Source organism: Streptomyces sp. CB02980, assembly GCF_014451325.2.
Taxonomy (GTDB): Bacteria; Actinomycetota; Actinomycetes; order Streptomycetales; family Streptomycetaceae; genus Streptomyces.
The window spans coordinates 113,810-160,161 of the sequence record NZ_JACSCH020000022.1; the positions used below are offsets into that span (position 1 = coordinate 113,810).

The window sequence follows — 46,352 nt, forward strand, 5'->3', positions numbered from 1 at the left end:
GTGAACTACGGGCAGGGCATCCACGACCGCAAGGGCCTGCTCGGGAAGGTCCTCCTGGACGGCGTCGAGCTCGCCGGCTGGACCAACCGCCCCCTCCCCCTGGCCGACCCGGCCGGCATCCCCTTCGCACCCACCACGGCGACGCCCGTCGGGCCGGCCTTCCACCGGGCCCTCTTCGACGTGGACGAGACCGCCGACACCTTCCTCCACCTGGACGGCTGGACCAAGGGCAACGCCTGGATCAACGGCTTCCCACTGGGCCGCTACTGGTCCCGGGGGCCACAGCGTTCCCTGTACGTCCCCGCTCCGGTGCTGCGCGCCGGCACGAACGAGCTCGTCGTCCTCGAACTCCACGCCGGCCACCGGGAGCGTACGGTCACGTTCCGCGCGATGCCGGACCTCGGCCCGACGGAGGAGTAGGGCTCCACTCAGGCAGCGCCGTCCGGGGGCGTCGCCGTCCCGGGCGTCGCCGTCGAGGGCTTCGCGGAGAGGATCCCGCGGGCCTGCTCCGCGGCCCGGGCGGTGCTCTCGGAGACGAACTCGAGGAAGCGGGCGATGCCCTCCAGGCGGGCACCGGCCGGCGTACTGGAACCGAGGACGCCCACGCCCTGACGCGCGGTCTCGACGATCTGGAGGGCGGCGCGGGCGCTGGCCATCATCGACTGGTACCAGATGTCGTCGTCGACGACATAGCGCTCACGACGGCGCTCGTCGCGCTCACGACGGACGAGCCCCTGGCTGTCGAGGAACGCGATCGCCTTGGAGATGGACGCCGGGCTGACCTGGAGGTGCTGGACGAGCTCGGACGCGGTGAGGCTGCCCGAGTCGGTGAGGCAGAGACAGGCCATCACCCGGGCCATCATCTTGGGCGTCCCCGACTGTATGAGGACGGTCGTGAAGACCTCCTCGAACTCCCGCACCGCTTCGGCGTCGCGCCCGTCGGCCCGCACGGGCGCCTTCGCGTCCCGGGACGTGGCCTGCTTGCGGCGGGCCCGGTGCTCGGTGGCCCGGTGGGCGAGGTCGGAACGGTAGCCGGTGGGGCCGCCGTTCCGCATGACCTCGCGCGTGACCGTCGAGGTGGGACGGTCGAGCCGCCTGGCGATCTCGGCGTAGGCGAGGCCGTCCGCCAGTCCCAGCGCGATCTGCTGACGTTCCTGCTGGGTGAGCCTGCCTCCCGGCATCGGGTCTCCTTCGTGATCCTTGGGGACCCCACTATAGCGTTCACCGTCAATCCATTGCAACGAGCCGATGCAGGCGTGTTGCGTTAAGCGCAGACCCATTGCAATGAAATTGCGGCTTCTACCTGTAACAACGGGATTTCTACGCAACGACGTTGTTGCCAGACCCATGAACGCAACGTAGCTTTTCCCTCATCGGAAACAGCGGGCCGCCGCAAGGGCGGACCACCAGGATGAAGGAGCAGCACCATGCAGAAGTTCGCCACCACCGCCGCCATCGCCGCCGTCCTCGACATCCCCGCCGGCCGCATCCAGCTCATCGCCGCCGACCGCGCCGACGCCACCGTCGACATCCGCCCCGCGAACGCCGCCAAGGGCGCCGACGTGAAGGCGGCCGAGCAGGTCACGGTCGAGTTCACCGACGGCGTCCTGCGGGTCGCCGCCGCTCCCGCGAAGAACAAGATCCTCGGCGACCCCGGATCGGTCGAGGTGACCGTCCAGCTCCCGGCCGGCTCCCGCGTCGAGGCCAAGGCCGCCGCCGCCGAACTCCGCGGCGTCGGACGCCTCGGTGACGTCGTCCTCGAGGCCGCGCAGGGTCCGGTCAAGCTCGACGAGGCCGCGAGCGCCCACGTCACCCTGCTCGCCGGTGACATCACGGTCGGCCGTCTGGGCGGCTCCGCCGAGATCCGCACCCAGAAGGGCGACCTCCGCATCACCGAGGCCCTGGGCGGCACCGTCGTCCTGCGCACCGAGGCGGGCGACATCACGGTCGGCGCCGCCCGCGGCGTGTCCGCCACGCTCGACGCCGGCACCGGCTTCGGCCGCGTCCACAACGCCCTCGCCAACGCCGGCACCCCCGCCCTGACGCTCCACGCCACCACCTCCTACGGCGACATCACCGCCCGCAGCCTCTGATGCGGACCGCCCGAGGGCGGCGCCCTCCGACCGGATGTCGGAGGACGCCGCCCCGTCGGCGTTCGCGGCCGCGCCGCGTCCGTCAGCCGAACCGCAGCTGCTGGTTCGTGCCGCCGGTACAGGTGGACTGGCGCAGGGCCGCCCCGTCGACCTTCGAAGACCCCGCCACTTCCAGGCACTTGGCGCTGTGGCGCGCCACGAGCGTGACGTGGCCGGTGGCGGCCTGCCGTACCGCCCACTCCTGGTTCCGGCCGCCGTTGCAGGTGTACTGGAACGCCTGGGCGCCGTCGGCGGTCGAAGCGCCGCTGACGTCCAGGCACTTGCCGCTGTGCCGGGCGACGACGTTCACGTAGCCGGTCGCGGTGGGCCGGAGCGCCCACTGCTGGTTCGCTCCCCCGTTGCATCCGTACTGCACGACGGTCGTGCCGTCGGCCGTCGAAGCGCCCACCACGTCCAGGCACTTGGAGCTGTGCCGGAACACCGGCGTACGCCAGGTGTCGGACGCGGCCGGCCGGAAGCTCCAGGACTGGTTGGCCCCGGTCGTCGGCCGGTAGACGCCCGCCTCGGCCCCGTCGTTCGTCGCCGCCCCGAAGACGTCCAGGAGCAGGCCGGACGCGCTGTTGACGAGCGTGGCGTGGCCGTCGCCCGTGGTGGAACGCATCCACCGTTGTTCGGCGCCGGTTCCGGGGGCCGCGAAGCCGAGCGTCCCCGACGTCACCGCGAGCGCCTTGCCCGTCCTGGCGTTGGTCACGCGGTACGTGGCCGCGCTGCCCCAGTCGGTCGCCGAGAGCTTGGTGAAGGTCCACTGCTGTGCGGTGTCCGCCGGGTTCGGCGTGCGCTGCACCGGCAGGTCCCGCTCCGCGACGGTGGTGACGGCGAGCGCCATCCCGCTGTGGTCGTTGAGGATCTGCCGGGCCGTGCCGACGGGCGCGCTCGTGGCGGCGGTGTTCACTCCCGTGACGCCCGGGAGGACGAAGGTGGTGACGGATCCGGCGCCGACGGTGGCCTTCAGTGTCCTCCCCACCGTGGCGAGGTCCGTACCGCGCTGGACGTCCCGGGTCGCGTCGGTGGTGTATCGCTCGACGGTCCCGCCGACGGTCCCGAAACCATCGAGGTCGAGGGTGAGTTCACGGTCCGTCCCGCTGCGGTTGGTGTGGACGAGGACGAGCCCCTGTCCGCCGGGCCGTACCGCCGCGAGGGTGTCGGGGTCGTCGGTGGTGAGGACGCGGGCGCCGGGCCTGACGAACCGGCTGTACTGGGCCATCACCCCGTACTTCTTGTTCTTGCGGAGCGGTTCGGTGGCCGCGTCGGCGGGGGTGAAGTCGGTCTGGATGAGGCCCCAGTTGGAGTTCTCCCGGCCGGGCGTCATGTTCTCGTAGTCCTCGACGGCCTGCCACAACACCCAGGCGCGGGGCTCCAGTTCCCTGATGTCGTCGTTGATCCGGCGGGCCAGGTCGAGCCCCGGGCTCATGTCGGTGAAGCTCTGCGGCACGCTGCCGCCGAGGTCCACCTCCGACATCCACAGCGGGGTGGCCTCGCCCTTGGCGATGTCACGGACGCCGGTGCGCCCGCCCGTCCCGTACGTGTGGGTGTTGATCCGGCCCACGGAATCGCGGACGGCGGGTGCGTACTGCTCCCAGTTCGCGCGGGCCGTCGACGGGTTCGTCTCGTCCATGGCGGCGATCGGGGTGGCGTCGCCCCGGGCGTCGAGGGCGGCGCGCAGCGTGCTGATCATCCGGGCCTGCGAGGCGGGGTCCCAGTGGGAGCCCTCCTGGCGTCCGCCGGCCCGCCAGTAGTCGGTGTTCGGCTCGTTGACCGGGGAGATCGAGTCGAAGGTGACGCCTGAGCCCTGCTCGGCGCGCCGGAGGGAACCGGCGAGGTAGGCGGCGAACCGCTCGTACTGGTCGGTGCGGAGGTTGTCCTGCCGGGGGTCGGTCGCGCCGGAGACGAGACCGCTGCGGGTCATGAAGTACGGGGCGGAGTTGGAGAAGGCCTCGAAGGTGTCGGCGCCGCGGGCCTTGGCGGCGGAGAGCCACCAGCGCTGGTTGGCGTCGGCCGCGTCGTTCCAGTGGGCGGGGTCGTCCGGGTCCCACCAGTCGGGGGACTCGGCTCCCGGCCGGTTCCAGTAGCCGGGCACGGCGCCGCCGGCGCGCATGTAGGGGACGGTCTCGGGGCTGTCGCCGCCGCCGATGTTGTAGCGGGCGACGGTGAATCCGAGGCCGTCCGCGCCGTAGAGGGCGTCCGCGAGGGCGTTGCGTCGCTCGTCGGGCCAGCCGCCGGTGACGTTCGCGAACCAGGCGAGGGCGGTCCCCCACCCTTCGAAGGCGGGCTGCTGGTAGCTGGGGTCGGGCCGGACAGTCAGGGCGTCGGCCGCGGCGGCGACCGCCGTGGGTGCGGAGGCCGCCGGGGCGGCGGCGACGGTGGGCAGGGCGAGCGCGGCGGTGGCGGCGAGGGCGCCGAGCCGGGTGTTCCGGCGGCGCCCGCAGGCGCTTCGGACGGAGGGGGGCTGCACGTGTTCACTCCCTGAGGGGTGCGATGGCGTGGGTCGGACGGGCGGGGACGGGCGTGCTCGGACGGGCGGGAAGGGAGGGGCGGACTCGGACGTGTGGGAACGGAGGGACGGGATCAGACGGCCGGGGACGGGCAGTGCTCAGACGGGCGGGGACGGGCGGTGCTCAGACGGCCGGGGACGGGCAGTGCTCAGACCGCGGCGCTCAGACCCGGTGCTCAGACCGCCATGCTCGGACCGCCGTGCTCAGACCGCCGTGCGGCTCCACCGCTGGTTGGTGCCGCTGTTGCAGGTCCACTGGACGAGCGCGGTGCCGTCCGCCGTGGACGTGTTGGTGACGTCGAGGCACCTGCCGCTGTGGACGGCGACCAGCTGCACGCCCGTACCCGCGCCGGTCACGCTCCACCGCTGCCCGGCCCACCCGTCGCAGGTGTACTGCGCGACGGCGGCGCCGTCGGCGGTCGAACCGCCGTTCACGGTGAGGCACTTGCCGCTGTAGCGGGCGACGATCTGGACCTGGCCGCTGCCGACGCTCCGGAGCCAGAACTGCTGGTTGACGCTGTTGCCGCCGCAGCTCCACTGGATGACGGCGCCGCCGTCGGCGGTGGACCGGTCGGCGACGTCGGCGCACTTTCCGCTGTGCGCCGCCGTGAGGGTCTCCCAGCTGCCGAGGCCCTTCACCGTGCCGGCTGCCGTGTCCACGGTGATCTGCGGGAAGTAGTCCATGGTCATGGTCGTCTTCGTGGGGAAGCGGAGCGGCAGCCAGACGTACTGGGAGTCGTTGACGTTGCCGCCCATGGAGTTGCCCCAGCGGTCGCCGAGGTAGAGGTACGAGGTGCCGGCGGTGCCCTGGACGGGCAGGACGTACGCGGTCTGGGAGCCGTACGCGGTCCCGTCGCCGATGTCCTTCAGACCGCTCCAGGTTCCGGTGACGCTGCTCGCGGTGCCGTACTTCTGCTGGTTGGGGGACCAGCCGGTGGCACCGGAGGTGAGCAGGAAGTAGACGCCGTTGCGCTTGAAGAGGGCGGGGGCCTCGCGCCACTGTCCGGGCCAGAGCTTCTGGACCTGGGAGGCGATACCGGTGTAGTCGGCGGTCAGCCGGTAGACGTGGAGGTCGGCGTTCTCGTTGGCGGCGGAGATCATGTAGCCCGCGCCGTCGGTGTCGACGAAGGTCGTGATGTCACGGGACATGTGGCCGAGCGGGCGGAAGCTGCCGAGCCAGGTGTAGTCGCCGTCGACGGTCGAGGAGACGGCGACCGCGGCGCGCGCCTCGCCGTAGTCCGTGGCGTTCTCCTTGTGCATCCACATCACGAACTGCCCGGTGGCCGCGTTGTACATGACCTTGGGGCGCTCGATGTTGGCCGACTGCAGCTCCGGGTCGGTGCTCTGGGTGAGGACGTGGTTCCGGAACTCCCAGGTCCGCAGGTCGGTGGAGCGGTAGGCGGAGACGTACCGGAAGGTGTTGTCTGCGTTCCGGTTCTCGCCGAACCAGTAGTAGTACGAGCCGGCCTTGACGACTCCGCCGCCGTGGGCGTGCACGGGGTTGCCCGCCGGGTCGGTGAACCGAGTGGCGTTGGTGACGGTCGCCGTGGCGGCCTGGGCCGTACCGGCCGGGCCGAGGAGGGAGCCGAGAAGGGAGAAGAGGACGGCACAGAGCGCGGTGAGCACCGTGAACGTCCCCGAGGGAGTGCGTCGCATGATCGCGTACCTCGTGGCTGTGGGGAGGGGGAAGGGGGTGGCGATGCGGTACGGCCGGACGCACCGGGGGGTGCGGGGAGCCGGCCGGGGGCGGGAACGCACGCCGAGGCCTGGATGCCGCCGTGTTTCGCGGAGGTGTCGCCCCTTCGATGTTCGCGTAAACACGAGCGGTTCGGGGGAGAGTCTGGGAGGGGCGAATCGGACTGTCAAGGAATCGGACAACATCCACGGGGGTTTGACCGCCTCTGATGTTTGCGTCAACATGCACGCAGTACGGCAGTACGGTCGCCCGCGCGCGCGGGCGGCCTCCAGTTCCCTCCGGAAGGCCCCGCGCGTGGTGACGGACAGGAAAACGAAGTCCCCGCGGTCGCGGCCGGCCCGGCAGTGGCCCTCCATGGCGGACGTCGCCACGATGGCGGGCGTCTCCTCGCAGACGGTGTCGCGCGTGGCCAACAACCGCGAGAACGTCGACGCGAGCACCCGCGAGAAGGTGCTCTCCGCCATGCAGACGCTCGGCTACCGCCCCAACACCGCGGCCCGCGCCCTGGTCACGGGCAGGTTCGGCGCCCTGGGCGTGGTCAGCTTCGACGTCGGCGCGCACGGCAACGCCCGCACCCTGGCCGCGATCGCCGACGCCGCCCGCGAGGCCGACTTCTCCGTCAACTTCATGGGCATCAGGGCCCAGACGGAGGCCGCCGTCCGGCGCGCGTTCCAGCATCTGATGCTGCAGTCCGTCGACGGCATCGTGCTCGTCGAGTCCCAGATGCTCGACACCCCGTCCCTCCATCTCCCACCGTCGATGCCGGTGGTCGTCGCCGACGGCGACACCGGCCACCGGTATCCCAACGTCGACTTCGACCAGGCCCACGGCGCGCACAGCGTCGTGAGCCACCTCCTCGGCCTCGGGCACCGGACGGTCTGGCATCTGGCGGGCCCTCGCGACTCGTTCGCCGCGCGGCGGCGCTCCGAGTCCTGGGAGCGCACCCTGGCCGCCGCGGGCGCGCCCGTACCCCCGGTGCTGTACGGGGACTGGACGGCGGAGTCCGGCTACCGGGCCGGCCTCGGCATCGCACGCCGCCGGGAGGTGACCGCCGTCTTCGCCGCCAACGACCAGATGGCGCTCGGAATGCTGCGGGCCCTGCGCGAGTCGGGGCGCGACGTGCCCGGGGACATCAGCGTGGCCGGCTTCGACGACATCGCCGAGGCCGCGTATCTCCATCCGCCGCTGACGACGGTGCACCAGGACTTCGAGGTGGTCGGCCGGCACTGCGTCTCGCTGCTGCTCGACCAGATCGAGGGCCGCACGGACGGCCCCCGCCGCAGGGCGGTGGAACCGGTCCTGGTGGTCCGCTCGAGTACGGCCCCGCCACCGCCGGGGGCTTAGGGGGTGTCCTGTCGCTCAGGCCGGGCTCGCGACGCCTGGTGCCGCTCCCCCGAGCTCTTCGAGCAGGGGGCAGGAGGGGGCACCCCCAGCCGCGTTGTCGCCGGTCGGCATGGTCCCCCGTAGCCCTTCGGGCACGGGAGGTACCCGCACCGCCATGCCTCCCTGCTCCGCCTTGCGAGGCGGCCCCTCGGCCCTGCGGGCCTGGTGAGACCCACGCACCAGTCGCCGCTCCCTGATCCGGCCTGATCGACAAGACACCCCCGGGCCTGACGTCCCTCGCACCGCGCCACGACCGTGGACGGCATCCTGGCCTCCCTCGTACCCGCCACCACCGGGGGCTTCGGCGCGATCTTCCCCTTACCCGCCACCACCGGGGGCTTCGGCGCGACCTTCCCCTTACCCGCCACCACCGGGGGCTTCGACGCGACCTTCCCCTTACCCGCCACCACCGGGGGCTTCGACGCGACCTTCCCCTTACCCGCCACCACCGGGGGCTTCGACGCGACCTTCCCCTTACCCGCCACCACCGGGGGCTTCGACGCGACCTTCCCCTTACCCGCCACCACCGGGGGCTTCGGCGCGACCTTCCCCGTACCCGCCACCACCGGGGGCTTCGGCGCGACCTTCCCCTTACCCGCCACCACCGGGGGCTTCGGCGCGACCTTCCCCGTACCCGCCACCGCCGGGACCCCTCCCGCTTCCGCAAGGACCCCCGGCCCGGTCTCCCTCGTGTCCCGCCCCCGGCTCACCGCCTCGGCGCCCCCGTGCTCGCCCGCTCCGTCAGGGTCGTCGGGACGAGCCGTACCCCCGTGACCGTCTCGCCGCGCAGCTCCCGCAGCACCGCGTCCACGCACAACTCCCCCACCTGCGCGAAGTCCTGGTGCACGGTCGTCAGCGGCGGGATGAAGGAGGCCGCCTCCGCGATGTCGTCGAAGCCGACGACGCTCACGTCCTCGGGCACCCGTCTGCCCCGCTCGTGGAAGGCCCTGAGCACGCCGAGGGCCATCTGGTCGTTGGCCACGAACACCGCACCGCAGCCGGGCTCGTCGGCGAGCCGCAGCCCCGCCTCGTAGCCGGACTCGGGCGTCCAGTCCCCGCGCAGGACGGGCGGCACCTTCCGCCCCTCCTCGCGCAGGACCGCCTCCCAGGCCTCCGCCCGACGGCCGGCCGCGAAGGACTCCGCCGGGCCCGCGACGTGCCAGACCGTGGTGTGCCCGAGGTCGAGCAGATGCCGCACCGCCGAGCGGGCGCCCTGCCGCTGGTCCGTGTCCACGACGGGGAAGCGGCCGGTGGCGTCGGAGTCCACGACGACCACCTTGACGTGCGGGGGAAGGGTGAGCGACGCGGTGTCGAGGAGGTGGACCTCCATGATGAGCACGACGGCGTCGACGGCCAGTTCGTCGAGCCGGGTGAAGGCGCCCCTGACGTTGTCCTGGGTGGGCGCGTCGAGCGGGATGAGGGTGACCGCGTATCCCGCTCGGGAGGCCGATCCGGCGATGGCCTCCAGGGTGCGGACGTTGCCGGTGCTGGAGAGGCCCATGGTGATGACGCCGATGGCCCGGAACTCGCCGCGCTTGAGGGCGCGGGCCGCGCTGTTGGGCCGGTAGCCCAGCTCCTTCATGGCGTCGAGGACCTTCGCGCGGGTGCTCTCGACGACGGCCGCGTCACCGTTGGAGACGCGCGAGACCGTCTGCGAGGAGACCCCCGCGAGCTGGGCGACGTCCGCCATGGAGACCCGGCGCGGCCTGCCGCGCGCTCCTCGCGGGCCCTCGCCGCCGGCCGTCGCCGAGCCGCCTGCCGTGTTCTTCTCCGCCACCCGAATCCCTCTCATTCACCGCTGCTTCACGCTTGACGCCCCCCAGTGGGAGTGTCACCATCACGCTACCGATGATTACGTAAACATTTCTCGTCGGCCAGCCCACGCGGGGCCGATTCCCGGCCGCCAGGCCCTCTCGCCTCGCCCACGCCACCGCCCCGCTCCGCTCCCCGTCTCCGGACCCGCTCGGTCACCGACGCAAGGAACCCCGCCATGACGCTCCTGTCGACGCGCGCTACGGCAGCACCACCGCCCCGCCCACGAGCCCGCTTCCGTCTCCGTAAGGAGGCCCTCGTGGGCTGGGGATTCGCCGGCCCGTTCGTCGCGGTCTTCGGCCTCGTCTTCCTCGCGCCGATCGGATACGCGCTGTACCTGAGCCTCTTCCAGGACCGGCTCATCGGCGGCACCTCCTTCGTCGGCCTCGACAACTACGGCAAGGCGCTCACCGATCCCCGCTTCTGGGAGGGGCTGACCCGGGTCGGCCTCTTCCTCCTGGTCCAGGTGCCCGTCATGCTGGGCATCGCCCTGCTCGTCGCCCTCGCGATCGACAGCGGCCGGCTCTACGGCAGGACCTTCTTCCGCGTCTCGATCTTCCTCCCCTACGCCGTGCCCGCCGTCGTCGCCAGCCTCATCTGGGGCTTCATGTACGGCACGCGGTTCGGCCTCGTCGGAAACGTCAACGACGCGTTCGGGATCGCCCTGCCGGACCCGCTCTCCCCCTCCCTGGTCCTCGCCTCCATCGGCAACATCGTGACCTGGGAGTTCGTCGGCTACAACATGCTGATCTTCTACGCCGCACTCAAGGTCGTACCCCGCTCGCTCTACGAGGCCGCGGCGATCGACGGCGCCGGCGAGTGGCGGGTCGTCACCTCGATCAAGCTGCCCGCGATCCGCAGCGCCCTCGTCATCGCCACCATCTTCTCGATCATCGGCAGCTTCCAGCTCTTCAACGAGCCGAGCATCCTGCAGAAGCTCGCCCCCAACGCGATCACCAGCGACTTCACCCCCAACCTCTACACCTACTCGCTGTCCTTCTCGGGTCAGCAGCACAACTACGCGGCGACCGTGGCGATCGTGATGGGTGTCCTCACCGCGATCATCGCCTACGCGGTCCAGCTGCGCGGCATGCGGAAGGGCTGAGCCGATGACCACCTCCCTCACCAGCACGGCCTCCGGATCCGGTACGCCGACCGCCCCACGTACCCCCGGCGCCACCCCGGAAGCCCCCACCCGTGCGGACGCCCGTACTCGTACCGGCACCGGTACCCGTACCGCCAAGCGTCGGAAGCGCCCCCCGCACACCCCGCTCAACCCCCGCCCCAGCGTGCCGCTGACCCTCGTGACCGGCCTGGTCCTCGTCTACACCCTGCTGCCGCTCGCCTGGCTGGTCGTCAACGCCACCAAGGACCAGAACGGACTGCTCGACTCCTTCGGACTCTGGTTCGCCGACGACAGCCACTTCTGGGACAACATCGGCCGGACCCTCTCGTACGACGACGGCGTCTTCGTCCGCTGGCTGCTCAACACCCTGCTGTACGTCGTCGCCGGCGCGGGCGGCGCCACCGTCCTCGCCGTCCTCGGCGGGTACGCCCTCGCCACGTACGACTTCCCGGGCCGCCGGGCGGTGTTCGCGGTGGTCCTCGGGGCCGTGGCCGTACCCGGCACCGCCCTCGCCGTCCCCACCTTCCTGATGTTCAGCAACATGGGTCTCACGAACACCCCATGGGCCGTGATCATCCCGTCCCTGATCTCGCCCTTCGGCCTCTATCTCATGTGGGTCTTCGCCGCCGAGTCCGTCCCCACCGAACTCCTGGAGGCCGCGCGCATCGACGGCTCCGGCGAGCTGCGCACCTTCTTCACGATCGCGCTGCCGCTGCTGATGCCCGGGACCGTCACGGTGCTGCTGTTCTCGATGGTCGCGACCTGGAACAACTACTTCCTGCCCCTGATCATGATCAAGGACCCCGACTGGTACCCGCTGACCCTCGGCCTCAACGCCTGGAACGCCCAGGCCCAGACAGCGGGCGGCGAGGCCGTGTTCGACCTCATCATCACCGGCTCCCTGCTGACGATCGTGCCGATCGTGGCCGTCTTCCTGCTGCTCCAGCGGTACTGGCAGTCCGGCCTGGCCGCGGGCAGCGTCAAGGAATAGCGCCTCCGCACCCCCGTCTCGCCTCTCCCTCTCACCTCTCCCCCATCACCTCCTTCCTTCCCTCCTCTCCGCCGTACCCTCGACCAGGAGCACAGCCCATGAGAACGCACATCACCCGCCGACTCCTCGGCGCCCTCGCCGTCGTCTCCACGCTCGCGCTGACCACCACGGCCTGCGGCTCCGACGCCTCGGACGGCGGTGGCGACAGCGGACCGAAGGACGTCGCGGCCGCGCTCGCGAAGGGCGGCAAGGTGACCGTGTGGGCCTGGGAGCCCACGCTCAAGAAGGTGGCGGAGGACTTCGAGAAGAAGTACCCGAAGGTCGACATCGAGCTGGTCAACGCGGGCACCGGCGACAAGCAGTACACCGCGCTGCAGAACGCGATGGCGGCCGGCTCCGGCGCCCCCGACGTGGCACAGGTGGAGTACTACGCCCTCGGCCAGTTCGCCATAGGCAAGTCCGTCGAGGACCTCGCCTCCTACGGCGCCCAGAAGTACGGCACGACCTTCACCCCCGGCCCGTGGAACGCCGTCACCGAGGACAAGGCCATCTACGCCCTGCCCATGGACTCGGGCCCCATGGCGTTCTTCTACAACAAGAAGGTCTTCGACAAGCACGGCATCAAGGTGCCGACGACCTGGGACGCCTACGTGGAGGCCGCCCGCGCCCTCCACAAGGCCGACCCCAAGGTCTTCATCACCAACGACACCGGTGACGCCGGCGCCACCACCAGCCTCATCTGGCAGGCCGGCGGCCGCCCGTACCGGACCGACGGCACGGACGTCACGATCGACTTCGGCGACGAGGGCACCAAGAAGTACACCGCGACCTGGCAGAAGCTCCTCGACGAGAAGCTGGTCGCACCCATCAGCTCGTGGAGCGACGCCTGGTACAAGGGCCTGGCCGACGGATCCCTCGCCACCCTCTCCATCGGCGCCTGGATGCCGGCCAACCTGACGTCCGGGGTCGCCTCCGCCTCCGGCGACTGGCGGGTCGCGCCGCTGCCGCAGTGGACGAAGGGCGACAAGACGAGCGCGGAGAACGGCGGCAGCTCGCTCGCCGTGCCGAAGGCCGCCAAGAACAAGGAACTCGCCTACGCCTTCACGGAGTTCGCGACCACGGGCGACGGAGCCCGGGCCCGGGTCGCCGCGGGCGCCTTCCCGGCGACCCGCGCGGACCTGGAGTCGAAGGCGTTCCTCGACACCGCCTTCCCGTACTTCGGCGGCCAGCAGGCCAACCGGATCTTCGCCGAGTCCGCCCGTAACGTCGGCGAGGACTGGTCCTACCTGCCGTACCAGGTGTACGCGAACTCGATCTTCAACGACACCGTGGGCAAGGCGTACGTCTCCCCCACCACTCTCACCGACGGCCTGAAGCAGTGGCAGGAGGCCGGCGTGACGTACGGCAACGACCAGGGCTTCACGGTCAACAAGTAGCCGGCGGCGCGCAGCCGCGTTCCCCGGCCGCCGGGCGGGTCCCGGTCGACGAGACCGACGCACGCGCGCGTAGCGTGAGGTGTGTCGGCTCCCGTCGTCTCTCACCTGGAGATCCGCCTGTGTCCAGCGCCGCCCCGACCCGTACCGCCGTCGTCGAATCCCTCATGGACCGCTTCCCCGGAGTCCCTCCGGAGGCCGTGTTCAAGGAGGACCTGCTGCGCGGCGGGCTCGCCTTCGACCCGTCCGCGCTGAGCGGCAACGAGGGGGGCGAGGTGAAGCCGAAGTCGTACTTCATCTTCTCCTTCGACCACCGCACGCTGCCGGAGCTCGGGGAGGCGGCGCTGAACCGCCCGCCGGAGGAGATCGTGCTCACGGGCGGGCCGTACGGGCTCCGCCGCACGGTGGTGTCGGTACGGGTCAACCCGTCGTCCCCCTACCGGGTGGCGCCGGACGGCGACGGGGCGCTCGCGCTGTTCCTCGACGGCGTCAGGATCGCCGACGTGGGTCTGCCGCCGATGCCCGAGTACTACCGGCACCCGCTGGCGAACGGCAAGTCCGTGATGGAGGTCGCGCCGACCATCCAGTGGGGCTACCTGATCTATCTGACGGTCTTCCGGGTCTGCCAGTACTTCGGCGCCAAGGAGGAGTGCCAGTACTGCGACATCAACCACAACTGGCGCCAGCACAAGGCGGCGGGCCGCCCGTACACCGGGGTGAAGCCGGTCGACGAGGTCCTGGAGGCGCTGGAGATCATCGACCGCCACGACACGGCCCGCACCTCGACCGCGTACACGCTCACGGGCGGGGCGGTCACGTCCCAGGTCGGCGGGAAGGACGAGGCCGACTTCTACGGGCAGTACGCGCGCGCGATCGAGGAGCGGTTCCCCGGCCGCTGGATCGGCAAGGTCGTCGCGCAGGCGCTGCCGAAGGAGGATGTGCAGCGGTTCCACGACTACGGCATCCGGATCTACCACCCGAACTACGAGGTGTGGGACCGCCGGCTGTTCGAGCTGTACTGCCCCGGCAAGGAGCGCTACATCGGCCGGGACGAGTGGCACCGCCGGATCCTGGACTCCGCCGAGGTCTTCGGGCCGCGCAACGTCATCCCGAACTTCGTCGCGGGCGTCGAGATGGCCCGGCCGTCCGGCTTCCTGACGGTGGACGACGCGATCGCCTCCACCCGGGAGGGCCTGCGGTTCTTCATGTCGCGCGGGATCACGCCCCGGTTCACCACCTGGTGCCCGGAGCCGACGACCCCGCTGGGCCGGGAGAACCCGGACGGGGCACCGCTCGAATACCACCTGCGGCTGCTCGAGGCGTACACGGCGACGCTGGAGGAGTACGGCCTGACGGCGCCGCCCGGGTACGGGCCGGCCGGTCCGGGGCGCGCGGTGTTCTCGGTGAGCTCGTTCATGGACGCGCTGCCGCCGGCGCCGGGCGAGTAGCCGGGCGCGGAACGCGAAGGAGCCGGTGCCCCCTGGGGGTACCGGCTCCTTCGCGAAGGTGGGGTCGGGCTCGGCCGCGTCAGACGGCGACCTCCTCCTCCTTCTCGGCGGCGGTGTCGGTGGTGTCGGCGCCATCGGTGGCGTCGGTCGGCGCCGGCTTGCTGTCCCGCATCACCAGGGTGGCGAGGACGGCCGCCGCGAGGACGCCGATGGCGCTGATGGTGAAGGTGGTGGACATCGAGGAGGCGAAGGCCTCCTTGGCCGCGTCGACCAGACCGGCGTCGCCCTGGGCGGCGGCCAGTGCGCCACCGATCGACTGCTTGGCCTGCTCGGGGGCGTCGGCCGGCATCGCGGTGCGGAAGGTGCTGGTGAGGAGCGAGCCGAGGATGGCGATGCCGAGGGCCGTGCCGGCCTGCTGGATGGTGTCGTTGAGGGCGGAGCCGACGCCCGCCTTCTCCGCGGGGATGGTGCTCATCAGGGCGCCGACGGCGGCCGGCATCGCGAGGCCGGCACCCAGGCCCAGGAGGCCGAGGGCGACGGCCGGGACGGTGAAGCCGGACTGCGCGTCGACCGTGGTCAGCAGGGCGAAGGAGCCGGCCATGGTCAGCATGCCGGCCAGGATGAGGAGGCGGTTGCCGATCTTCGCGGCGAGGCCGGCGCCGGCGCCGTTGCCGATGAGGGCGGCGACGGCGAGCGGGACGAAGGCGAGACCCGCCTTGACCGGCGAGTAGCCGAGGACGAACTGCAGGTACTGGGTGAGGACCAGGAGCAGGCCGCCGTTGCCGATCTGCACGAGGGTCAGCGAGAGCGAACCGCCGCTGAAGTTGCGGTGCTTGAAGAGGACCAGCGGCACCATCGGCTCGGGGGTGACGTTCTCCCAGATCACGAACCCGGCGAGGGCGACGACCGCGACGGCCAGGGTGAGCAGGCCGCGGCCCTCGAAGGCGCCGTGCTGCGGGATCTCGATGATCCACCAGATCATCGCGGTCATGCCGACCACGGAGAGGATCGCGCCGAGCGGATCGGGCTTCTGCCACGGCCCCTTCGACTCGGGCATCAGGGTGAGGGCGGCGAGGACGGCGAGGACGACGACCGGGACGTTGATGAAGAAGATCGACTGCCAGGTGAAGTGGTCGATCAGGAAGCCGCCCAGGACCGGGCTGCCGACCAGACCGAGCATCGAGACCGAGCCCCAGGCGGCCATCGCCTTGGGCCGCTCGTCCTCGTCGAAGACGGTGATCAGGATGGAGAGCGTCGAGGGCATGATCAGCGCGCCTCCGATGCCCATGGCGACCCGGGCGGCGATGACCTCGCCGGGGGTGGTGCAGACCGTCGCGGCCAGCGAGGCCGCGCCGAAGAGCAGCAGGCCGATGATCATGACCTTCCGGCGGCCGAAGCGGTCACCGAGGCTTCCCGAGGTGAGCAGCAGTCCCGCGAAGACCAGGATGTAGGAGTCCAGGATCCACTGGATGTCCTGGGCGCTCGCCCCGATGTCCTCCGTCATGGACGGGACGGCGACGGTGAGCGCCATGCTGTCGACCACCAGGACCAGGGTGCTGAGGCACAGCACGACCAGGATCCACCAGCGGCGTGGGTTGCGGGTTCGGGTTTCCACGGGACTTCCCCCTCGGCTTCGGAAGCGCTCGGCTTCCGTCGGCGCTCGTCTTCCTTCGATGCGAACACTGTACGCAGCTGCGCACAGTGTTCGCAACCCCCGATCGCTGTACGCTGGATGCGAACGTTGTACGCAGGGTCGCGCCCCGGGCCACCCCGGGGCCGTACGCAGCAAAGGAGGACCATGGCCGCCAAGGCGAATCCCGTTCCGTCCGTGTGGGCACGACAGCAGGCCGCCCCCGATCAGCCCGCGCTCAGCCGGGCCTCGATCGTCCGCGAGGCGATCGTCATGCTCGACGCCGACGGCATCGAGGCGCTGAGCATGCGCAAGCTCGGCGCCCGCCTGAACGCGGGCGCGACCTCCCTCTACCGCCATGTCGCGACCAAGGACGAGCTGATGGAGCTCGCCGTGGACGAGGTCGCGGCCGAGTTCACCGTGCCGCCGCCGGGCGGCCCCTGGCGCGCCGCCGTCACCGAGGCGGCGGTCTCGTTCCGGGCCACGGCCCTGCGCCACCCGTGGCTGTCGTCCGTCCTCGGGCAGGCGGGCCTCGCCTATCTGGGCCCCAACCTGATGTCGTACTCGGAACGGCTCGCCGGTCTGTTCGCGGCCGCCCGCTTCCCGGAGCCGAGCCGGGCGATCGACACGGTCCTGTCGTATGTGATCGGCATGAGCACGACGGAGGCGGCCTGGCTCATCACGGTCGCGCGCTCCGGGCGGACGGAGGGGGACCTCATCGCCGGCCTGATGCCCGCCGCGCAGGAGGCGGCGGCCGGACACGACCATCTGACCGAGGCGTACGCGGACGCCGCGGTGCACGCGCCGATCGACCCGGTCGCGATCCGGGACGAGAAGTTCTTCTACGGGCTCGAGGTGGTCCTGGACGGCCTGGAGATGCGGCTGCCGCGCTGAGGGGAGGCGGGGGCTTTCGTGGCGGGGGCTTTCGTGGCAGGGGCTTTCGTGGCGGGGGCCTCGGCGGCAGCGCCGGGTGTCCGCCGGCCCGTGGTCGGGTCCGCGCGCGGCCACAGCCTCGCCGCGCCCGCGGCCCCCGCAAGCGCCACGGCGGTGAGTACGGCCGCCGAGACGGCCGGCCCGGTCGTCGCGGCCAGCGAGCCGGCGAGCGGGTAGGTGAGCAGCCAGCAGGCGTGCGAGAGGGAGAACCGGGCCGCGAAGGCGGCGGGCAGGTCGCCGCTCCGGACGGAGCCGCGCACCACCCGGCCGCCCGGGGTGAGCACGGCCGAGCCCGCGGCGCCCGTGACCAGCCAGACCGCGAGCAGGGCGGGCCAGGACCAGGCTCCGGGCGCGACCGCGAGGCCGAGGGCGAGCAGCCCCAGGGCGCCGGGCAGCACGAAGGCGGCCCGCACCATGACCGCGCGGTCGGTGCCCCGTTCCAGGACGCGCGGCAGCAGCAGGGCCACCGCCATCGAGCCCGCGCCGTACGCGCCGAGGGCGAGGGGTACGTCCCCGGCGGGGCGGTCGAGGGTGTCGCGGACGAGGATCACGGTGTCGACGAGGACGACGGCCCCGGCGGCCGCGACGGCCAGGTCGAGGGCGAGGAGGGCGCGCAGCCGCGGGGCGGCGAGAACGAGCCGGATCCCGGAGAGCGCCCTGGCGTACGCACGGGGGCAGGGGACCGCGCCACCGGCGGGCTTCGACTCCATGCCCGGCTCCATGCCCGGCTCCGGCTCGGAGTCCGGGTCGGGCTCGGAGTCCGGGTCGGGCAGGGCCGTCGTGCGGACCAGGAGGGCGGAGGCGACGAACCCCGCGGCGGTGCCGGCGAAGAGCCAGGTGTACGGGACGACCGTCAGCAGCGCGGCGGCGAGCACCGGGCTCGCCAGGCTCTCCAGGTCGTAGGCGAGCCGGGCCAGCGACAGGGCGCCGGTGTAGTCGCGTTCGTCGGGCAGCACCTGCGGGATCGTCGCCTGGAAGGCCGGCGTGAAGGCGGCCGAGGCGGCCTGGAGCAGCAGGATGAGGACGTACACCTGCCAGACGCGGGTGACGAACGGCAGGGCGAGCACGACCGCCGCGCGCGCCAGGTCCATGGAGACGAGCAGCGCCCGCCGGGGTACGCGGTCGGCGAGGGCGGCGACGAGCGGGGCGAGGACGACGTACGCGGCCATCTTGATCGCGAGGGCGGTGCCGAGGACGGCGGCGGCGTTCGCGCCCGCCAGGTCGTACGCGAGGAGGCTCAGGGCCACGGTCGCCAGGCCGGTGCCGGTGAGGGCGACGACCTGGGCGCCGAACAGACGGCGGTAGGTGGGGTTGCGCAGCACGGACAGCATGAGGACGCCCCCGGTCGGCCACGGCGGACTGCGGACGTCACCAACGTAGCGGACATGTGCACACTTGCGCACATGTTGATGTCAGGGGGCCCGGTGCGGCCCTCAGTCGTGCCAGGGCTCGCCGCTCACCTCGTGATCGGCGCGGCTGATCGCCTCGACCACGAGCCGCTTCAGATGCCCGTCCGGCATGGCGTACACGACCCGGCGTCCGTCCTTGCGGGACTGGACGAGCCCGGCGAGCCGCAGCTTGGCCAGGTGCTGGCTGACGGCGGGGCGCGCGGCACCGCAGGCCTCCGTCAGGGCGGTCACATCGGCCTCGCCGCGGGTGAGCAGCCAGACCAGGTGCAGCCGGGTGGGGTCGGAGAGCAGGCCGAACACCTCTGCCGCCGCCGAGAGTTCGAGCGCCCCCGGCGTCCGCTCGTGCGGCCGGGACGCGGCCGCGGCCGCGGGATCTACGCGCTCAGACATGGGCCCATCGTAGGCAGGCGGACCGGCGGCCCTCAGCCGCCCGCGCCCTGGACCGTACCCAGGAAGCGGATGTGGGGAGGCCCGTCCGGGTCGGGGCGGGTCACGGCGGCACGGACGCGGTAGACATCGGCGATCAGCTCCTCGGTGAGGACCTCGCCCGGTGTGCCGGAGGCGACCACGCGGCCGCGTGCGAGGACCACCAGCCGGTCGCAGTACATCGCCGCCAGGTTGAGGTCGTGCAGGGCGACGACGGCGGTGAGGCGCAGCTCGGCGACGAGGTCCAGGAGGTCCAGCTGGTGCTGGATGTCGAGGTGGTTGGTGGGTTCGTCGAGGAGCAGCTCGCGCGGCTCCTGGGCGAGGGCGCGGGCGATCTGGACGCGCTGGCGTTCACCGCCGGAGAGGGTGCGCCAGGGCTGCCGGGCCCGGTCGGTGAGCCCGGTGCGGGCGAGGGCGGAGCGGACGGCGGTCTCGTCGGCCGCCGAGGCGGGGGTCCAGGCGCGGCGGTGCGGGACGCGGCCGAGGCGTACGACCTCGGCGACGGTCAGATCGGTCTGGGTGTCGGCCTGTTGCTCGACGGTGGCGAGGCGCCGGGCCACGGCCCGGCGGCCGAGCGACCCGAGGGGATCGCCGTCGAGGGTGACGACCCCGGAGTCCGGGGCGAGGACGCCGGCGAGCAGCCTGAGCAGCGTCGACTTCCCCGAACCGTTGGGTCCGAGGAGCCCGGTGACGGTTCCGGGGGTGAGGGTGACGCCGACCCCGTCGAGGACGAGGACGCCACCGAGGCGACGGGAGACACGATCGGCCCGGAGCCCGGCGGTGGGCGGGTGGGGCGCCGGGGTGGTCACGGTGGCCTCGGCGGCTGCGCGGGAACCGGCCGCCGGCGGGTTCGTCGTCATCGCGCTCCACCCCTGGTGCGGTACAGGACGAGCACGAACGCCGGTACGCCGATCAGCGACGTCACCACACCCACCGGCACCTCCTGCGGGTCGAGGACCGTCCGGGCGAGCGTGTCGGCCCACACCAGGAACACCGCGCCCGTCACGGCCGTGACCGGCAGCAGCCTCGCGTGGCCCGGGCCCGCGAGCGCCCGCGCCGCGTGCGGCAGTACGAGGCCGACGAAGCCGATCGCTCCGGCGGCGGAGACCAGGGCCGCCGTCAGGAGGGCGGTGACGCACAGCAGGACGAGCCGGGTCCGGAGGACGGCGACGCCGAGCGCCGCCGCTGCCTCCTCGCCGAACGCGAACGCGTCCAGGGTCCTCGCGTGTCCGCCGCAGATCAGCAGCGCCACCGCGAGCACCGCGCCGCACACGCCCACATCGCCCCAGCCCGCCCCGCCGAGCGAGCCGAGCAGCCAGAACAGCACCCCGCGGGTGGTCTCGGCGTCCGCCGCCGTCATCACGACGAACGAGGTGAGGGCGGAGAAGAGCTGCATCGCGGCGACGCCCGAGAGGACCACGCGGTCCGTCGAGCCGCCGAGCGTGTGGCTCAGGAGCAGCACGAGGGCGAAGGAGCACACCGCCCCGAGGAACGCCCCTCCGGTGACGGAGACGACTCCCCCGCCGACCCCGAGGACGACGACGGCGACCGCTCCGGTCGAGGCGCCGGAGGAGACGCCGAGGACGAAGGGGTCGGCGAGCGGATTGCGCAGCAGCGACTGCATCACCGCCCCGCAGACCGCGAGTCCGGCGCCGCAGACCGCGGCGAGGAGGGTGCGGGGCAGCCGCAGGTCCCACACGATGCCGTCCCGGATCGGTGAGACGTCCGGGACTCCCCCGGCGAGATGGGCGGCGACCACGGACCACACGTCGCCGACGCCGATGTCCGCCGGACCGATGGTGATCGCCACGGCGACGGAGCCGGCCAGGACGGCGAGCCCCACCACCGTCCACAGCAGCGCCGCACCCCCTCCCCGTACGACCGCCGCCGACCGGGTGAGCGGTGTCGCGGTCACTTCGCGAGACCGTACGAGCGGAGCGCCGCCGCCACCTTCTCGACGGCGTCGACCGTGCGGACGGTCGGGTTCATCGCCTGGCCGCTGAGCAGCACGTACCGCTTCTTCCGTACCGCCGTCATGTTCCGGGTGACCGGGTCCGACTCCAGGAACTCGATCTTCTTGGCGGCGCTCTCGGCCGACTGCGAGCGCCTGGTCAGGTCGCCGATGACGAGGACGTCGGGGTCTCGGTCGACGACGGTCTCCCAGTTGATCTGGGGCCACTCGGCGCGCGTGTCGTCGAAGACGTTCTTCGCGCCGAGGGTCCGGGTGACGATCCCGGGGGCGCCGCAGCAGCCCGCCATGTAGGGCGCTTCCGCGTTGGCGAACCAGTAGAGGACCGTGACGTCCTCGAAGTCTCCGGCGGAAGCGGCCTTCTCCACCCGGGACTTGAGGGAGGCGACGAGCTTCTCGCCGCGCTCAGGCACCGCGAAGACCCGGGCCAGGTCACGGATCTCGCCGTACACCGTCTCCATGGTCAGCGGCCGGGTACGGACTCCGTCGCCGTCGCCGCTGTTGTCCTTGCCGACGCAGTCGGTGGGCGAGAGGTAGGTGGGGACGCCGAGCTTCTCGAAGCGCTCCCGGGGCGCCACTCCACCCTTGCCGAGGGTGTACGAGAAGGAGGCCGCCGCGAAGTCGGGTTCGGCGTCGAGGACCTTCTCGAAGGAGGGGTAGCGGTCGGCGAGGCGCGGTACCTTCGCGTTCTCCTTCTCCAGGCCCTTGAGCACCGGGTCCGTCCAGGTGGCGGTGCCGGCCATGCGGTCGGCGAGGCCGAGGGAGAGCATGATCTCCGCCGCGCCCTGGTCGAGGGCGACGGCCCGCCGCGGGGCCCGGTCGACCGTGACCCGCTGTCCGCAGTTGTCGTCGAGGGTCACGGGATACCCCGTCCCGGGAGCCCCGGCGCCCTTACCGGCGTCCTTCGAGGAGGGGGCGGCGGTCCCGCCCCCGCACCCGGTCGCGGCCAGAAGCAGGACACCGGCCGTCAGGAACAGCGCGGCGGAGCAGGCGGGGTGTGCGAGCGGCACGGGAACTTCCTCTGCGGCCACGGCTCATACGCGGAGCCTGTCGTACGGTGCTCCCCGTACGACAGCGTGCCGCCGGGGCCGCCAGCAGGTCTTCGGACTCGGGGTCAGCCGGACGGAGCGCCTTCCCGGGCCCGTCGTGCCGCCCAGTGGCCGATGCTCCGCCCGTCGCCCTCACCGCTGCGCGTCAGTTCCGGTCTCGCACCGGATTCCCTGACCCGTGCACGTACCCGTTCGGGTGCGTACATAGGTGCGACTGGCCTCGGCACAGTACCACCGGCGCACGCCCCCGCCCGGGGCCCGGCCCACCCGTCAGACGCGCAGTTCCTTCGCCTCGAACCGGCCGTCGCCGAGGACCAGGACGAAGGAGACCTGCTGCCCCTCGGAGAGCGTCCGGCCCTCGCCCTCGATGTCCTCGGCGCTGAAGTACACCTGCTCCTCGGAGCCCACGGGGACGACGAACCCGTACCCGCCGGCACGATTGAAGGACTGCACGAACCCTTTGCTTCTGCCTTCCACGGCGGCCTCCTCGTCGTCGTCACCGGGGGCGCGGCGGAGGGGCGAGAACCCCGGTCGACCGCATCCGCGCCTCAGGGGACTTGTACCCCGTACGGCCGCCCTTCGCCCGTCGGCGGGGCGCCCCCGAGCCCCCTGCGGCACCCTCCCACGGTCCTGATGGCGGGGTCGGGTCCGTACCCGTTCCCGGCGGCGGGGGGAAGCGGCGCGGGTGGTGCAGACCACTCCCCCGCATCTCGTAGAATATTCAACAGAGGCCCGGTGCCGGAGATCCCCCGTGTCCGGCACCGGGCCTCTTCCTACCGTCTCCCGTCAGGCCCTGCCGCCCGGGTACGCGATCCTCGCCGTGATCGCGGCGATGCGCCGTGCCGACTCCTCCGGGGACGCCACCGGCTGGACGATGTGGCCGACGGCGAGCCGCACGATCGTCTCGACCGCGAGTCCGCGGGACCCCTCGTCCACATCGGGCCAGACCTCGTCCACATCGGGCCAGGCCTCGACCGCGTACGCGTCGAGCATCGTCATGGCCGCACCGAAGACCGGTTCCGGGCCGCGAGTCGACCAATCAACCGCGACCTGATCGATATTCGATCATTCGACACTTTTCCATTGACTCGCTCATCGGCCACACCTAGCTTCTGGCGGCACCAGACCTCGAGAAAGGTGTCGCGTCATGACCATGGAGGCATTCCCGGGGCGGCGTGCGACGGTCGGTGGGCTCATCGCCGTCGCGCTCGCCCTCGCCGGCAGCGTCGCCCTTCCCACCGCGCCCGCCTCGGCCGCCGGGAGCACCACCTACGTGGACTGCTCGCGTCCGGCCGCCGGCGACGGCAGCCAGGCCTCGCCGTTGAACAGCATCGCCCAGGCCAACGGGAGGACGTACGCGGCCGGGGACACCCTCGCCTTCGCGTCCGGCACCACCTGCACCGGTTCCCTCGCCCCCAAGGGCAGCGGCACCGCCACCGCCCCCATCACGCTGACGGGTTACGGCACCGGCGCACTGCCCGTGATCGACGGCGGCGGCGCGCCGGACGTCGTCTCCCTGACCAATCAGGACCACTGGCGGATCAGCAAGCTGAAGCTGACCAACCCCGCCGCCTCCCTCGCCCGTCGTACCGGACTGCGGATCTCAGCGACCGACGGACAGGCACACCGCGGCTTCGACATCGGCGATCTGGTCGTCGACCGGGTCGCCGGCCAGACGAACAAGAACAGCCCGACCACCGAGGACTTCGTCCAGTCCGCCGGCATCGTCACGGGGGCGAGCGGCACCGGCTCGACCCTCCACGACGTCCACGTCCACCACAACCGGATCACCGACACCGGCGGGGGCGGCCTCAAGATCCGGGTCGGCGCCATGGCGGTCAAGGGCTCCGGGGTCCTGATCGAGCACAACGTCATCAAGGACGTCGGCGGCGACGGCATCATCGCGAGCTACGCCGACGCGCCCCTGATCCAGTACAACAACGCCTCCGGCGTCGGCAACGGCGTCTACCCCTTCTCCGGCGGCAACTTCGCCGGCATCTGGGTGCTCGGCGACCACAACCCGACCATCCAGAAGAACGCCGTGTACGGCATCACCAGGATGTCCGTGGCCGACAGCCAGGCCTTCGACTGCGACTGGGGCAACACCGGCACCTGTCTGATCCAGTACAACTTCAGCCGCGACAACATCGGCGGCTTCTTCCTCGACTGCGACGGGTGCGGCACCATCGGCGGCGCCCAGCAGGTCATCCGCTACAACATCTCCGAGAACGACTGCCGGATGAGCAGCGTCAGCGCGGGCCGGTCCGCGCTGCGCATGTACAACAACGTCCTCTACTGCACGGACAAGAAGTTCAGCATCACCCTCCCCGACGAGAGCGTCGTCGAGAACAACATCTGGGTGGGCACCACCGACTCCCGGCTGCCGACGGCCGCGGGGATCTCCTGGCTCTGGAACGTCTTCCAGGGCGTGCCGAGGCCGACCGCCAACGGCATCGTGGGCGACCCGCACTTCGTGAACCCGGGTACGGGCGGCGACTCGCTCGACTCCGCCGACGGGTACAAGCTCCGCGGCACGTCGCCTGCGCTGAACAACGGCTCCGTGATCAGCGGCAGCGGGGGCCGCGACTACTGGGGGAACCCGGTGTCCGCGACCACCAAGCCGCACCGCGGCGCCTACAACGGCCCCGGCCTGTAGCCCGCTCGCACCCCCGGCGATCGGTGTCAGGCGCCGGGGGTGCTCGTCCCCGTCAGCCACGGGGCGGCGGCCGCGAGCAGGGCGGTCACGCCGAGCGGGATCGTCGGCCCGGGCACGGGGGCGAAGTGCGGCGAGTGGTTGGCGGGGACGGTGTCGGGGAGGCCGTCCTCCAGGAGCGAGCCGGGGTCGATGCCCGCGTAGAGGGCGGGGTCGGCGCCGCCGAAGTGCCAGAAGACGGAGGGGACACCGAGAGCGGTCCCGAAGGTGCCGAAGTCCTCGCTGCCGGTGATGATCTGAGTGAGCGTGAAGACCCGTCCCACGCCCAGGACTTCGGCGAGGGAGTCCTGCACGACGGCGGTCGCCGCCGCGTCGTTGACGGTGACGGGGAAGGAGTTGAGCGGGCTGAACTCGGGCTCCTTGGGGGCGCCCGAGGCGACTGCCTCGGCCCGCACGATGCGCGTGACGGCGGCGAGGATCCGGTCCCGTACGGCCGGGGTCGTCGAGCGGACGTTGATCCACAGTTCGGCGGTGTCCGGGATGATGTTCTCCTTCGTCCCGGCGTGCAGCGAGCCGACGGTGACGACACCGGTCTGGGCGGGTCCGATCTCCCGGGAGACCACCGTCTGCAGCCGCATCACGACCGCCGCCGCGAGCACCACGGGGTCGACGGCCGTCTCCGGGGAGGAGCCGTGGCCGCCCCGGCCGAAGAGGGTCACCCGGAAGTTGTCGGAGGCCGCCATCACCGGTCCCGGCCGGGTCCCGACGAAGCCGACCGGGGCGGGAGCCACGTGCTGGCCGAGACAGACCTCGGCGCGCGGGAAGCGGTCGAGGAAGCCGTCCTCGATCATGGCGGGCGCGCCGCCGACCTCCTCGGCGGGCTGGAAGACGGCGACGACGGTGCCGTGCCAGGCCTCCCGCCGGGCGGCGAGCTGGGCGGTGGCGCCGAGCAGACAGGTGACGTGCATGTCGTGCCCGCAGGCGTGCATGACGGGCACCTCGTTGCCGTCGGGGTCGGTGCCGGTGGCGGTGGACGCGTACGGGAGTCCGGTCTCCTCCTTGACGGGGAGGGCGTCCATGTCGGCGCGGAGCAGGACGACGGGGCCGGGGCCGTTGGCGAGGACGCCGACGACTCCGGTGCCTCCGACGCCCTCGGTGACCTCCCAGCCCTGGGCCCGCAGCTGCCCGGCGACGACACCGGCGGTGCGGAACTCCTGGAACGAGAGCTCGGGGTGGGCGTGCAGGTCCTCGTAGAGGGCGAGCAGCGCGGGCAGCCGCGCGTCGAGCCCGGAGAGGAGCGGGGCGACGTGCGTGGCGGCGGTCTCGACGGTCATGCGGAGTCCTTTGCGGTGCGGAGGGTGGGGTACGACGGCGGTTCGTCGGCGGCGGCGCGGAAGGCGGCCGCGTCCTGGGGGGTGAGGCAGGCCATGACGGCGGCGATCAGCGCGCCGAGGACGAGGAAGCCGAAGGCGACCTGGAAGGAGAAGGCGTCGGCGAGGGCGCCCATGACGGGTGGGGCGATCATTCCGGCGATCTGACCGCCGAAGATGACGACGGCGCTGCCCACGCCCACGGACGCCGGGGAGAGACCGGCGAGAGGGACGGCGAAGATCGGCATGTACGCGAGGGAGGCGGCGAAGACGGCGACGGTGCCGAAGACGACGAAGCCGAGGACGGACGGCGCGTTCGCCATGAGGAGCAGGGCGACGGCCGCCACGGTCATACCGGGGACGATGATCCTGCGGTGGTGGCCGCCGAGCCGGTCGGCGAGCCGTCCGCCGAGGACGGTGGCGAGCGCGGCGCCGAGCGCGGGGACGGCGATGAGGGCTCCGGCGGAGGTGAGGGAGACGCCGTGTTCCTCGCTGAGATAGGATGGGACCCAGGTGTTGAGGCCCCAGACGATGGTGTTGTAGCCGAACATCATGAGGGCGAAGCGCCACAGGACGCCCTTGCGCAGGATCGCGCGGAGGGCGGGACGGGCGGTCTCTCCACCGGCATCTCCACCGGCGTCCTCGGCACTGTCCGTACGGGGCAGCGGGGCCGGGAGCCAGAGGCGCACGGCGACGAGGGCGAGAATGCCGAGGGCGGCGGTCGACCAGAAGGCCGAGCGCCAGCCGAAGACGGCGACGAGCGGGGCCACGGCCAGCGGGGTGATGACGGCGGCGAGGGCGTTGGAGCTCATGACCGTGCCGTTGGCGCTCATGCGTTCCTCGGGCCGGGTGCGCTCGACCAGGACCTTCATGGCGGCGGGCGGGAAGATCCCCTCGGCCGCGCCGAAGGCGAAGCGCAGGGCGAGCAGCACGGCGAAGGACCAGGCGAGGCCGGTGAGGGCGGTGAAGACCGACCAGGTGAGCAGTGCCCAGAGGGTCACCCGCCGGCCGCCGAACCGGTCGGCGAGCAGGCCGCCGGGGATCTGGCAGAGGGCGTAGGCGAGGAAGAAGGCGGAGACGACGAGGCCCTGCTGGGTGCGGTCGAGGTCGAACTCGGCTCCGAGGGAGGGCAGGACGAGGTTGATCACGAGCCGGTCGGCGTAGTCGACCAGCCATGCCGCGAAGAGCAGGACGACCGTGACGCGGACGGTTCTGCGGTGCGCGGACGGCGCCGCCGGGGACGCGGGAAGGGTCGGAGCAGGCACGGTACTCCTCTCGCCGGTGGCCGAATCTGGTGGTCGGCCGGAAGTGCCCCTACGATCCGGTCCGTGAGCGAGAGCCCTTTCGAATTGCCGGAAAGCATCACTGGATCCGCCTCCGGGCCGGATTCCGGCACGGAGGGTGCCGTCGCGGGCTTCTCCGAGCTGGATCTGGCGCTGATCGACGCGCTGCAGGCGGCCCCTCGGGCCCCGTGGACCCGGATCGGACAGGCGCTCGGCGTGAACGCGACGACGGCCGCCCGCCGCTTCGAACGCCTCCGTGCCGAAGGGCTCGCCTGGGTCACCGCGTACGACGCGGCGAAGACGGCCACGGTCGCCTATGTGGAGGTGCGGTGCCGGCCGCGCGCCTTCGACCGGGTGAGTGCGGCGGTGACGGCACTGCCCTGGGTGTTCAGCGTCGACGAGACGGCCGGGGACTTCGACCTGTTCCTCTCCGTCGCCGCCCCGGACCTGCCGTCGCTCGGGCGCGCGGTGCACCGGGGAATCGGCGGGCTGCGCGGGGTCCGCTCGACCCGGACCCGGCTGGGCATCACGCTGTACGGGGAGGGACGCGACTGGCGGATGCGGGCGATGAACCCCGCCGAGCGGGCCGGCCTGGGCGGGGCGGCGACCGCCCGGCCGCGCACCTACAGCACCCATCTCCACGAGCGGCCGTCGCCACAGGACCAGGCTCTGCTCACCGCACTCGGCGCCGACGGGCGGCTCGGGTACGGGGAGTTGGGGGCGCTCACGGGGATGAGTGAGCACACGGCGAGGCGCCGGCTCCAGCGGATGATCCGCGACGGGGACATCACCCTGCGCTGCGATCTGGCGCACCCGATGGCGGGGCTCTCCACGATGGTGGTCTACCGGACATCGGTACCGCACGCCCTCCTGGAGCAGACGGGAAACGCCCTCGCCCGGCTGGAGCAGGTGCGGATGTGCGTGTCGGTGAGCGGCCCGTACAACCTGCTCGTCCTGGTCTGGCTGCACGGTCTGGGTGCGGTGGACCCCTTCGAGGCGCTGCTCGCGGAGCGCTTTCCGGCCCTGGAGGTACGGGACCGGACGGTGGCCCTGCACTCCCCGAAGCGCATGAGCTGGCTCCTCGACGAGCACGGTCGGGCCACCGGCAGGGTCCCGCTGGGGCTGCCCGAGCACTGAGACGCCGGGGCGAGGGAGGTGCCACGGCGCGCCGTCGCTCCCGTTTGGACCCGGTCGGGGGTGGGGCCGGGGGGAGACGGCGGTGCGCCGTGGCACCGGTCTGGAGGGGGTGTTACGAGGCGATGCTCGGGTCCGGGTCGAGGGCGGGGGCCGCGTCGCCGAGCACGTCGACCGGGCTCGCGGGGCCGGGCTCGCCGGGGTGGACCGCGCAGGAGAGGGCGGTGGCCTGGCGGAGGGTCTCCGTCAGGTTCTGCCAGTCGAGGGCGGGCCGGGTGTCGGAGCGGCCGAGGACGAGGGAGGCGTTCCAGCGCATCCGGGGCACGCCGGGGAGCGGGCGCAGTCCCCCGGCCTCCTGGTGGGAGGCGGCGAGGGCCATGGGGAGCATGGCGCAGCCGAGGCCGGACTGGGTGGCGGCGCGGACGCCCGCCATGGAGCCGAGTTCGTGTATCTCGGGCGGGCTGTCGCAGCGCAGCCGGAGGAATTCGGGGAGCCAGCGCTGGGAGGGACAGTCGGGATCGGCGATGACGACCTGTCGGCCGAGGTTGCCGCGTCGGTGGCCGACGCTGGTGACGGGGATGAACTCGACTTCCTGGAGGCGCACTTCGGTCAGTTCGTCGGAGCGCTCGGTGTGCAGCTGGTCGGCGAACCGGACGGCCGGGTCCTCGGCGTCGACGACGGTGAGGACGAGGGCGCCGTCGATCGCGCCGGCCCGGAAGGCGTCGTGGACCTCGGCGGTTCCCATGACGCGCAGGGCGAGTTGGACGCCGGAGAGGAGCCGTCGCCCGATGTGGGTGACCCGGGCGAGCTGCTGTCCGTACGCGAGGGCGGGGACGATGCCCACGGTCAGCCGGGGCGGGTTGGCCGCGGGCCGGCGCAGGGCGGTCTCCATCTCACCGACGAGGGTGAGGATCTGGCGGGCGTAGTCGCACAGGACGGTGCCGGCGCGGGTGAGCCGGACGCCGTTGGGGAGCCGTTCGAAGACGGGCTCGCCGACCTGCCGCTCCAGGGCACGCATCTGTGCCGTGACGCTGGACTGCGAGTACCCGAGGCGTCGTGCCGCCTGGGTGAACGACCCGGTCAGGGTCACCTCACGGAAGGTCCGAAGGGTTCTTGCGTCGATGTCCACGTGAAATTCCCCCCTGCCGCGCAGGCGGCAGTTCCTCGCACCAGGTGGTTGGTCGTCCACCCGCTTCGATCGCCCCAGTCGGTTGTCACACAAGCCGCAGGGGTGCCGGACGCCCCTTCGCGCCCGGCACCCCTGCACGGCCGCGAAGACTCTACTCGGCGAGCTGGGCCGGGACCAACGGAAAGTCCAAGTCCGGCTGCGCTACGTGGTTGAAGAAGTTCGACAGCACGTTGAGCGCGACGTGGCCGACGATCTCGGCGATCTCGGCGTCGGTCACGCCGGCGGCGCGGGCGTCGACGAGGGCCGCGTCGGTGACGCGGCCGCCGGTGGCCATGACGGCGCCGGCGAAGCGGAGCACCTGGTCCATGTGCGGGTCGCCGGAGTCGGTGCCGTGGCGGGTGTCGAGCAGCTCCCGATCGCTCAGGCCGACCTTGCCGCCGCGCAGGGTGTGCGCGGAGACGCAGTACGTGCAGTCGTTGTGCTGGGCGATGAAGAGCGCGAGCTGCTCGCGCTGCCGGGCGCTGAAGCTGCCGCCGACGAGGGCCTCGCGCATGGCGAGGTATCCGCGGAGGGCGGCGGGGCCGTTGGCGAGGGCGGCGTACAGGTTGGGCAGTTTGCCGAGCTGCTTGAGGGTGCCTTCGAGCAGCTCGCGCTGCTCCTCGTTGGCGGTCTCTACGGTCAGTTGGGGCAGGCGGGGCATGGAGCTCTCCTTGAGCCGGACCAAGACGGAACTGATCGGTACCATCCAGACGGTACCGATCGGTTCCATCTGGCGCAACGGGAGGCAGCCACTCCCCTTTTGCTTGCAGGATCACCTATACGGCACCGAGTGGTACCGTCTGGTATGGCCACGAACGCGAAAGAACGGCTCCTCAGCGCGGCGGAGCGTCTGTTCTACGAAGAGGGGATCCGGGCCGTCGGCATCGAGCGGATCCTGTCCGAGTCCGGAGTGGGCCGCGCCTCCTTCTACCGCCACTTCCCCAGCAAGGACGATGTCGTCGTCGAGGTCCTGCGGCGCCGGGACGGCATGTGGCGCGCCTGGCTCGACGGCCGGATCGCGGTGAGCGAGCGCTCCCCCGAGGAGCTTCCGCTGGCGCTCTTCGACGGGCTCGCGGAACGCTTCGCCGCGGCCTCGTTCCGCGGCTGCGCCTTCATCAACACGATGGTCGAGACGGCCGATCCGGACAGCCCGGCCCACCATGTGGCGGCCGAGCACAAGGAGAAGGTCATCGCGGTCCTGGACCGCCTGCTCACCGAGGGCGGCTACCACGACCACGAGACCCTGGCCCGCCAGCTGGCCCTGCTCGGCGACGGAGCGATCGTGACGGCCCTCCGCGAGGGCACACCGGAGGCGGCGGTACGGGCCAGGGGCGTCGCGGAGATCCTGCTCCGGACGGCGGAGAGGGAGACGGCACGGGTGTAGGGGGCGGGCGAAGACACCCGGCCGGCCGCTCGGGCGGGTGTAGGGGGCGGGCGAAGACACCCGGCCGGCCGCTCGGGCGGGTGTCTTCGCCCGGACCAGGGCTCGGGGCCATCCGCCGTCAGCGTGTGGCGGACGCCCCCGGACGCAGTTCGTTCCGTCGCACCTTGCCCGAGCGGGTACGCGGGAGGTGGGCGACCACCTCGACCCCGCGCGGCACGAAGACCGGCGCGAGCCGCTCGGCGGCGAGCGCGAGCAGTTCCGCGCCGATGCGCCCGTGCGCATCGGTGACCGACTCCCGCCGCTGCGGGCGGAGTTCCACGACCGCGTACGGGGCAAGACCGCCCTCCGGGTCCTCGCACGGCACCACCGCCGCGTCGGCCACCTCCGGGTGGGTGCGGAGCACCGCCTCGATCTCCATCGGGGAGACCCGGTGGCCGTGGGACTTGAAGACCTCGTCCATCCGCCCCAGCAGCCGGATCGAGCCGTCCGCACACCGCTCGCCGCGGTCCCCCGTGCGGTACAGACCGTCGGCGAACGCCTCCGCCGTACGCTCGGGCAGCCCCGCGTACCCCCGCATCAGGCCGGGCGGACGCTCGGTCAGATCGACGCAGACCTCGCCCGATTCGCCCCGCTCCCCCGTCTCGGGGTCGCGCAGCACGATCCGGTAGCCGGGGAGCGGGTGCCCGAGCGGGGCAAGGGGTTCCGCGCCGCCGGGCGCGCGGCCGATGAGGGCGGTCGCCTCCGTCTGGCCGTAGCCGTCGCGGACCCGTACGCCCCAGGCCGCCTCGATCCGTCGCACCGTCTCGGCGGTCAGGGGTTCTCCGGCCGCCGTCGCCTCGCGCAGCCGGGGTGCCGCCGCGCCCCCGCTCACGTACGGGAGCAGCGACCGCCACGCGCTCGGCGGCGCGCAGAAGCTGGTGACGCGATGGGCGGCGAGGACGCCCGGCAGCACGGCCGGCGGGAGGCCGCCGTCCGGGGGTGCGAGCACGGTCGCCTCCGCCGCCCAGGGGACGAAGAAGCTCGACCACGAGTGCTTGGCCCAGCCGGGCGCGGAGAGGTTGAGGTGCCGGTCGCCGGGGCGCAGGCCGCTCCAGTACAGGCTGGAGAGGTGCCCGACGCCGTATCCCGCGTGGCTGTGTTCGACGAGTTTGGGCAGCGAGGTCGTCCCGGAGGTGAAGTAGCAGAAGGACGGGTCGGCGGCGCGGGTCGGCCCGTCCGGGACGAAGCGGGGCCGCCCGGGTCGACGGGTGTCGGGGTACGGGACCCAGCCGGTCCGGTCCGCGCCGCCGACGGCCATCCGGACACCCGGCACCGATCCCGACCCGGACCTCGTCCCCGACCCCGACCCCGACCCCGACCCGGGCAACCCGTCGAGCAGGGTGACGAGTTCGGGTGCGCACACCACGTGCCGGATGCCGCCCCGGTCGATCCGGTCGGCCGCCTCGGCTGCGGTCAGGTCCTGGTAGCCGGGGACGACGACCGCGCCGAGCTTGATGCAGCCGAGCAGGGTCTCCCACAGCTCGGCGCGGGTGCCGAGCAGGATCAGGACGCGGTCGCCCCGTACCACCCCGTGCTCGCGCAGCACCGTCGCCAACGCGTCGGAACGGGCGGAGAGTTCGGCGAACGACACCCGGTCGACGACGGGGACGCCGCCGCCCGGGCCCGGGGGGCCGAGGAGTTCGAGTGCCGGCCGGTCGTTGCCCTCGGCGATGACGTCGAACCAGTCGAGGGCCCAGTTGAAGCGCTCGGCGCGCGGCCACCGGAAGGCGGCACAGGCCGCCTCCCGGTCGCCGCGCAGCCGCAGCAGCAGATCCCGCGCGGCCCGGTACTCCTCGTGGGCGGGTGTTCCGGCGACGCCGTTCACCCCACACCCCCGAGCATCGCACGGCCGGTCGCCGGGCGGCCCGCCCGCCCGGCTCCCGCGTCCGCCGCACCCCCCACCAGCGCCTCCGCGATCGCGTCCGCGTCCCGCGTGAACGAGCCCCACAGGCCGGGCCGGCCGCTGCCCACCTGCGTGAACCAGCGGGTGAACTCGCTCGGGATGCCCAGCACATGGGTGCTGGTGTCCACCGAGCCGTCGGCCCGCACCGGGTGGAACGGGGAGTCGGTGCAGTCCAGGCCGCCGGTGGCGAACTCCCCGCCCCCGTCCACCGCGTTGGTGAAGGTACGGATCTCCCCGTCCACCATCAGACCCCGGATCAGCGGGTCCAGGTCGGCGGTCAGGTCGGTGCCCGGCACCCGGGCGTCCACGACCACGTCCAGCGGCACCCAGGAGTTCTCCACCTGCGCCGACTCCACCGCGAACCGTCCCTCACCGGGATCCGCTCCGAACCGGGCGCCGGGGCCCACCGGTTCGAGGACCCCGGCCGCGAGCAGCGCGAGGAACTGCTCCGAGCGCAGCTGCGGCGGTCCGGTCGAGACCATCGCCGCGACCGGGCCGAACTCGGCGAGGAACCAGCGGTGCGAGGCGGGGGTGAGTCCGCCGAAGTCGACGACGGTACGGATCGTCTGCCGGACGTCCCGCAGGACGTCGGCGGCCGCCTTCAGGGGCCCGTCGGCATTGCCCTGGCGCGCCTCGAAGAGGTCGGCGCGCAGCCACTCGGTGAGCACCTTGTGGTACTCGGCCGGGGAGCCGAAGCGCCGGCTGCCGAACGGCCGGGCGAGCGCGTCGAGTCCGGCGATCGGCCGGGCGTCGACGCGGTATCCGGCGGCGAGCCGTTCCAGGACTCTGAGATCGGGCCGGGGGTCGGGCCGGTCGGCGAGGGCCTGCGCACCGCGCTCGGTGAACTCGTCGGCGGCTTCGGGGCCGTGGACCTGGCGGATCCGGGTGGCGAGGAGGACGAGGTTGACCTCGGCGAGCAGCCACGGCAGGACCGACTCCTCGAAGTCGAGCGGCGCCTGCTCCGCCCGTAGCGCGAGCATCCGCTCGGCGGTGAACAGCCGTGCGCTGTACCGGTGTTCGGGCCACTTCTGGTTGGCGCCCCGGGTGAGCAGGGGCACTCCCCCGCGCGAGCCCGCGAGGATCCTGGGCTCCTTGCCGCTGGGCAGGTACAACAGGCCCTCGCAGCCCTCGGTGAAGGTGCCGCCGCGCCCCAGGGTGAGCTCGGTGAGGATGTCGTAGAAGGTGAGCCCCATGCCGAGGATGCCGACGCTCGCGCCCGCCGGGATCCCGGCGAGCGGCATCTCGCTCGCCGAGCCGCCCGCGATGTAGCGGACGGGGCGGGCGGGTGTGCTGTGTTCGCGGGCGAACCGGGTCCAGGCGCGCTGGTCCGCGTCGAGCTCGTTGACGGGATGGCCGGTGGCGAGGACCACCCGGTCGACGGTGAGGACGTCACCGCGGTCGAGTCTCAGCCGGTGGGCGGCTCCGTCCGCGCCGCCCTCCCCGCGGCCACGGTCCGCGCAGATCACCCGGGCGGGGACGCGGTGGACGGTGAGGGAGGGCGGCAGGGTCTCCTCGATCCGCCGCATGACATGGGTGAGGTACCGGCCGTAGACGGCGCGGGGTGCGTAGCCCTCGGGCTCGGCTCCCGCCGGGTCGTCCTCGGCCCACCACTCGCCGAGGGACGGTCCGGCGCCGGGCCGGTGCGGCCCGTCGTCGGCCGGCCCGGAGAACATGGTGACCTCCTGGGCCGGGGTGTTCATCAGGAACCACGGCGACTGGTCCGTCCGCCAGATCCGCCCGGCCCCCGCCTCGTACGGATCCACGGCGAAGACCTCGACCGGCCGGGCGGGCGGCGTCTCGGCGCAGCGGGCCGCGAGCCGCTCCAGTACGGAGAGGCCGCGCGGACCCATGCCGACGAACGCGATCCGCAGCGGCTCCGCGGACGGCGCCGGGGTGTCCCTCGGTACCGGCTCCGGCGGCGGGTTGGTCGCCGCGGCCTGGTCGTGCTCACGGGCGACCCGGCCGAGCATGCCGGAGAGCTGGCGTGAGGTCATCGGAATGGTCCTCCTGCTGGTGGTGAGCAGCGGCAGCGCGCCCAGATCCGTCCACTGCAGGCGCCCGTCCGGTGCGAGGGTGGACCGGACGGCGCCCCGGTTGTCGGGGTGCAGGCAGAACGGCACGTCGAGCAGGCCGCGGTCGAAGGCCTTGAGCAGGGCGACGCCGAGGTCATCGGAGAGCCCCAGGACGGCGGTGACCAGGGCGCGCGCCTCGACGAGCGTCTCCTCGGCATCGGCCTCGGCGGCTGACCTGGCGCCCTGGTGCGTGCCGCGCCGGGGCGCGGAGCGGGCGGCGTCGGCGGCGATCCGCAGGGCGGTCAGGTTCTCCTCGACGGTCGGGATGCGGTGCGCCTCGGTCTCGGTCTTCACGATCAGGCGCTGGGCCCCGCCCCGTACGGCCAGTTCGGCGCTGCGGCGCAGCAGCAGCCGGGCGCCGGGCACGGTCCTCGGGTAGACGCCCATGTACGTGTAGAGCACGATGTGGCGGTCGACGGACGGCGGCAGGAACTCGTCGGCGAGCAGCCGCAGCGCGGTGAGCGCGCCGGTGTCCTGGGCGGGATGGGTCTGCTGGGCGTAGCTGAGAGAGACGCTGGTGGCGCCGTTGGCCGCGAAGAACAGGCATTCCAGGAGCGAGACGGCGACGAGCAGCGACGGCGGGCAGAGCTGGCCGAGGAGGCAGCCGCCGAAGGATTCGAGATGGGCCCGGCGGCCGTGCGCGCGGCTCTCCTCGGTGAGGAACTGGACGGAGTCGCGCCAGGCGGCGACGGATTCGGCGAGCGGGGTACGACCGTAGGGCAGGCAGTACGAGACGGGGCCGCCCTCGGAGGCGGCGAGCCCGGCGGCGGCCATGGTGCGGAAGATGGCCAGCGGGTCGGCGGAGCCGTGCCGGACCTGGACGGGGGTGGCGCGTCCGGCCGCGGCGGCGACCCGCGCGGTGGTCTTGGGGCCGTGGCTGACCAGCGGGAACCCGTTGAGAGGCCGGCCGGCACGTAAGGCGGCGGTGGCGGCGGCGTGGTCGCCGACGCGGGTGTAGCTGTCGATGGTGAGGGTGGCGACGGTCCTCTCGGGCAGGGTGGCGACGGCGGCGACTCCACCGGCCATCACCTCGGGCGCGACCATTCCCATCCGGGGCTGGACGACCAGTTCACCGGCCGCGGCCGACTCCTGGACGAAGGCGCCGAGATCGCCGGGGGCGAGCGGGGGCGGGGCGGAGGTCGTCAAGCCGCGGCCCGCCCGGTACACGCGTCGCCGAGGTCGGCAAGCCGGCGCAGCAGGGCGGTGGGCGGGGTGCCGTCCGCGTACACCTCGTCGTATCCGGCGGCGAGGAGTTCGGCGGTGCGGGTGGCGGCGCCGTCCGGGGAGATGCCGAGGAGCCCGCCGATGACCATGGGGAGGGTGCGGGTCTTGCGGTCGGCGCGCAGGGCGCGGGCGGCGCGCAGCCCGTCCTGGTGGCCGTGGCCGTTGACGGAGGAGAGCACGACGAGATCGGGGCTGGTCATCCGGGCGGTGTCGACGAGCAGTTGCTCGGGGACGCAGGGGCCCAGGTTGAGTACGGAGTGCCCGTGCTCCTCCAGGAAGAGCTGGAGGTGGACGAGGTTCCAGGTGTGGGCGTCGGAGGAACCGGTGGTGAGCAGGACCCGGCGGGAGGGCTCGGGACTGCTGCGCAGGGGCTGGGGCCGTGCGGACGGGGTCATGGCGTCTCTCTCCGGAAGGGGTGCGGGCGGGCGGGCGGGTGTACGGGGACGGTGCGGGCGCGACGCGGACGGCGCGGGCCACGGGGGACTCGGACGGCGCGGGTGGCTCGGCTCGGTGCGGGTGGTTCGGTGCGGGTGGCTCGGCTCCGTGCGCCTCGGCCGGACGCGCCTCGGCCGGGTGCTCCTCGGGTCGCGGCGCGGGGAAGCCGTCGGCGGCGTGCGGCAGGACGTGGGCCCGGGCCCGTACCGACGCGGCGGTGCGGCGTACGGGCGCGGGTGAGGCGGCGTGCGGGCTTCGGTCGCGTACGAGGCGAACCCCTGCCGGGTACGGGTCGGGCGCCGCGCGCGTACGCCGCACCGCCCGCGTCCGTACGGGGTCGGGTGCTGCCCGCGGGTACGGGTCGGGCACCGGGCGCGTACGAGGTCGGACGAGGCGTGCGACGCATGCGTCGGCCGTGCGCGCGGGGGCCGAGGCCGCCGGGCCCTCGTGGGACCCGGTGGCCTCGTGACCGCGCCGGGGGCCCGGGTGTTCGTGCGTGCCCCGGGAGCACCCCGTGGTGGCTCAGGCGCCCTGGACCCCGGCGCCGACGCCCGTGGTGATCTCGCCGGCCCCGGGTGTGCGGGCGGCAGCGGGGCGGGCGCGGACGGCGAGGACGGTGCAGCCGTCGGCGCTGGACATCTGGTGCCGGGTGCCCGGCTCCTCGACGACGAGGTCGCCGCGGTGGAAGCGGCGCCCGTCGCTGTGGTCGAGGGTGCCGTCGAGGACGAGCATCAGCTCGTGGCCGAGGTGCTCGTGGAAGTCGCCGTGCGCGCCGGGCGGGAAGCGCAGCAGCAGCGAGGCGGAGTCCTCGTCCTCGTCCGGGTCGGGGCCCCAGAGCACGACGAACTCGACGCCGACGCGGCCGGGTTCGGTCCACGGCACCCAGGGCAGGTCGGTCTGGTCGAAGCCGTTGCGGAGCACGTTGCGGTAGACGGTCACGTCAGGCATGGGCGCGGACCTCCGAGGCGGCGTCGCGCTGGGCGACGATGGACGGGATGCCGTCGGGGCCCCACGGCTTGGGCCCGTTGACGATGGGGGCGCCGATGAGCGAGCCGAACTCGCGCCAGGCCCCGTCGTAGTTGCGGATGTCGGGAAGGCCGAGGAGCTCGCTCAGCACGAACCAGCTGTGCGCGGAGCGCCAGCCGACCCGGCAGTAGACGACGGTCGGGGCGTCGGTGCGGACGCCGGCGTAGGCGGCGGCCAGCTCCACGTCGTCGCGGAAGGTGCCGTCGGGACGGACGGCGGTGTGCCAGGGGATGTGCTCGGCGGAGAGTGCGTGACCGCAGCGCACACCGAGGTCCTCGGGCACGCCTGGCGGGGTGTTGCTCTGCCCGAGGTACTCCTCCAGGGAGCGGACGTCGAGGAGCTGGTGGCGTCCGATGTGGTCGAGCATGTCCTCTCGGCGGGCCCGGATCGTCTCGTCGGCGGCCGGTACGGGGTACGTGCCGGGCTCGCGCCGCGGTACGTCCTGCGTGAGGTCGGCGCCGAGCGCCTCCCAGCGGAGCCGGCCGCCGTCGAGGATCCGCAGCTCCCGGTGGCCGTACAGGGTGAACTGCCAGTATCCGGCGGCGGCCCACCAGTTGTTGTTGCCGCTGAGGAGGACGACGGTGTGGTCGGCGGAGATGCCGTGCCGGCCGAGGAGGTCGGCGAAGGCCTCGGGGCCGATGACGTCCCGGCGTACCGGGTCCTGGAGGTCGCCGGTCCAGTCCAGGCGGACCGATCCGGGGATCCGGCCCAGTTCGCTGCCGCCGTCGGTGATCTCGACGAGGACCGTGTTCTCGTCCCCGGCCGCGGGGTTGCGCAGCTGTTCCATGATCTGCTCGCAGCTGACGAGCAGTCTGTCTCGGTTCACGGGAGCTCCGTTGAGGTGAGTACGCGGAAGTGCGGGCGGGCGGAGGGGGCAGCGCCGGCGGGCGCCGGTCACCACCAGTACGCGGGGTACTTGCCGATCACGCCGAGGCGGGAGGCGAGCAGGCCCACCAGGACGAGCAGGGCGCTGCCGACGGCGAGCAGGGCGAGGAAGCGCAGCGGCGCGGGGTCCTGGAGGACGGCGAGTACGGCGGTGGCGGCGGCGGGCGCGTGGACGGCGCGCAGCAGCAGCATGAGGCCGACGCTGAGACCGGCGGCGACGGCCGCCACCCAGAGGGAGCGGCCGAACAGGGCGACGGCGACGAGGCCGAGGACACCGGAGCCGACCTGTCCGAGCATGACGCCCCGGGGCTGGGCCGGGGGCAGCACGGGGGTGCTGCAGATGATCATGGCGGTGGCGGCCAGCGGGGCGATCATCAGGAGCTGGCCGGTGGCCTCGCCGAGGGCGACCAGGATCACCAGGGACACGACGGTGGCGAGGGTGCCGAGGACGGCGGGCCGGCTGCCGGGGAAGGGCGGGGCGCCGCCCGCCCAGCGGCTTCGGGCGGGAGGGGTCGCCGCACCCGCGGGGGTCTGGGTCTGGTTGCTCACGGTGTTCTCTCCTTGGCGGGGCGGGCGGAGGCAGGACGGGGCTCGGCAAAGGGCGGGGTCTCGGGAACGGGAGGGGGCTCGGCAAAAGGCCGAGGCGCGACGAAAAGCGGGGGCTCGGCAAAGGGCCGAGGCGCGGCAAAGGGCGGTGGACGGGCGGGCGGCGCGTCCCGCGGGTGAGGGTTCCACCGCGGGACGGGCCTGTCCGGGTCAGCGGTGCGTGCCGCCGAAGTAGCGCATGGCCTGCCGGTGGACGACCTTGCCGATGCGGTGGCCCATCTCGATGCCGGGCTCGTTGTCGAAGCTCCAGTGCATGCCGCCGTACACCCGGGAGATGCCGGCCTGCCGGGCGGCCTCGCTGAAGGTGGGCCAGTGCAGGACGACGTCGGTGCGCGGGGTGAGGCCGGGCTCGACGGTGGAGGCGCCCGCCTTGAAGCGGTACGAGTCGCCGAAGGAGTCGGAGCCGGTGAAGCGGCGCAGGAACTCGGCGGCGGCGCCGGAGAAGGTGCTGTGTCCGGAGACGGTCGCCGGGAAGGGCGGAACGGCCACGTACGCCTGCCAGTCGACGCCGTCCATGGTGACGGTGCCCCGGCCCGGGCCGCCCCAGGAACGGATCTGCCGGCCGCGCTGGTCGAAGGGGATGAGCGTGGAGGGACGCGCGAAGTCGTACTGGGCCTTGACGGCCCAGGAGCCGATGGCGGCGTCGCACTCGGCCATGTTGAGGCCGAAGAATATCTGGGCGTCCTCGTCGACCCCGTGGCCGTCGCGGGCGGAGACGTACCGTCCCCACATCTGCTGGGCGCCGGGCGGGGTGACGTCGTCGTTGAGCCAGAACTCGGCGATGGCCTTCTGCTCGTCCGTCAGATGCGCGCTGATGTCGAGGAGTTCCTCGATGGCGGCCGTCATCCGGACCGAGGGGTACGCGGGCGGGGCGGCGACCGTGAACTGGTCGGGACGGGACAGCGCGAAGGGCTGCATCACCGCGAACTGCGGGGTGAGGTAGCGCTGGGTCTTGCCGCCGACGATCAGCGGGGCCCAGTGCGCCGGGTCGCTGAGTGTGGCCGGGTCGAAGGCCCCGGCGATCTGCGGGGTGTTGCGCGGCTGGTAGCCGGTGGTGTCGGAGTACGCCGGGGTGCCGAGCTGGTTGGCGCCGTCGGCGTGGCGGTACTCGAGGACGGCCTGCGCGGTGCGGCGGCCGATCCAGGCGGGGCTGTTGCGGCGGGGGTCGGTGAGCTCGGGGTCGTGGCCGAGGCTGCGGAGCATGTTGTCGATGGCGACCTTGTACTCGGGGTACAGGTCGAGCAGGGCGAGGTGGGCCGCGTAGCTGATGGCCTCGTTCTTGTTGTCGAGGGTGCGCTCGGAGCGGGGCCGGCGCAGGGCGCCGCCGAAACGGGTGCCGACGGCGCAGCGGTCGTAGCAGGCCCAGGCGTCGTAGATGGCGTTGTGGACGATCGCGAGGGCTCGGGCGTTCACGGTGGCGGGGCCGAAGCGGTTTCCGGCGGCCTGGTAGCGGCCGAGGATCGCGTCCATCGCGGCCTGGTTCCAGCGGATGACGACGCTGGGGTCGGTCACGGTGCCGGGCCGGCGGCGGCCGGTGCGCGTCTCCGCCTCGAAGCTGGTGGGCACGGCCCACGCGGCGCTGCCGGGCAGGGCGAGCGCCCCGGCCGCGGCGGCCGACGTGGTGAGCACCCGGCGCCGGGTGAGGGCGGTGCGGGCCGCGGGGGTCGTGGTGGAGGCGGGGGCGGCGGGTCGGTGGGACATCCGTGGATTCCTTCGCATGCTGCCGGGAGCGGATGGACGCGGTTCGAGTCGATGGATCAAACACAAACTCGAACAGTGCTCAGGCTGGCGAGATTTGATCGCGTCCGGCAACGCCCTATCGACTTCTTCCATAGCGGGCATGCAAGGAACCGATGGGCGTCGCGGGGGCGCTCGGGACGTGGTTAGCGTGGCCCACGGCGTCCGACCCTCCTGCCGGGATTTCGGCGTGATCCGAACGGTCCGCCGCCCCGGCTCCGCCCCACCCGGCCTCGATCCGCCCGCACGGCCCCCGCCCGGCCCCCGCGTCGACTCGTGATGGAGATGCCCGCGCATGACCGTTTCCTCCCAGGTGATCCCTGCCACCACTCCCGCCCAGGGGACCGCCACCCCGCCGCCCGCCGGCTCCCCGGCTCCCCTCGGCCGCTTCGACCGGCTCGCGCCACGGCTGCACCGGTACGGCCTGGGCATGCTCAGGGCCGGCCTGGGTGGCGTGTTCGTGTGGTTCGGCGTCCTCAAGGTCATCGGGCTCAGCCCGGCGGCCGCGCTCGTCGTCGCCGTCCTGCCGTTCCCGGCGGGCGACTGGTTCGTGCCCGCGCTGGGCTGGGCCGAGGTGGCGCTCGGCCTCTGGCTGATGTCCGGGCGCGCCCGCGCGCTGGCCCTGCCGGTGCTCACCGCCCACCTCTGCGGCACCTTCGCGGTGCTCGTCCTCACCCCGTCGGCGGCCTTCGCCCACTCCAACCCGCTGCTGCTCACGCTGGTCGGCGAGTTCGTCGTCAAGAACGTGGTGCTGCTCGCGGGCGTGGTCGTGGTGACGACAGACCCGCGCCGCTGAGCACGGCCACCGCGTCTCCTCCGAAGCGGACAACAAACCTGTTGCTCGATTTGTCAGTTGGGATGCACCACGGCCCGCGGGAGCACGGCCGCGCCTTCGGTCGTCCTCCAACTCGCCACTCCCGTACGCGTTCCCTATCCGTCCCGGAGGGGGCCTGGTCACCCCACCCGCACCGAAGCGCTCAAGGACACACGTAAAGCCCGTACAATACCAAGCAGTCGGTTTGGAGTCGTCGAACGGAACGGCGCGACGGGGCGGGCACGCCCGTGCCACCGCGACGCACGGTGCTACTGGAGCCACGGGTGACCAAACAAGAGCGGGCCGCGCGGACCCGCGAGGCGCTGATCACGTCTGCGGCCAGGGAGTTCGACCAGCACGGCTACACCCTGGCCAAGTTGTCGGCGATCAGCACGGGCGCGGGGGTGAGCCCCGGTGCGCTCCACTTCCACTTCGAGAACAAGCCCGCGGTGGCCGCCGCCGTCGAGCACGAGGCGTCCACCGCCCTGCGCAGGACGGCCCGGATCGTGTACGGACAGGGGTCCAACGCCCTGCAGAACCTCGCCGACACCACACACGCCCTGGCCCGGCTGCTCCGTGAGGACGTCGTCGTCCGCGCGGGATACCGGCTCAGCTGCTCCCGGGGCCGTCGTACGGACCTGAATCTGCGCCAGGAGTGGCAGAGCTGTGTCCAGCAGCGGCTCGCGGAGGCGGCCGACGAGGGCCTGCTCGCCACCGGCCACGGCGGTCAGCAGGACCTCGTCCGCACGGTGGTGGCCGCCACCGTGGGCCTGGAGGCACTGTGCCGGGAGAACGGCGAGTGGCTGTCCCCCGACACCGTCACCGGCCTGTGGCGCACGCTCCTGCCGATGCTGGCCGCCCCCGGAACACTCGCCGGCCTGGAACCGGCGGGCAGTTCGGCCGTCCCTGCCGCGCGGGCTCCGGTGGGCTGATTCAGAGCGCGGTCCCTCCCGTGGCGTCCACGTACTGGCCGGTGATCCAGCGCGCGTCGTCGGAGACGAGGAAGCCGACCACGTCCGCGATGTCGGCCGGTGCCCCGATCCGGTTGAAGACCGAGAGCGCCGCCAGGGCCGCGCTCGCCTCCGGGCTCGCCCGGCGTCGCGCGTTCATGTCCGTCGCGATGTAGCCGGGGGCCACGGCGTTGACCGTGATCCCCCGGGGCCCCAGCTCCTTGGCGAGGGCGAGGGTCATGGTGTCGACGGCGCCCTTGGTCATCGCGTAGGTGACCGAGTCGGGAAAGGCGTGCCTCGTCACCGCCGAGGAGATGTTGACGATCCGCCCGCCGTCCCGCAGCCGGTCGAGGCCCCGCTGGACGAGGAAGAGCGGAGCCTTCACATTGATGGTGAACAGCCGGTCGAACACCTCGGTGGTGAGCTGCTGGATACGACCCGAACCGCTGGCGGCGGCGTTGTTCACGAGGATGTCGAACCCGGGTTCCTCGTCGCGCTCCGCGAGACCGGCGTCCAGACCGGTGTAGAACGTGTCGACGGCGTCGGGCGCCTCGAGGTCCGCGCGGAACGCGAAGGCCCGGCCGCCCCGCTCCTCGATGATCTCCACCGTCTCGCGGGCGGCCTTCTCGTTGCTGCCGTAGTGGACGGCCACCAGGGCTCCGTCCCTGGCCAGCCGCTCGGCGATGCCTCTGCCGATGCCTCTGCTCGCTCCTGTGACGATCGCGGTCCTGCCTGCCAACGCGGACATGTCGGTGGTGCCTTCCTTCTGTTCAGGAGTGGTCGAGGAGACCGCTGTACCACGGAAGGTGGTTCGCGAACCCCGCGGTGAAGCCCGGCCCCGGGTCGCAGCCGAGCTCCCGCCAGGGGCGGTCGTCCGCGAACCAGTGGTCGGTGGCGAGCATGTCCAGGTGGTGCAGCGCGAAGGGGACTCCGGCGAACAGCGCACGGGCGGTGGCCATGTCCACCACCGCGCCCCGGCCCCTCCCGGTCCGCCGTGTGAGCAGTTCCTCGCCGGCCGCGAGCAACTCCCCGACCGGGACCGGGTCGGGGTGCTGGACGTAGTACGCACCCGGCGCGGTCGCCGGCGAGAGCGCGGCGCCGAGCAGGGCGCCCGCCAGGCTGTCGACGTCGATCAGGGAGTGCAGCGAGGTTCCGCCGTCGAGGGGACCGGGCAGGGCGCCGAGCAGCCGGACCAGGCCGGGGATCACCTGCCGGTCTCCGGCTCCGTAGACGAGATGGGGCCGCAGGACGGTCCCGCCGGCGTCCATGACGCGCCGGTCACCCGCCGCCCGGGTGCGGCTGGTCGCCGAGCCCGGAGCGAGTGGCAGGGTGCCGGGGGCGGCGGCCCGGAAGGGGCCGCGGCCGTGGACGGACGCGGTGCTCAGGGAGACGATCCGGGTCGCCCCGGCGCTCACGGCCGCGTCGACCAGGGCGCGGGTGCCCTCGTCGTTGACCGCGCGGGCCAGCTCCGCGTCGCCGCCGATCGCCGAGGCGCAGTGGATCAGGACGTCGATCCCCTCGCAGGCGCGACGGAGCGAGTCGGGGTCCCTGAGGTCGCCGGGGACGGTCTCCGTCCCCGGACCCGGGAACTCCCCAGGAACGGCTGCCGGCGCACGGGCGAGCAGGCGGACGTGCGCGGGTTCCTTCGCCGACGCCGCCGTCGCCGTCGCCGCCACCCGGGCGCCGATGAATCCGGTCGCGCCGGTGATCAGAATGCGAGGGCCCATCGTTCCGCTCCGGTTCAGCCTGCCAGTCGGTCGTCGAGGCCGACTCCGGCCACCGCGAGCTCCGGAGACGGGGAGGCGAGCGTGCACACGAAGACCGGCATGCCCTCCTGCCGGCCGGTGACCCGGACCACGGTCGTCGAGCGGTCGGGGGTGGGCACGACCTCGGCCTCGATCCAGCAGGGGCTGTCGAGTTCGGCGTAGCGCTCGAAGGAGACGTTCACGGCGGTGGGCAGGAACACTCCGCCGCCGGTCGTCATCATCGCGGCCTGCCGGGCGGCTTCGAGGAGCATCATCCCGGGCGCGTGATCGTTCTGGCGCCGGAAGAGTATGGAGTGGTTGGTGTCAACCCTCAGCCGCCACTGGCCCGCCCGGGTACCCGGGCCGAGGACGACGTCCTGCGGGCGGCGGCGGCCCACCAGGTGCGGAGCGACCCCCTGGACCAGGGGGACGGGCCTGCCGAGCGCCGCCATCCGGTCGCCCCGAAGTCGTCGGTAGGCGGCGGCCGAGGTGTATCCGGCGAGGCCGCCACCGGTGGCGAGCGGACGCCCGCCCCGGGTGAGCCGCACGGTGGTGGGCAGGTTCCTGGCACGGCCGCGGCGGGTGCCCAGTTCGGGGAAGTGGATGTCGACGGTGACGTTCGACGGGAGGCCGTTGACGGCGAGGGCCGCGGGGTCGGCGGTGAAATGGAGGTCCCACATGACGAACTGGTCGTCCACGGGTACCCCCAATTCCGCATGAGCGACGAGCATGGTGGCCTGGCGTATCGTCTCGGCCACCAGAACGGGGTCGTGTCGGCCCCCGGTCACCGGAGAGAAGAAGGGATGTGAGGCGGGCCAGTGAGCAGAGACGGTGAATCGGTTCTCTCCCCGCTGCGTCCAGCCGGTGGGAAAGATGTCGGCGGGGTCCGCTCGGTGGACGAACTCCCCGGGGACGTGCGCCGTCGCTCCGCGGCAGTTCTGATCCATGGTTCCCCCTCGCGTCCCCGCGCACCCCTGGGCGGCAAACCCGCCCGCCATAGAATACGTACAGCGCGGTTTTCTTTTCAATGCTTCACGTCACACGTCGAGCACAGTCAGCGATACAGCAGGAGGCGCCTTGGCACAGCAAGCGCGTGCAATCCGAACCCGGCGGGCGATCCTGGAGTCGGCCGCGGCCGTCTTCGCGGAGCGTGGCTACGAGCGCACGACCATCGGGGAGATCTTGGTGCGCGCCGGGGTGACCAAGGGGGCTCTGTATTTCCACTTTGCCTCCAAGGAAGATCTGGCCCTCGGCGTGCTCGACGCCCAGATGCTCGACGAGCCCCTCACGCCGCAGCCCGTGAAGCTCCAGGAGCTGGTGGACCAGGGCTTCCTCCTCGCCCACCGGCTGCAGCGTGACGCGCTGGTGCGCGCGAGCGTCGCGCTGGCCCTCGACAGTGGCGCCACCGGGGTCGACCGGGCGGCTCCGTTCAAGGCCTGGATCGACCAGGTCTCGGAGGTCCTGACGGTGGCGAAGGCCCGCGGGGAGCTCCTCGTCCATGTCGACGTGACGGACACGGCCGAGCTGTTCTCGGGCGCCTTCGCGGGCATCCAGACGATGTCTCAGATCCTGTGTGATCGCAAAGATCTCACCCACCGCGTCCTGGTGCTGCTCCGCCACGTGCTGCCGACGATCTGCACCCCGGCCCTGCTGACCACGCTCGAGATGACCGAGGAACGCGCACGGCGGCTGGCCGCCGAGTACGACCTCCAGCGGCTCAAGAGGGGGGAAGGAAACCTCGCGGACACGTCTGGTTAAGAAAACCGACCGACCGGTCCCCTGAGCGCCCCGACGCAGATCAGCGTCGGGGCGCTCTGGCATCATGGCACTGAGTGTGTTTTGCTGAGGGTACTCAGTGCCAAAAGCGTCTAGGGGAGCTCCACATCATGGGCAAGGACTTCGACCTGTATCGGCCCTCCGAGGAGCACGACATGCTCCGGGAGTCGGTGCGTGCGCTCGCGGAGGCGAAGATCGT

Annotated in this window: 41 protein-coding genes and 1 riboswitch (1 of these 42 cut by a window edge); of the genes, 15 read left to right on the forward strand and 26 right to left on the reverse strand. The window is 72.6% G+C overall.

What is annotated here, in order from left to right; genetic code table 11:
• On the forward strand, window positions 1-420 hold the 3' portion of the coding sequence (locus E0F75_RS34160) for a beta-galactosidase (RefSeq protein WP_229314849.1). It extends 1,335 nt beyond the left edge of the window; the window shows 420 of its 1,755 coding nt (coding positions 1,336-1,755); its start codon lies beyond the left edge, outside the window; it ends in the stop codon at window positions 418-420.
• A gap of 8 nt (window positions 421-428) precedes the next feature.
• Here the strand turns inward: E0F75_RS34160 and E0F75_RS34165 are convergent, their stop codons facing one another.
• Entirely contained in the window at window positions 429-1,181 is a 753-nt protein-coding gene (locus E0F75_RS34165; protein ID WP_229314850.1) for a helix-turn-helix domain-containing protein, read from the reverse strand.
• Window positions 1,182-1,427: 246 nt separating this feature from the next.
• On the opposite strand from E0F75_RS34165, the gene E0F75_RS34170 reads away from it, so the two are divergent.
• Window positions 1,428-2,093, forward strand: a complete 666-nt coding sequence (locus E0F75_RS34170) for a DUF4097 family beta strand repeat-containing protein (RefSeq protein ID WP_229314851.1) — start codon at window positions 1,428-1,430, stop codon at window positions 2,091-2,093.
• Window positions 2,094-2,175: 82 nt separating this feature from the next.
• On the opposite strand, the gene E0F75_RS34175 is transcribed toward E0F75_RS34170, so the two are convergent.
• Window positions 2,176-4,605: an RICIN domain-containing protein gene (locus E0F75_RS34175; protein ID WP_229314852.1), complete on the reverse strand. Its 2,430-nt coding sequence runs from the start codon at window positions 4,603-4,605 to the stop codon at window positions 2,176-2,178.
• 243 nt (window positions 4,606-4,848) lie between these two features.
• Window positions 4,849-6,300 (reverse strand): RICIN domain-containing protein, encoded by a 1,452-nt coding sequence (locus E0F75_RS34180; protein ID WP_229314853.1) that lies wholly within the window; start codon window positions 6,298-6,300, stop codon window positions 4,849-4,851.
• A gap of 394 nt (window positions 6,301-6,694) precedes the next feature.
• Here E0F75_RS34180 and E0F75_RS34185 point away from each other — a divergent pair, with 394 nt between their 5' ends.
• Entirely contained in the window at window positions 6,695-7,684 is a 990-nt protein-coding gene (locus E0F75_RS34185) for a LacI family DNA-binding transcriptional regulator (RefSeq protein ID WP_229314854.1), read from the forward strand.
• A gap of 745 nt (window positions 7,685-8,429) precedes the next feature.
• On the opposite strand, the gene E0F75_RS34190 is transcribed toward E0F75_RS34185, so the two are convergent.
• Entirely contained in the window at window positions 8,430-9,413 is a 984-nt protein-coding gene (locus E0F75_RS34190; protein WP_229314893.1) for a LacI family DNA-binding transcriptional regulator, read from the reverse strand.
• 300 nt (window positions 9,414-9,713) lie between these two features.
• Here E0F75_RS34190 and E0F75_RS34195 point away from each other — a divergent pair, with 300 nt between their 5' ends.
• From E0F75_RS34195 to E0F75_RS34210, 4 genes are all read left to right on the forward strand, one after another.
• Window positions 9,714-10,640: a carbohydrate ABC transporter permease gene (locus E0F75_RS34195; protein ID WP_229314855.1), complete on the forward strand. Its 927-nt coding sequence runs from the start codon at window positions 9,714-9,716 to the stop codon at window positions 10,638-10,640.
• A gap of 4 nt (window positions 10,641-10,644) precedes the next feature.
• On the forward strand, window positions 10,645-11,652 hold the full coding sequence (locus E0F75_RS34200) for a carbohydrate ABC transporter permease (RefSeq protein WP_229314856.1): 1,008 nt from the start codon (window positions 10,645-10,647) through the stop codon (window positions 11,650-11,652).
• A 98-nt stretch (window positions 11,653-11,750) separates the two neighbouring features.
• Window positions 11,751-13,088, forward strand: coding sequence for an ABC transporter substrate-binding protein (locus E0F75_RS34205; RefSeq protein ID WP_229314857.1), 1,338 nt, complete (start codon window positions 11,751-11,753; stop codon window positions 13,086-13,088).
• A 164-nt stretch (window positions 13,089-13,252) separates the two neighbouring features.
• On the forward strand, window positions 13,253-14,533 hold the full coding sequence (locus E0F75_RS34210) for a radical SAM protein (RefSeq protein WP_229314894.1): 1,281 nt from the start codon (window positions 13,253-13,255) through the stop codon (window positions 14,531-14,533).
• Window positions 14,534-14,612: 79 nt separating this feature from the next.
• On the opposite strand, the gene E0F75_RS34215 is transcribed toward E0F75_RS34210, so the two are convergent.
• Window positions 14,613-16,148, reverse strand: coding sequence for an MFS transporter (locus E0F75_RS34215; protein WP_229314858.1), 1,536 nt, complete (start codon window positions 16,146-16,148; stop codon window positions 14,613-14,615).
• Between the two features lie 183 nt (window positions 16,149-16,331).
• Between E0F75_RS34215 and E0F75_RS34220 the strand changes: the two genes are divergently transcribed.
• Window positions 16,332-17,057, forward strand: coding sequence for a TetR/AcrR family transcriptional regulator C-terminal domain-containing protein (locus tag E0F75_RS34220; protein WP_229314859.1), 726 nt, complete (start codon window positions 16,332-16,334; stop codon window positions 17,055-17,057).
• On the opposite strand, the gene E0F75_RS34225 is transcribed toward E0F75_RS34220, so the two are convergent.
• From E0F75_RS34225 to E0F75_RS34255, 7 genes are all read right to left on the reverse strand, one after another.
• Window positions 17,006-18,427, reverse strand: coding sequence for an MFS transporter (locus tag E0F75_RS34225; protein ID WP_229314860.1), 1,422 nt, complete (start codon window positions 18,425-18,427; stop codon window positions 17,006-17,008). The two genes, E0F75_RS34220 and E0F75_RS34225, sit on opposite strands and share 52 nt — an antisense overlap.
• Before the next feature lie 102 nt (window positions 18,428-18,529).
• The gene (locus E0F75_RS34230; RefSeq protein ID WP_030326370.1) at window positions 18,530-18,895 is read right to left on the reverse strand and encodes a metalloregulator ArsR/SmtB family transcription factor; all 366 of its coding nucleotides are present in this window, start codon (window positions 18,893-18,895) and stop codon (window positions 18,530-18,532) included.
• 32 nt (window positions 18,896-18,927) lie between these two features.
• Window positions 18,928-19,791 (reverse strand): ABC transporter ATP-binding protein, encoded by an 864-nt coding sequence (locus E0F75_RS34235; protein ID WP_229314861.1) that lies wholly within the window; start codon window positions 19,789-19,791, stop codon window positions 18,928-18,930.
• Window positions 19,788-20,846 carry an iron ABC transporter permease gene (locus E0F75_RS34240; RefSeq protein WP_229314862.1) on the reverse strand — a complete coding sequence of 353 codons (1,059 nt, stop codon included), beginning with the start codon at window positions 20,844-20,846 and terminating at the stop codon, window positions 19,788-19,790. The genes E0F75_RS34235 and E0F75_RS34240 overlap by 4 nt, the downstream gene beginning before the upstream one ends.
• A complete protein-coding gene (locus tag E0F75_RS34245; protein WP_229314863.1) occupies window positions 20,843-21,910 on the reverse strand; it encodes an ABC transporter substrate-binding protein in 1,068 nt (355 codons plus the stop codon). The genes E0F75_RS34240 and E0F75_RS34245 overlap by 4 nt, the downstream gene beginning before the upstream one ends.
• Before the next feature lie 86 nt (window positions 21,911-21,996).
• Window positions 21,997-22,122, reverse strand: a riboswitch (cobalamin riboswitch).
• Window positions 22,123-22,219: 97 nt separating this feature from the next.
• Complete coding sequence (locus tag E0F75_RS34250; protein WP_229314864.1) at window positions 22,220-22,426, reverse strand: cold-shock protein; 207 nt, start codon at window positions 22,424-22,426, stop codon at window positions 22,220-22,222.
• A 309-nt stretch (window positions 22,427-22,735) separates the two neighbouring features.
• Window positions 22,736-23,008: a hypothetical protein gene (locus E0F75_RS34255; RefSeq protein WP_308189632.1), complete on the reverse strand. Its 273-nt coding sequence runs from the start codon at window positions 23,006-23,008 to the stop codon at window positions 22,736-22,738.
• An 88-nt stretch (window positions 23,009-23,096) separates the two neighbouring features.
• Between E0F75_RS34255 and E0F75_RS34260 the strand changes: the two genes are divergently transcribed.
• Entirely contained in the window at window positions 23,097-24,605 is a 1,509-nt protein-coding gene (locus tag E0F75_RS34260) for a right-handed parallel beta-helix repeat-containing protein (protein ID WP_229314866.1), read from the forward strand.
• 26 nt (window positions 24,606-24,631) lie between these two features.
• Here E0F75_RS34260 and E0F75_RS34265 read toward each other — a convergent pair whose 3' ends face one another.
• The gene (locus E0F75_RS34265; protein ID WP_229314867.1) at window positions 24,632-25,936 is read right to left on the reverse strand and encodes an amidohydrolase; all 1,305 of its coding nucleotides are present in this window, start codon (window positions 25,934-25,936) and stop codon (window positions 24,632-24,634) included.
• The gene (locus E0F75_RS34270) at window positions 25,933-27,237 is read right to left on the reverse strand and encodes an MFS transporter (protein ID WP_229314868.1); all 1,305 of its coding nucleotides are present in this window, start codon (window positions 27,235-27,237) and stop codon (window positions 25,933-25,935) included. The genes E0F75_RS34265 and E0F75_RS34270 overlap by 4 nt, the downstream gene beginning before the upstream one ends.
• Window positions 27,238-27,300: 63 nt before the next feature.
• On the opposite strand from E0F75_RS34270, the gene E0F75_RS34275 reads away from it, so the two are divergent.
• Window positions 27,301-28,392, forward strand: a complete 1,092-nt coding sequence (locus E0F75_RS34275) for an Lrp/AsnC family transcriptional regulator (protein ID WP_229314869.1) — start codon at window positions 27,301-27,303, stop codon at window positions 28,390-28,392.
• Window positions 28,393-28,504: 112 nt separating this feature from the next.
• Here the strand turns inward: E0F75_RS34275 and E0F75_RS34280 are convergent, their stop codons facing one another.
• Entirely contained in the window at window positions 28,505-29,656 is a 1,152-nt protein-coding gene (locus E0F75_RS34280) for a LysR family transcriptional regulator (protein WP_308189630.1), read from the reverse strand.
• 13 nt (window positions 29,657-29,669) lie between these two features.
• Complete coding sequence (locus E0F75_RS34285; RefSeq protein WP_229314871.1) at window positions 29,670-30,218, reverse strand: carboxymuconolactone decarboxylase family protein; 549 nt, start codon at window positions 30,216-30,218, stop codon at window positions 29,670-29,672.
• A gap of 144 nt (window positions 30,219-30,362) precedes the next feature.
• Here E0F75_RS34285 and E0F75_RS34290 point away from each other — a divergent pair, with 144 nt between their 5' ends.
• Window positions 30,363-30,941 (forward strand): TetR/AcrR family transcriptional regulator, encoded by a 579-nt coding sequence (locus E0F75_RS34290; protein WP_229314872.1) that lies wholly within the window; start codon window positions 30,363-30,365, stop codon window positions 30,939-30,941.
• A gap of 118 nt (window positions 30,942-31,059) precedes the next feature.
• On the opposite strand, the gene E0F75_RS34295 is transcribed toward E0F75_RS34290, so the two are convergent.
• The 7 genes from E0F75_RS34295 to E0F75_RS34325 form a co-directional block, all read right to left on the reverse strand.
• Window positions 31,060-32,805: an acyl-CoA synthetase gene (locus E0F75_RS34295; RefSeq protein ID WP_229314873.1), complete on the reverse strand. Its 1,746-nt coding sequence runs from the start codon at window positions 32,803-32,805 to the stop codon at window positions 31,060-31,062.
• A complete protein-coding gene (locus E0F75_RS34300) occupies window positions 32,802-36,101 on the reverse strand; it encodes an FAD/NAD(P)-binding protein (RefSeq protein WP_229314874.1) in 3,300 nt (1,099 codons plus the stop codon). The genes E0F75_RS34295 and E0F75_RS34300 overlap by 4 nt, the downstream gene beginning before the upstream one ends.
• Window positions 36,098-36,574, reverse strand: coding sequence for a cobalamin B12-binding domain-containing protein (locus E0F75_RS34305; RefSeq protein ID WP_229314875.1), 477 nt, complete (start codon window positions 36,572-36,574; stop codon window positions 36,098-36,100). The genes E0F75_RS34300 and E0F75_RS34305 overlap by 4 nt, the downstream gene beginning before the upstream one ends.
• A gap of 562 nt (window positions 36,575-37,136) precedes the next feature.
• The gene (locus E0F75_RS34310) at window positions 37,137-37,562 is read right to left on the reverse strand and encodes a cupin domain-containing protein (protein WP_229314876.1); all 426 of its coding nucleotides are present in this window, start codon (window positions 37,560-37,562) and stop codon (window positions 37,137-37,139) included.
• Window positions 37,555-38,466: a sulfurtransferase gene (locus E0F75_RS34315; protein WP_229314877.1), complete on the reverse strand. Its 912-nt coding sequence runs from the start codon at window positions 38,464-38,466 to the stop codon at window positions 37,555-37,557. Before E0F75_RS34315 ends, E0F75_RS34310 begins: the two co-directional genes overlap by 8 nt.
• 68 nt (window positions 38,467-38,534) lie before the next feature.
• Window positions 38,535-39,074, reverse strand: coding sequence for an HPP family protein (locus E0F75_RS34320; protein ID WP_229314878.1), 540 nt, complete (start codon window positions 39,072-39,074; stop codon window positions 38,535-38,537).
• A gap of 207 nt (window positions 39,075-39,281) precedes the next feature.
• Entirely contained in the window at window positions 39,282-40,832 is a 1,551-nt protein-coding gene (locus E0F75_RS34325; RefSeq protein WP_229314879.1) for a vanadium-dependent haloperoxidase, read from the reverse strand.
• A 331-nt stretch (window positions 40,833-41,163) separates the two neighbouring features.
• Between E0F75_RS34325 and E0F75_RS34330 the strand changes: the two genes are divergently transcribed.
• Window positions 41,164-41,664, forward strand: coding sequence for a hypothetical protein (locus E0F75_RS34330; RefSeq protein WP_229314880.1), 501 nt, complete (start codon window positions 41,164-41,166; stop codon window positions 41,662-41,664).
• Between the two features lie 302 nt (window positions 41,665-41,966).
• Window positions 41,967-42,614, forward strand: a complete 648-nt coding sequence (locus E0F75_RS34335; RefSeq protein WP_229314881.1) for a ScbR family autoregulator-binding transcription factor — start codon at window positions 41,967-41,969, stop codon at window positions 42,612-42,614.
• Window position 42,615: 1 nt separating this feature from the next.
• Here E0F75_RS34335 and E0F75_RS34340 read toward each other — a convergent pair whose 3' ends face one another.
• From E0F75_RS34340 to E0F75_RS34350, 3 genes are read right to left on the reverse strand one after another with little or no spacing between them, the layout of a single operon-like run.
• Window positions 42,616-43,380, reverse strand: coding sequence for an SDR family oxidoreductase (locus tag E0F75_RS34340; RefSeq protein ID WP_229314882.1), 765 nt, complete (start codon window positions 43,378-43,380; stop codon window positions 42,616-42,618).
• Between the two features lie 22 nt (window positions 43,381-43,402).
• On the reverse strand, window positions 43,403-44,359 hold the full coding sequence (locus E0F75_RS34345; protein WP_229314883.1) for an NAD(P)-dependent oxidoreductase: 957 nt from the start codon (window positions 44,357-44,359) through the stop codon (window positions 43,403-43,405).
• A gap of 14 nt (window positions 44,360-44,373) precedes the next feature.
• Complete coding sequence (locus E0F75_RS34350) at window positions 44,374-45,375, reverse strand: ScbA/BarX family gamma-butyrolactone biosynthesis protein (RefSeq protein WP_308189631.1); 1,002 nt, start codon at window positions 45,373-45,375, stop codon at window positions 44,374-44,376.
• Between the two features lie 79 nt (window positions 45,376-45,454).
• On the opposite strand from E0F75_RS34350, the gene E0F75_RS34355 reads away from it, so the two are divergent.
• On the forward strand, window positions 45,455-46,135 hold the full coding sequence (locus E0F75_RS34355; protein ID WP_073906861.1) for a ScbR family autoregulator-binding transcription factor: 681 nt from the start codon (window positions 45,455-45,457) through the stop codon (window positions 46,133-46,135).
• A gap of 128 nt (window positions 46,136-46,263) precedes the next feature.
• On the forward strand, window positions 46,264-46,352 hold an 89-nt coding region (locus tag E0F75_RS34360), incomplete at its 3' end, for an acyl-CoA dehydrogenase family protein (RefSeq protein ID WP_229314895.1).

Excerpts from the sequence above, each read along its gene's own strand:
- E0F75_RS34165 (WP_229314850.1), bottom strand. The coding sequence starts at position 1,181 with ATGCCGGGAGGCAGGCTCACCCAGCAGGAACGTCAGCAGATCGCGCTG.
- E0F75_RS34170 (WP_229314851.1), top strand. The coding sequence starts at position 1,428 with ATGCAGAAGTTCGCCACCACCGCCGCCATCGCCGCCGTCCTCGACATC.
- E0F75_RS34180 (WP_229314853.1), bottom strand. The coding sequence starts at position 6,300 with ATGCGACGCACTCCCTCGGGGACGTTCACGGTGCTCACCGCGCTCTGT.
- E0F75_RS34185 (WP_229314854.1), top strand. The coding sequence starts at position 6,695 with ATGGCGGACGTCGCCACGATGGCGGGCGTCTCCTCGCAGACGGTGTCG.
- E0F75_RS34190 (WP_229314893.1), bottom strand. The coding sequence starts at position 9,413 with ATGGCGGACGTCGCCCAGCTCGCGGGGGTCTCCTCGCAGACGGTCTCG.
- E0F75_RS34195 (WP_229314855.1), top strand. The coding sequence starts at position 9,714 with ATGACGCTCCTGTCGACGCGCGCTACGGCAGCACCACCGCCCCGCCCA.
- E0F75_RS34200 (WP_229314856.1), top strand. The coding sequence starts at position 10,645 with ATGACCACCTCCCTCACCAGCACGGCCTCCGGATCCGGTACGCCGACC.
- E0F75_RS34205 (WP_229314857.1), top strand. The coding sequence starts at position 11,751 with ATGAGAACGCACATCACCCGCCGACTCCTCGGCGCCCTCGCCGTCGTC.
- E0F75_RS34210 (WP_229314894.1), top strand. The coding sequence starts at position 13,253 with ATGGACCGCTTCCCCGGAGTCCCTCCGGAGGCCGTGTTCAAGGAGGAC.
- E0F75_RS34220 (WP_229314859.1), top strand. The coding sequence starts at position 16,332 with ATGGCCGCCAAGGCGAATCCCGTTCCGTCCGTGTGGGCACGACAGCAG.
- E0F75_RS34225 (WP_229314860.1), bottom strand. The coding sequence starts at position 18,427 with ATGCTGTCCGTGCTGCGCAACCCCACCTACCGCCGTCTGTTCGGCGCC.
- E0F75_RS34230 (WP_030326370.1), bottom strand. The coding sequence starts at position 18,895 with ATGTCTGAGCGCGTAGATCCCGCGGCCGCGGCCGCGTCCCGGCCGCAC.
- E0F75_RS34235 (WP_229314861.1), bottom strand. The coding sequence starts at position 19,791 with ATGACGACGAACCCGCCGGCGGCCGGTTCCCGCGCAGCCGCCGAGGCC.
- E0F75_RS34260 (WP_229314866.1), top strand. The coding sequence starts at position 23,097 with ATGACCATGGAGGCATTCCCGGGGCGGCGTGCGACGGTCGGTGGGCTC.
- E0F75_RS34265 (WP_229314867.1), bottom strand. The coding sequence starts at position 25,936 with ATGACCGTCGAGACCGCCGCCACGCACGTCGCCCCGCTCCTCTCCGGG.
- E0F75_RS34285 (WP_229314871.1), bottom strand. The coding sequence starts at position 30,218 with ATGCCCCGCCTGCCCCAACTGACCGTAGAGACCGCCAACGAGGAGCAG.
- E0F75_RS34290 (WP_229314872.1), top strand. The coding sequence starts at position 30,363 with ATGGCCACGAACGCGAAAGAACGGCTCCTCAGCGCGGCGGAGCGTCTG.
- E0F75_RS34305 (WP_229314875.1), bottom strand. The coding sequence starts at position 36,574 with ATGACCCCGTCCGCACGGCCCCAGCCCCTGCGCAGCAGTCCCGAGCCC.
- E0F75_RS34310 (WP_229314876.1), bottom strand. The coding sequence starts at position 37,562 with ATGCCTGACGTGACCGTCTACCGCAACGTGCTCCGCAACGGCTTCGAC.
- E0F75_RS34325 (WP_229314879.1), bottom strand. The coding sequence starts at position 40,832 with ATGTCCCACCGACCCGCCGCCCCCGCCTCCACCACGACCCCCGCGGCC.
- E0F75_RS34330 (WP_229314880.1), top strand. The coding sequence starts at position 41,164 with ATGACCGTTTCCTCCCAGGTGATCCCTGCCACCACTCCCGCCCAGGGG.
- E0F75_RS34340 (WP_229314882.1), bottom strand. The coding sequence starts at position 43,380 with ATGTCCGCGTTGGCAGGCAGGACCGCGATCGTCACAGGAGCGAGCAGA.
- E0F75_RS34345 (WP_229314883.1), bottom strand. The coding sequence starts at position 44,359 with ATGGGCCCTCGCATTCTGATCACCGGCGCGACCGGATTCATCGGCGCC.
- E0F75_RS34350 (WP_308189631.1), bottom strand. The coding sequence starts at position 45,375 with ATGGCGGGCGGGTTTGCCGCCCAGGGGTGCGCGGGGACGCGAGGGGGA.